This window comes from Pelomonas aquatica (assembly GCF_026712205.1).
In the GTDB taxonomy this organism is placed as follows: domain Bacteria; phylum Pseudomonadota; class Gammaproteobacteria; order Burkholderiales; family Burkholderiaceae_C; genus Pelomonas; species Pelomonas aquatica.
In genome coordinates this window covers 170,738-227,204 of sequence record NZ_JAPPUW010000008.1, presented here as the reverse complement: position 1 = coordinate 227,204, position 56,467 = coordinate 170,738, and the positions used below count along the sequence as shown (strand labels likewise).

Sequence of the window (56,467 nt, the reverse complement as noted above, 5' to 3'; positions counted from 1 at the left end):
AATCCAACCAGGTCGCTCAACAGGTCAACGCCGATGTGCATCGCCTTGGCGATGTCCTCCGCGAACATCCCTTTACGGGAAGCAAGAACATCGAACGACCGTCGCAGCAGTTCGGGCTGTTCAGCAGGAATCAGCGAGTCCTCGCGCTCTCCATTGGCCTCACCGCTGCGCCTAAGCATGATCGCGCCAGTCTTGTACTGATCGTCGGAGATCAAATCCAGCTGCCGCGCTCGATACAACAGAGCGGCCTTGCTGACCTTCCAGGTCATCTTGAACTCGCGAAGTCCTACCCAGTCAAGACGTGATCCGCGAGGACGAGGGAAGAGCTTGGCCATCATCGAGCGCGGTACGAGCAAGGCTCCGGCAAAACGGTTCGCCTCGGATTCAGTGATCCGATCACCCGTGATGCGGCCGCTATGGAGGACGAAATGCCCAAGCTCGTGCGACACGTCAAAACGCTGTCGGCACGTGCTCAGCTTGGCCTCATTGCGGACGATGATCGGGCGGTGAGCGGCAACCGACAGCGCGTCGATCTCCGTGGAGACACCCTGGAAGTGCGTCACCAGCGCACCGACGTTCTCTGCCAGCCGCGTTGTGTGTTCAATAGGCCCTAGTCCCAGTTCCCAAGCCTGGCGACAGCGTTCGGCTGCACGCTCGATGTCATCCACTGACGCGGCCTCTGCGATGGGCACGTTCACTTTCGGCAGCGACAACAGACTGTCGAAATAGATCACCAGCCGCCCGAACAACTCAGCTCGCGCCAACGCCACCTGCTTGACCATGGCCCGGGTTGTGAAGAGCTTTCGAAAGTGAAACTGTTCCTCGGCGAGATCCAGCCGCGGAAGCTGGAAGAACTCCGGCTCGACGCGCAACGCGTGTGCGAGCTTGTCGGTCATATCGGTTGTGGGTGCCCCCTGCCCGGTCTCCAGCTTGTGCAGGTACTGACGGGTGCATGCCACTTGCTCGGCCACTTCTTCGAGCGCCCAGCCATGAAAAACGCGGGCCAGTCGAAGCTGGCCCCCGTTGAAACCTTGATCCATGAATTCAGTCCGAACTGCCAGTCTTGCGTTCTTGTTGTTCGTCGGCCTCGGCATCCTCGAGCAACTCCACGGCGGCCGGTGGAATGTTGACCGTTGGCGGCACATCGGAATCGATCGAATGAAGCATCGGCGTCGACGGGCGGTAGGTCCACAGCGAGACCTTCTCGTGGAAGATGTTGTACCCCACGAAGTGCACCTGGTCCTCGTCTTCGCCGGTCAGCGCGCGTTCCACCACGAAGCGCCACATGACCGGCGCACCCGCCTCGTCTTCAAACAGGCAGTCGGTGGCGTTGCGCTTGAAGAAGCCGGCCTTCTCGGGCGCGTTCGGGTCGTCGCGGAAGTAGCGTACCGGCACGCGGCCGATGTTGATGGTGACATCCATGCCGGCGTGGGCCAGCGTCAGCCAGTCGTACCTGCGGGACAACGCCTTGGCAGTGAGCATGTTCTTGCAGCGACCGAAGACCGCAGATTCACGGGTGAAGTTGTCGTCATAAGGTGAGTCCAGCAACCCGATCGTCGCGTAGCGGACGTTAAGCAGTTCCTCGGCAAGCAGACGCAGGCGGTCGTCGGTGAGCTCGGCGTAGAAGTGCGCGGGATGGAAGACGGACATGACGTTCCTTGCAAATCCTGTGTTTTGTCAACCGAAGTATTTTGCAAATTTGACGATCTGTCAACCACACCCAGCGAAGGGCGCCGTTCGTACCTCGCTTGCGGGCGATGTGCTCATCCTGCTCAGCCAGGGCGACAGCATGGAACTCAAAGTCCACGTTCGCGCTACTGAACTGGTCGGGCGTTGGGGCGGCAAGGGTTCCTTGGGGTGTTCCCAGAGACGTCCGCTGCGGGCGCTGCCGTCGTGCTCGAACGTTTGCGAGCAAGACCGGCCGGCGCGCCGTTGAACGCCCAAAGAAGGGTGACCTTCAGTGCCGGCGTCGCCAGTACAGAGGAGATTGGTGGCTTTGTGACAGTCAACGCGCTCATCGCCCGTGCTGACGCCCGGTTGTACCTCGCCAATGTTCCGCGCGACGCCGTCGTTGTGTCCGATGTCCCCATCGCAACCGACGCCTAGTTTTGTTGCTGGCGCGGGATCAAGTCGCCTTCGGCAGCCGTGCCATTCCATCGCCGTAGCACGCGTTGGAAGAACAAGCTGTTGGGCAACTGCAGGCTGGTGCCGTTCTGCGCATCACCGCTCTCGAGGAGGGTCGTGTAGACGAGGTTGATGTCCATGACCCGCCCCTTCATCCCTGGCTTGTCGCCCGCTTCAAGCAGTTCCACGACATCGCCGATCCGGAAGCTGCGGGTGATGTAGATCAGCAGCGTGCAGAACAAGTTGGACAGCACGCTCCAGGCAGCGAAGAACGCTACTGCGCCCACAGTTGCGAATCCCGTGAACGCTGTCCACAGGATGGCACCGGACACGCCCATTCGCTCCAGCGCCCAGAGCGCGGCTCCACCGTAGATCACCGCCCCCATCACGCGCAGAAACAACGACGCGACGTTGACCGGCAGGCCGTACGTGCCCGTGATCCGTCGGATCACCTTGCGTACCAGCCGCATCAGCAGCCAAGAGATCAGACCGATCAAGACGACCTCGACCGCTGGAACCAGGATGTCGAGCCAGTCAGCGGCCCAGACCGGAAGCCAGTCGTGAAGGAATTGGATGAGCTTTCTCATGAGCGCGGCACTAGTATTGGATGAGGAGGAATGCGACCAGGAGCTAGTGTCTCGTGGTGATCGTTGCCCCTGGGCGAAGGCCCGCCATCGCTGCTCACCAAACGCTCAGCCTCTCAAGGTCTGGGCCGCCTCGTGGGCCATTGCATCATCAAGTGCCGACTTCACTGACCGAGCCCAGCGGGCTCCACCTCGCAAGACGTCAAGATCGCGCGAACGGACCTTCGCGAAGAACATGGACTCCTCCAGTCCGTGGGCTGCGAGGACTTGTCTGATTCGCAATGCCCGGTGACGCAAGTCGAAGTCCTGCGACGAGGCCCCCCGCACACCACCGGCGGTGATCTGCGCCACAACACCACGCAACCCTTCCAGAGCCGAATGGCTAGTGGCTGGCACAGCTCGCGGGGACGACAAGCGCGCCTGTCGAATGAAGGGGTTGCGCCCAACCACCAGTCCCCAGGGCCGCATGCCGGTGGGCAGATCCACCGTCATCGCTTCCAGCTTGGTCAGGCCAAAGTCCCGAGCGACACGCAGCCGGATAGCCAGCACGGGGCTCGTGCGTTGGATCTCGATCAACGCGCGCGCGGCGTCGTCCTCTGCACCCAGCACCGGAAGGACAAAAGTCCGCATCAGCTTGTATGCATGCTCGTCGCCAGTCTGAGCAGCGAGGAACAGCCAATGCATGCCCTGCTCTACTTCGCGCAGCGTTCCCGACGCTCTCAGGATGGTGGCGCCCAAGCGTCTCTGCGCCGACACCACGCCGGCTGCCGCCGCCTTCTCAAGGCAGAACCTCGCCATTGAGGGGTTGGCCACCGAGCCGTTGTGGTTCGAGTGGATTTCGTAGAGGCGCGTCCACGCTTCGCCATGGCCGCTATCTGCCGCACGCATCAACAACGCTGATGCCTTGCGGAAGTTCTGCATCGGAACCAGCGCCTGCCAATGCAGGTTCCCCACGTCACTGCCGCTCAAGGCCTGGCCCAGCATCAACGCAGCGGCGCCGTTTCCCCGCGAGACGCAGTCCTCCAACAGCCCCTCAAAGGAACGACGGTCAATGTTGATGGTTTCGGAGGGCAGCGAGCTGGCGTAGCTCAAGGCCTCGAACACCTTGTCGGCCAGGACGGGGTCCGGCGTGCCGTCATCTTCGACGCAGAGCGACAGCGCCCGAAAAAGCAGCTTTGCGTCCCGACGCATCAGCGCGCGATCCATGGCCAATCCAACCAGTTCCGCCCAACCGAGACACGGCAGTTCCTTGAGCGCCCGCAGGCGCTCTACCGGTGTGCCGACCGCTTGGTCCTCAGGCGACTGGGCCAGCACCCTCACGGAAGCATCGTCACCAGCTTCCGCTGCACGTCGGAACCATCGGCTCGAATCGGCGTCATCAGCCGCAGCCAGCGAACTCCAGACCGCCATCTTCAACTGTGCCGACACGCGGCCTGCATGTGCCGCCTGCCGAAGCGTCGGAACACGACCGTGCGAGGCGATCTCGTAGAGGTTCATAGACTCGACGATGAGCCGCTGAACCTCGGCAGCCCGATGGGATTCGGCCCGCTGCAGGTATTCCAGTCCAACCGTCACATGACGGGGGAACCCACTCGCGCCCTCCAGGTACTTCCTGCCCGCCTCAAGACATGCGGCGATGTCTCCGCGTCGCGCCCTGGCGATCAGTTGAACATCGGGTTTTCGCATCTCGCGCCTTCCTCACACTGGCGCATCGCCATGGCCTTTCGTCGATATCTATTGAGGCGTCGAAGGCGCCCCATCCGGATCGAAGCCTAGTGACCGTGGCATGACAGCGGCCAGTCCATCGCATTACCGTTTTGTAAGGTGTCGCGCTGCAAAAACCACATTCATCAAAGGTGTTATCTGCGTGTGAACTGAAGCTTCCTCTGGCAGTTCCAGCGGCAGTGTCGAATCGGCGGCACGAACACCAACGCTTTGGTGCACCCCGCGCGCGCATGCCCCATCGCAATTGGTCAAAAGCATGGATTTCCCTAGGCACGGTCCCTAGCCTTCGTGTCGCTTGAGGCAAATCACTCGCTCTTGCATCGACCACTGAATAGGAGAAGTACATGAAGAAGCCAGCCCTTTTGGCCTTGGCATGCAGCGCAATCGCGGGTTCCGCGTTCGCGCAGACCTCGTCGGTAACCCTGTACGGCGTCGCGGACGCCGCGGTCCGTCAGGTGAAGAACGGCAGCGCCGGCACGGTCAGGGGCGTCGCCTCGGGCGCGAACACGACCAGCCGCCTGGGCGTCCGCGGCGTCGAGCAGTTGGGTGGCGGCCTGTCTGCCGGCTTCAACCTCGAATCGGGCATCGAGCTGGACACCGGCTCGGCCAATGCCAGCAAGTTCTGGAACCGTCGCTCGACGGTCAGCCTGATGGGTGACTTCGGTGAAGTTCGCCTCGGCCGCGACACCACACCAACCTACAACAATGCGCTGAACGATGAGTTCGGCATCGTCGGCGTCGGCTCGCGTGGCGTGTTCGTCTACGGCTCCAGCGCTGTGCTGGGCAGCGGCGCGACCACCGCGCAGCGGACCGACAACGGCGTCAGCTACTTCCTGCCCAAGAACCTCGGCGGCTGGTTCGGCCAGGTGCACGTTGCGGCAGGCGAAGGCGTCGCCGGCAACAAGTACACCGGTGGCCGCCTGGGCTATGAGAACAGCCAGTTCCTGGTGGGTGGTGCCATCGGCCAGACTGACGTCGGCAGCGGCCAACCCAAGTTCAAGAACTACAACCTGCTGTTCAACTACAAGTCGCCCTGGGGCACGCTGCACACCCTGTTGGACGTGAAGAAGTGGGGCCAGCGCAAGGCGCAGGAACTGTCGGTTGGCGCCACGGTGCCGGTGACCCAGGCCGGCTCGATCCGCGTCGGCTACACCAACGTCAACCGCGCGGGCGGTGCAGCTGGCTCCGGGTACGCGGACGCCGACGACAGCACGCGCTTCGCGCTGGGCTACGTGCACGACCTGTCCAAGCGGACGGCGCTTTACGGCACCTACGCCAACATCAGCAACAAGGGCGCGGCCCGCAGCTCCGTCCTCTACACGACGCCGACCGGCATGCGCGGCGGTGAGAGCTCGTCCGGCATGGAAGTCGGCATGCGCCACAGCTTCTGATCGATCTCGGCAACTGCCAGGGGCGCGCTGACGCGCGCCCCTCCTTGATGGAGGATCCTGATGTCCGACGCACTTCGACCCATCACGCCGGTTGCCGCCACAGCCTCTGCCGGTGAGGACGACTGGCGGGCGACGGCACTGCGGTTCAGGGGGCAGCGCCAGGTCCTGATCGCAAGCAACATTGCGAATGCCGACACGCCGCACTTCAAGGCACGCGACATGAGTTTCTCGGCCGCGCTGGAAGACGCTGCGCGCTCGCGTCCTGCGACGTCAATCGCCACGACGTCGCCTCAGCATCTGACGCCGACGCTCGCGGCGCCACGAAGCACCGTGGAGTTCGCTCAGTTCGCCAGGCCCGCGCAGGACAACCTGGATGGCAACACCGTCGACATCGAGCAGGAACAGGCCTCCTTCGCACAGAACGCAATCCTCCATCAGCTCGCGATTGCGTCGCTGGACGACGAGGTGAAGGAGTTCCGGCAAGCCAGCGCCGCTCCCACTCGCTGACGCGCCCAACGCGTCATTCCCCAGAGGCTCAGGGGCAGCAGCCCCGCCTCGCATTTTCCGTTTCGCTCTTTCAACAACCAAGACGGTCAAGCCATCGCCAGACCGCGTGGGCCGCGCATCGCCGCCCGAAATCAGAGGAGTTCCCATGTCCCGCAATTCGTCGCACAAGACAAAGCGACAGCCCCTGAGCTTGATGCCCCTGGGCGCCATGGCGGCCGGCTTTGGCCTGGCATCCGCCGCGATCGCCCAGACAGCGCCAGTGGCGCCCGGCACTGCCGCATCCGCCCCCAACACTGAAGGGGCCGTGCTGCCCACCGTGCGCATCCGGGCCAGCACCGAGCCGCAAGGCAAGGATGCCTATCAGGCCACGGAGACCCGGATTGGCAAGGGCAAGCAGGACATCCGTGACATCCCCCAGTCCTTGACCGTCATCACCCAGAAGGTCATGGATGACCGCGGCCTGACCAACGTCAAGGAGGTGCTGAAGAACACCTCCGGCATCACCTTCCTGGCCGCCGAGGGCGGCGAGGAAGACATCAAGATCCACGGCATCTCGCTGCAAAGCACGGGCGACGTTTTCATCGACGGCATGCGTGACCCCGCCTTCTACGACCGAGACACGTTCTTCATGGACAAGGTCGAGCTCTTGCGTGGCTCCGCGTCGCTGCTATTCGGCCGCGGCTCCACGGGCGGCGCCGTGAACCAAGTCAACAAACAGGCGCGCCTGGCCGACGAGAACGAGATCAACGTCTCTGTCGGCAGCCACAGCGCCGTGCGCGCCGTCGGTGACTTCAACCGGCGCACCGGCGAGAACTCGGCCATGCGCATCGGCACCATGGTGAACGAAGCGGACAGCAACGGTGCCGGCTCCAAGATCAGCAAGGCCGCGATCGCTGGCACTGTGCGTTGGGGCATCGACCAGCAGGACGAGTTCAGTCTCACCGGCTTCGCGCTGAAGAATGACAACGGCATGAACTTCAACGTCCGCTGGATCCGCCCGACTGCCACCTCCCCCGTCGGCGACTCGACACTGCTCCCCGTCGATCCGAACAACTATTACGGCATGGCGAGCGACTTCAACAAAGGCACGGCTCGCTACGTGACGCTGACGCACACACGCCGCTTCTCGCCGAACGTCGAGTTGCTGACCAAGATCCGCGCGGCCAACTACACGCGTGACCAGCGTGCCACGCTGTGGAACTTTGGCGGCGCCGCCGTCCAGCCTGACGGTCTGCCGGTCTCACTGGCGACGCTCAGCGACCGGACCGTCCTCACACGCGGCCTGCAGATCAAGAAGCAGGACATGCAGACGGTGACGGCGCAAAGCGATCTGAGCGCCAAGTTCAAGGGCTTGGGCTTCGACCACTCCCTTCAGGCTGGCATCGATTTCGCCAACGAGAAGAAGCAGGTCTACGCGTCCAACGGACCGATCCCTGCCAAGCCCAACACCACCATCGGCACGCCGTTCGATGGCGCCAGCGTCAACGAGGACGTGCGCACCTTCCGCACCAACAACGAATACACGTCCAAGGCGTACGGCGTCTACATCCAGGATCTGATCCAGATTGCACCTGCCTGGAAGGTGCTGGCCGGCCTGCGCTATGACAACCTCGACGGCAAGTATGACCAGTACTCCGCTGCCGTGCCGCGTGTCACCACGTCCTATCGGATGAAGATCTCGGAGATTAGCAAGCGCGCCGCGGTGCTGTTCCAGCCCAATGAGCAGTGGTCCTTCCACCTGATGGGCGCGACTTCCTTCAACAGCTCGGGCGACACCTACTCGCTGAGCCCTGCCAACGTGAACGTGCCGCCGGAACAGTCGGTGAATGTCGAGCTGGGCGCCAAGTGGGATTCAGCCGACGGCAAGCTGAGCGCTCGCGCCGGCATCTTCCGCAACAAGAAGCTGCAAGAGCGCAACACTGACCCGTTGGTCAACCTGGTGACCCTGTCGGGCAAGCGCCACGCCTCTGGTCTGGACGTGGACCTGGTCGGTCGCATCACCGCTGAATGGGAGGTCTTCGCCAACTTCACGTGGATGCCGGACGCCAAGATCGATGTCGCCGCGCCGGGCGCCGAAGGCCAGGGTGCACGCCCGTCGATGACGCCGCGGTACTCGGGCAGTCTGTGGACGACCTACCAGGCCACGCCCAAGCTGCGCGTGGGGGGCGGCCTCAACGCCCGCAGCGGCCAGCAGCCGTTCCGCAACCCCGGCTTCTTTGCGCCGAAGTTCGTCACGGCGGACCTGATGGCCGAATACGCGGTGCAAGAACCCCTGCTGTTCAAGCTGGTGGTCAGCAACGTCGCAAACAAGCGATACGCCGACTCGCTCTACCCGACCTTCTACGTGCCTGGAACCGGACGCGTGCTGACGCTCACCGGCACCTACAAGTTCTGACTTCGGACAGGTCCGGCGTTCTGCTTGGGACTGCTCCCACCGAATCGCCTTGCGGCGGAAGACACCTGACCGTTCACAAGCCACAGGCGATGAGCCGGGCGCCACTTCGGCCCCACAACTTACCCTGAAAGACACACCATGAAACTGATCGTCTCCCTCGTCCTTGCGTTGACCGCATCCACGGCCTTCGCTCATGGCAACGTCTCCTGCCCCGCGGTGCCCCAGGAGGAGAAAAAGCCGCAGACGGAACTGCAAAAGAAGTTGGAAGGCGAAGGCTGGAAGGTCCGCAAGGTCCAGAACGCCAACGGCTGCTACGAGGTCTACGGCATCGACGACAAGGGTGCCAAGATTGAGGCCTTCTTCAATCCGAAGACCTTCGATCGCGTCTTCCCGCAAGCCGAGCAACCCGCCGCCAAGAAATGATGTGTCGATGATGGCTCGGCTGCTTCTCCCGTCAGAAGAGCACGCGGCTCAAACCATCATCTCGATCATCAACAGCGCCAGAAAGCCCACGAAGAACATCGACGTAAGCAGCGGCGTCTCGTCGACTTCGTGGGCCTCCGTCAACAGCTCCTCCGTCACCAGATAGAGCAGCGCGGCCACGCCGAACGACAGCACGCCGTCCAGCACGATGGGGCTGGCGCTGGCCAGAAAAAACGCGCCGATGCCCGCTCCTGAGGTCAGCAGCACTGCGAAGCTGAGCGTCGTGGCCAGCACCTGACTGCGCACCTTCGGCCCGCGCATAGCGGCCGCGGTTGCAACGCCGAGGAACAGGACCTCCAGCGTCATCGCAATCGTGATGAGCAGACCCTGCCGCTCGCCGGCTGCAAAGCTTACGCCGATCAGCAATCCATCCAAGGCGATGTCCAAGGCCGACGCCAGCAGCAGGCTGGTCGGCAGCGACGATGGCGCGACCTGCTCCTCTCGCGCCTCCAGGCGGCGTGCAACCGCCTTCAACAGCAGCATCGTGACCACGCCGAGCGCGAATCCGCCCAGCGTCACCCAGGGCAGCCGCCGGTGAAGCACGTCAGGTAGCAGTTCTGTCGCCAACGCGGCGAACAACACCCCTGCCGCGATGTGCTGGACGGCGCTTTGCACCTTGGGCCCAGGCGTACGCACTGCGGCAACCGCGCCCCCAACAACGACGGCGGCAGCCGGCACCGCCGCGAACATCATCACGCCGGCAAGCGAGATCGGCTGAGCGCTCATGCGGCTTGCCGTCGGTTCCAGGTCAGCGGCACCAGCAACCACATCGCCCCGATCAAGGCGCCAATACACGCCGCTGCGATGTTGCCGACCATGTGTCCCAGCACCTCCGACAACACGAACTGCGTGGCGAGCACCAGCGCGATGGCGAGCAGCGCTGCGCCGACCAGCATCTGCCGGCTGGCCCTGGCCTTGAAGTTCGCGCGCTGGCGCAGCGGCCGCATCAGCCGGTGCTGCACCGCCGGCGCGGTGAACAACACGAGAGCGGCGACCGACAGCATGAACGTGGCCAGAAAGACGTTCTTCTCGGCTTGCACGATGCTGCGGAACCCCGGTGCAAACGGCACGGCGATCAGGAAGGCCGACAGCAGTTGCGCGGTCGGGAGCAACACCCGCAGTTCTCCCAGCATGTCGGTCAGGTCACCGTCGTCGTCATCCATCAGCTGCCCGGTCAGCGGCAGCGGCCGGCTTTCGTCCTGCTCGGTCATGGCCGCCTCACGCTTTTGCCGCAGCCGGCCCCGCCGCCTTTGCGCTGTTGTCGAACGGCTTGTAGGCCAGCAGTCTCAGCGCGTTGAAGACCACGAGCAGCGTCGACCCTTCGTGGAAGATGACGGCAGTACCGATGCTCAGACCCAGGATGGTGGACGGGATCAGCACCGCGACCACGCCCAGGCTCACCCAGAGGTTCTGCTTGATGACACGGCTGGTGCTACGCGAGAGACCCACCGCGAACGGAAGCTGCGCCAGGTCGTCCGCCATCAGGGCCACGTCTGCGGTTTCCAACGCCACGTCCGACCCCGCAGCGCCCATCGCGATGCCCACGGTGGCGTTGGCCATCGCAGGAGCGTCGTTGACGCCATCGCCCACCATCGCGACCTTGCCGTGCTCGGCGCGCAGCTTCTTGATCTCCTCGACCTTCTGCTCGGGCATCAGGTCGCCCCGAGCCTCCGTGAGCCCCACGGTCTGCGCCACGGCTTCCGCGACCTTCTGGTTGTCGCCGGAGATCATGATCAGACGCTCGATCCCGAGCTTGCGCAGTTCGGCCATCACCTGGCCGGCAACAGGACGCGGCGTGTCCATCACGCCGATCACGCCCAGGAAGCGTCCGCCCTTGCGCACGATCATGGTGGTGCGGCCATCCGCCACCAGCTTCTTGTTGGCCTCGTCGACGTCAGTCGGCACCTTTGAATCGGGCAACTCGGTGAACAAGACTGGTTTGCCAATGTGCACCGTCTCGCCGGCAAGCTGAGCCTGCACGCCACGACCCGTGATGCTCTTGACGTCTGAAGCCTGCAGCAGCTTGGCGTTGTCGCCCAGGCGCTCCTTGGCACCCGTGACGATGGCCGCGGCCAACGGGTGGTCGCTGTGCTCCTCCACGGCCAACGCAACCGCCAGCAGCTCATCTTCCGGCACGCCCTGCGCAGGCACCACATCAGTCAGCTTTGGCTTGCCTTCGGTCAGAGTGCCCGTCTTGTCGAACGCGATGGACGTCAACGTGCCCAGGTTCTCCAGTGGACCGCCGCCCTTGACCAGCACCCCGCCCCGCGCTGCCCGTGCGACGCCGCTCAGCACCGCGCTCGGCACCGAGATCGCCAATGCGCAGGGGCTGGCGGCCACAAGCACCGCCATCGCCCGGTAGAAGGTCTGCGCGAACGGTTCATCGATGACAAACCCAGCACACAGCAGCAGAGCGACGAGCACCAACACCGACGGCACGAAGATCCGCTCGAACTTTTCGGTGAACTGCTGCGTGGGAGACCGCTGCGCTTCGGCTTCGGTGACCATCTTGATGACGCGCGCCATCGTCGACTGGTCCGACTTGCGCGCAACCATGACGTCCATGGCGCCCGAGCCGTTGATGGTGCCCGCGAACACGCGGTTCTCCGCCGCGACCCGCTCGAAGTTGCCGATCGCGGCCCTACCGTCTTCGATGGGCCGCTTGTCGACCGGCACGCTCTCGCCCGTCACGGGCGCCTGGTTGACGCTGGACGTCCCCACGACCACGACGCCATCCGCCGGCAGTCGCTCGTTGGGCTTCACGACCACGACGTCACCAACCTGCAGCTGCTCCAGCGGCACGACCTCGGTCCCGGACTCGCGCCTGACGGTCGCCGTGTCCGGTGCCAGCTTGGCCAGCGCCTCGATCGCTCGCCGTGCCCGTCCCATGGCGTAGTGCTCCAGCGAATGCCCCAGACTGAACAGGAAGAGCAGCAACGCGCCCTCACCCCAGGATCCCAGGGCAGCGGCGCCCGCTGCGGCCACCAGCATCAGCGTGTCGATCTCGAATCGCTTGGCGCGCAGGTTCTCGATGGCCTCGCGGACCGTGTAGAAGCCGCCGAAGAAGTACGACACGACGTAACAGGCCGTCGGCAGCCACTCCGGTCCCGAGCCCCCTCGCCCGACCAGCCAGCCTCCGAGCAGGAACACGCCTGACAGGCACGCAAAGATCAGCTCCGTCTTCTCGCCGAAGAGCCCTCCGTGCTCATGGCTGTGCTCGCCGCCCTCCTCGTCCTTGCCGTGCACGTGGCCCTTCTCGCCGTGTTTGTGCTCGCCCTTGGACTTGCCGTCGGCCGCATGCGCGTGGTCATGACCATCGCCTTCCCGATGCTCATGGCCTTGGTCATCTTTTTCACGACCGGCGTGTTCGTCGTTCGCGGCCTTCGGGTCCTTCGCAGAACCAGCGCGAGGCTCCGACGCTGGTGCTGACAGCCCCTGCTCGCCAGGCTTGGATCCAGAGGCTCGTGGCTCGTCAATGGAGATGTCGAGAGAGGTCAACCGTTGACGGAGCTTCGTCGCATCCATCCTCGAACGGTCGTATTCGATGCGCACGACACCACCCGGGGACACGTCGGCCTCAATGACACCTTCAAGCGATCGCAGTTGCTCAGCGATGCGCTGCGCGAATCGGGCATGCATCGGCAGATTCACCCGCGCCAACACATGCGCAAAGCGATCTGTCAGCTCCAGGCCGGTCGAAGAAACCAGCTCACGCAGGCGGCTCAGCGAGATCACGTTGGGGTCGTAGTGCACGCATAGCTGAGGCTTGCCCTCTTTGACACCCGTGACATGGGCCTCTTCGATGCCTGGCCGCCCTACCAGCTTGTCCTGCAGGCGCGTAACGCAGGGATCTTCAGCGTCGTGGATATCCGGCAGCACCAGGGGGAGGTCCAGACGCAGCTTCTGGGTATCGCTCATGGACGACATCTCTTTCTTGGGAAGGTGGTTGCCAGCGCCCGGGACAGGTATTAGCTGGCTACATCGTGACTAGACCCGTCGATGCCGGTGGTCGGGTCTATCTGAACTGCCGGACGCATGGCGCCGGCGACGTTACCCGGGCAGAGCCCAGGCTCAGATCAAGAAGGCGATGCCCAATTGGGGCGGTCGATCGATGGCACAAGCAGCCAGAAGCTGGCCTGCCTTACCGTCGGCACCACGTGCCCGACCTCGTCGCTCAGCAGACTGACGGCGACATGGGAGGGGAAGGATGCGCAACTAAAGTGGCACGAAATGCAGTCCGCATCCTCGCCAGCGAGCTGCTTGGCGCTGTCACCCGCGGCATCAGAGGCCTTGCCGGCCGTCGACTGATGCTTGTGCAGGTGATGGCCAAAGTGGCTGATTTCACGGCCTTGCTCGTGACGGCAATACCCAGCCGCAGCTCCCCAGACGAACTGGAAAGGCAGCACCGCGAGCAAGAAGATCACGAGGGCTCTACGCACGAAATGATCCTAGCAGCGGGTCAATGTAGGAGGCTACCGCTTTTGGCGGCCGCCACGGCGGCGACGCTCTCGCCGTTCCTCACGCCGGGCCCTCTTCTTCGCACGATCCTGCCGGAAGAAGTAGATGCCCAGGATCACCGAGAGGATGACCACGGCCAGCGAACTCAGGAAGATGAAGTAAGCGAGCCCGTGGTGCTTGTCCTTGAGGTGCTCGAACAGCGTCACCATGGCTGTGCCCTTTCATCCGCCAGCGCTGGGTCCTCCACGCGGTTATCGACGGTGAACCCGACGTAGGTGCCCTCTTCGCTCGATGTGGCCGTAGCGGTGCCACCGTGCATCTTGGCGATCGCCGCGACGATGGAGAGGCCCAGTCCGTGGTTCCGGTCGGCGTTGGTCCGAGACGGGTCAATTCGGTAGAACCGGTCGAAGAGCCGTGGCAGGTGTTCTGCCGGGATCACCGGTCCCTTGTTGTGAACGCCGATCGAGACGAGGTTGACGTTCGGCCGATCAATCCTCACCTCGACCAGCGACCCCTTCGTCGCGTAGCGAGACGCATTGCTCAACAGATTGGAGATGGCACGCCGCACCAGTCCCGCGTCGACCGAAACCCGGGCGTCACCCCGCACCTCGACGCGCAATTCCGCCTCTTCCAGAGCCGCCTCGTGGTACTCCGCCACCTCGGCGGCGAGTTCTGCCATCCGCGTCGGGTATGCGCGACGCGCGGTCACGCCTCGTTCAGCGTGAGACAAGAACAGCATGTCGGCCACGATGCCCGCGATCCGACGAAGCTCTTCCAGGTTGGAACTGAGCACGTCCTGGAGCTCCGCTCCGGAACGGGGCCGGCGAAGAGCCACCTCGCAGCTTCCGATCAGGATCGACAGCGGATTGTTGAGCTCATGCGCCACATCGGCGTTGAAGGCCGACATCTGAAGGTACGCGGCCTGCAGGCGGTCCAGCAACGCGTTGAACTGCAGCAGCAACGGCAGGACTTCCTCCGGCTGGCCCGTGAGGTCGAGACGCTGGTCCATCCGAGTGGCGTCCAGTTCGGAGGTCCGTCCCGCCAACGCGTTGACTGGGGCGAGCCCCCGCTTGACCAGCAGGAACCCGGTTGCCGACACGGCCAACGTGCCAACGATCGCGCCGGTCAACAGCGTCCACCACAAGCGCGACAGGAGCGCCTCGTCCTTGCGGATGTCGTGGATCAATTCCGCATGCCCAGATCCACCCATCTCATCCGGAAGGCGAACGTCAAACACCAGTCGCTTGCTCATCGCGTCCGGCCTATCCGGGTCGTTCTTGTCGAACACCGCATGGCCGTTTCGCTGGCGCACGACCAACGACAGATCGTCGTGGCCCGTCAGGAAATCGCTGAGCAGGTGCTGGATTCCCGCGACGTCGTGCACCTCGCGGGCTTCGTTGAGCAAGCGAAGGACGGTGGCCCGCTTCTTCACGAGGGTGTCGTCTTGCCGGCTGGACAAGGTGAGCGCGATGACAAGGTAGACCGCGCCGCACACCAGGCTGAGACCGACCATGGTCTGCAACGCGAACTGGCGCGACAACCGAGCCCGCAGGCTCGGCGCGCTGAGCGGCGCGGCAGTCATGTCCGGTCCTCGAGCACGTACCCCATGCCACGCACCGTGTGCAGCAAGGGACGCTCGAACGGCTGGTCCAGCTTGGATCGCAGCCGGCGGATAGCCACTTCGACGACGTTGGTCTCGCTGTCGAAGTTCATGTCCCAGACCTGCTCGGCAAGCTCGGTTCGCGACAGCACGTGGCCTTGTCGACGCAACAGGAGCGCCAGCAGGCTGAACTCCTTGGGCGTCAACTCCAGCCGCTGACCGGACCTGCTGGCCTTGCGCCGAACCATGTCCACCTCAAGGTCGGCGACCTTGTAGAGGGTGGTCTCGGCCACCGTTCGGGAACCCGATGCGCGGCGCAGCAGGACCTGCACGCGCGCGACCAGTTCCGAGAACGCGAAAGGCTTGACGAGATAGTCATCGGCGCCGCTCTGTAGGCCCCGCACCCGGTCCTCGACCTGACCGCGCGCGGTCAGCATGAGAACGGGTACGGACCGGGTGTGACGCAGCGCGGACAGCACGGCCAGGCCGTCGATGCCCGGCAGCATCCAGTCCAGGATGACCAGGTCGTACTCGTTGACGGACGCCATGTGCAGGCCGTCGACACCTGAGTGAGCCACCTCGACTTGGTAGCCCTCCTCGGTAAGACCCTTTCGCAGATATCCGGCCGCCTTGACTTCATCTTCGACGACCAGGATCTTCATGAGGCTCTGCGGCCAGACGGCCACCCTCCATGCAAGGAGCTCAGGTTCGCGAGGCACCGGCCTTTCGGCCTGCGCGCCGTGTTGTGTGGCGCTGGATTCATGCAATCACCTCCGCGCCAGGCGTGGTGCGGGGCGCTTCTGCCTCACCCTCTTCGTCCTTGCGGTGGGCAATGCGGTACAGCACCGGCAGCACCAGCAGCGTCAGGGCCGTCGAGGACAGGATGCCGCCGATCACCACCGTGGCCAGCGGACGCTGAACCTCGGCGCCGGTGCCGGTTGCGATCGCCATCGGCACGAAGCCGAGCGATGCGACCAGCGCGGTCATCAGGACCGGACGCAGACGGGTGACCGCGCCTTCGAAGATGGCCTGGTCGAGACTCTTGCCCGACTCCCGCAGACTTCTGATGAACGAGATCATCACGAGGCCGTTGAGCACCGCCACGCCCGACAGCGCGATGAAGCCGACCGCCGCAGAAATGGACATCGGGATGTCCCGCAGCCACAGCGCCACGATGCCGCCGGTCAACGCGAATGGAATGCCGGTAAACACCAGCATGCCGTCCTTGGCGTTGCCGAACATAACGAAAAGCAACGTGAACACCAGCAGCAGGGACACCGGCACGACGACCTTCAGACGCTGCGTGGCGGACTGCAGGTTCTCGAACTGGCCGCCCCAGACCATCCAGTAGCCCGTGGGCAGCTTGACCTGTTGCTGGATCGCGGCTTCAGCCTCTGCGACGAAGGTGCCGATGTCGCGACCGCGAACGTTGGCGCTGACCACCACGCGGCGCTTGCCGTTCTCGCGGCTGACCTGGTTGGGACCAGGCGCCAGGGAGAGGTCAGCCACTTCGCTCAGCGGGATGAAGCGACGTGCACCCTTGCCATCAGCACTGCCAGGCAGCGGCACCGGCAGACGCTTGATCGCCTCCAGGTCCGTGCGGACAGACTCGGGCACGCGCACGATGATGTCGAAGCGACGGTCACCTTCGAACATCGTGCCGCCTTCCTTGCCGCCAACGGCGGTGGCCAGCGTGTCCTGAACGTCTTGAACGTTCAAGCCGTAGCGCGCCGTCTTCTCGCGATCGATCTGCACGCTCAGCATCGGCAGGCCCGAAGTCTGTTCGATGTTGACTTCCGTGGAGCCCGGGATGCCCTTGAGCACCGCGGCGATCTTTTGGGCTGCGCCGTCCATCACCTCCATGTCGTCGCCGAAGACCTTGACGGCCACGTCGGAGCGCACACCGGAGATCAGCTCGTTGAACCGCAACTGGATGGGCTGCGAGAACTCGTAGTTCTGACCCGGCATCTTCTCGACTTCGGCCTTGATCGCGGCCAGCAGTTCGTCACGCGTCTTGCGGGGTTCGGGCCACTCGGACTGCGGCTTCAGCATCACGTAGGCGTCAGAGATGTTCGGCGGCATCGGGTCCGACGCGATCTCAGCCGTGCCGGTGCGCGCGAAGGTCCGTTCGATCTCGGGGAACTTCGCCTTCAGCGTCGCTTCGAGTTGCTGCTGCATCGCGACCGACTGCGTCAGGCTCGTGCCCGGGATCCGCAAGGTCTGGATGGAGAAGTCGCCCTCATTGAGGCTCGGCACGAACTCGCTGCCCATGCGGGTGGCGAGCAGCCCCGACAGGAACACCGTGACGAGTGCAAAGGTGATGACGAGCGGCTGGGCGTTCATCACGCGCTTGAGCGCAGGCTCATAGGCGCGACGGGCCCAACCCATCAGGAAGTTCTCCTTCTCGGCAACCTTCTCGCCGATGAACAGCGCAACGGCTGCCGGCACGAAGGTCATCGACAGGATCATTGCGCCCACCAGAGCGATCACGACCGTGAAGGCCATCGGGTGGAACATCTTCCCTTCGACACCAGCCAGCGCAAAGATCGGCAGGTAGACGATCATGATGATCAGTTGCCCGAAAAGCAGCGGACGACGTGCTTCCTGCGAGGCGAGGAACACCTCATGGAACCGCTCGGACCTAGTCAACGGTCTGCCCTTGTGCTCCTGCGCATGCGCCAGGCGTCGCACACAGTTCTCGACGATCACGACCGCGCCGTCGATGATGATCCCGAAGTCCAACGCTCCGAGACTCATCAGGTTGGCGCTGACTTTCTGGTTCACCATGCCCGTGAACGTGAAGAGCATCGACAGTGGGATCACCATCGCCGTCAGCACGGCTGCGCGGATGTTGCCCAGGAACAGGAAAAGGATGACGATCACGAGGATCGCGCCTTCCAGCAGGTTCTTCTTGACGGTGCCGATGGCCTTGTCGACCAGCGTGGTGCGGTCGTAGACCGTCACGGCATGGACGCCGGCCGGCAGGTTCTTGTTGATCTCCTCCATCTTCTTGTCGACGGCCTGGGAGACGGTGCGGCTGTTCTCGCCGATCAGCATGAACACGGTGCCAAGCACCACTTCCTTGCCGTTGTCGGTCGCAGCACCGGTCCGCAGCTCGCGTCCCAGCTCGACGTTGGCCACGTCCTTGATGCGAACCGGCACGCTGCCTTCGTTGCGCAGCACGATGTTGCCGATGTCGGCGATGGACTTAACCTGGCCCGGCGCGCGGATCAGGTACTGCTCGCCGCGGCGCTCGATGTAGCCCGCGCCCACGTTGGCGTTGTTGCGCTCCAGGGCGTTGACGACGTCAGCCAGCGTGATGCCGTAGGAAGCCAGGCGGCTCGGATCCGGCGAGACGTGGTACTCCTTGGCATAGCCGCCGATGGTGTTGATCTCGGTCACACCGGTCACGTTGCGCAGCTGCGGCTTGATGACCCAGTCCTGGATCTCGCGCAGGTCGGTGGCCGTGTAAGGCTCACCGTTGGGCTTCTTCGCGCCTGGCTGCGACTCGACCGTCCAGAGGTAGATCTCACCGAGGCCGGTGGAGATCGGACCAATGTTTGGCTCCACGCCAGCCGGCATCTGGCCACGCGCACTCTGGATGCGCTCGTTGACCAGCTGGCGGGCGAAGTAGATGTCGGTGCCGTCCTTGAAGATGACCGTCACCTGCGACAGGCCGTAGCGCGACAGTGAACGGGTCTGCTCAAGGCCGGGCAAGCCGGCCATGACGGTCTCGATGGGATAGGTCACTCGCTGCTCGGTTTCGAGCGGCGAATAGCCAGGCGCCTTGGTGTTGATCTGGACCTGGACGTTGGTGATGTCGGGCACCGCGTCGATGGGCAGCTTCTGGTAGCTGAAGACGCCCAGCGCAGCCATGCCCAGCACGGCCAACATCACAAGCCATCGGTGTTCGATGGCAAATCGGATGATGCGTTCAAACATGTCGACGCCTCTTTCAGTGCGCGTGGCTGGCCGAGGCCTTGCCGGCTTCAGACTTGATGACAAAGCTGCCGGACGTCGCGTATTGCGCACCCGCCTTCAGCCCGGAGGTGACCTCGGTACGCTTGCCGTCACTGCGGCCCAGCTCGACTGGCACCGGCGCGAAGCCGCTCGACGTGCGGACGAAGACGATCGACTTGCCTTCCATCGTCTGGATGGCGTCCGCCGTGACCGACACGGGCACCTGAGACTCGTCAGACGAGACCTCGACGTTGACGAAGAGGCCGGGACGCCAGGCCATGTTCGGGTTGTCGACCACCACCCGCGCCTGCGCTGTGCGGGTCTGCTCACCAATCAGGGCGCCCACGTAGGCGACCTTGCCCACGGCCTTCTGCTCGAAGGCCGTGGTGCGGATGACCACGTTCTCGCCGATACGGACCTGCGGCAAATCACGCGCGGGCACGTTCACCTGCGCCCAGACCGACTTCAGGTCCGAGATGGTGAACACGTTGGCGTCCTCACGCACCTGCTCGCCCAGGGCGATGTGCTTCTCGACGACGATGCCGTTGAACGGCGCACGCAGCTCGAACCGGTTCAGCGACGACGAGTCAGAAGTGGCGCCGATGGCCTGCAGCTTCTGGCGGGCATTGGCCACGGCGATCTCCGCCTCGCGCATGGCCTGCTCGGCCTGCTGCACATCCTGCTGCGGCGAGATGCGCTGTTCGAACAGCTGCTTCTCGCGCTCGTACGTCGTGCGTGCAAGTTGCAAACGCTTTTGGGTGGCCTGCAGTTCGGCGCGCTGGTCGGACACGCTCGAGCTGCTGATGACGGCCAGGACCTGCCCCTTCACGACCTGCTGACCCAGAGCCACGGGCACCGACTCGACGACACCGCCGACTCGCGGCACCACGTGGGCCGTGCGGTCTTCGTTGAAGCCGATCTCGCCAGGCAACTGCAGCGCGGAACGGATCGTGGCCGCACCCGACGTCTCGATGCTGATGCCAGCCGCCTTGATCTGCTCGGCAGTCATCGTCACAGCGCCCTCGTCCTTCTCGAACGGGAACTGCAGCAGCCCGCCGCCCGTCTGGACGTCGACTGAGCCCTTGAAAAGGTGCGGCTCACTCACGACCTGGGAGCTCACCAGCACGCCGCCGTCCAGGGCGAAAGCGACCTTCTCTGCGTCGCGGCCGGGGCGCTGCAGCTGCACGGCCACCTGAGCAGCGGCCAGTTGCAGGGGCTTGCCGTCCTTCGTCAGCCACACCTTGATGCGTGGCGAGCCACCCTGGTCAGCCAGGAGCATCTCGACGGTCACACCCTTTTGCTGCCCAAGGACGTCGCCGCCGTTGGTGCCCTTCTTGGCTTCCTCATGGTGCTCACCGTCACCGTGGCCCTCAGCGTCGCTGTGCCCCTTCGCGCCCTTGGCTTCGCCGTGGTGTTCCTCGTCTCCATGGCCCTTGGCTTCGTCATGACCGTGGCCATGCTCTTCCTCGGCTGCAGGTGCGCTGGAACCCATGCGCAGGATGGACACGGTGCCCACCGCACCCAGTGCGATGACCGCGGCGATGGCGATCAGTTGCTTCTTGCCCACGGCGTCACGCAGGCGCTCCAGCGTGCTTTGCTTGTTGTACATCGTCGATCTCTTGAGTTGGTTGCCCGTTACGGGCGATCTGTCGTGGTGCCGAGCTGGCGGTCGATCTCTGCAGCCGTGCGATGGACCTGCGCCACCGCCGTGTAGTACTGGCTGCGGACCTGGAGCCAGGTGCGCTGGGCGTCGAGGGCATCCAAGAAGCTGAACTTGCCCAGCTCGAAGCCGGTCTTGGCCGCCTCGTACGCGGTTTGCGCACCGGGTAGCACCTCGCGGCGCAGAGCTTCCACTTCATCCTTGCGTGCCTGCAGCAGGTCGGCCATCTGCAACACCTCAGAGCGCAGACGCAGCTCTTCAGCCTGGGCCGTCGCCTGTGCGGCATCGCGCCGGCGCAGGGCCTCCAACTGACCACCCTGGTTGCGATCGAAGAACGGCAGCGGCACCGAGACGCTCAGAACAGCCTGGGTACGCCCGACGGTCTGGTCTCGACGCGCGCCGACGCCGACGGTCACGTCAGGCACGCCCTTGGCACGTGCCACGCTATAGCCGGCATCGGCTCGCTGGACTTCCAGCTGGGCGCGGCGAATGGCCGGCGCGTCCGGCAGACGAGCCATGATGTCTGGCGCGGAGGGCGCAACGGGCAGCACTTCAACGTTGCCGTCCAGACGCTGGACCGTGCCCTCAGCAACGCCCATCACGGCCGACAGGGCCCGCAGTGACGCCGAGAGTTCAGCCTGGGCTTGGCGCAGGTCGATTCGTGCCGTCGAGGCGGCGACACGGGCGCGCGTCTCTTCGGTCGGCGAGACCTTGCCTGCCGTCACGCGCCGCACGGCAGCGTCCACGCCGCTGTTGGCGATACGCAGGGACTCCTCGACCACCTTGACGCGCTCCTGAGCCGTCAGCGCGTCAAAGAACGCCTGGATGGCACTGGCGCGAATGTCGGCGCGCCGCGCCACAAGCTCCAGTGCGGCGATGTCCTTGCCACGCTGGGCCAACTCGACACGGGCAGCGCGCTTGCCGCCCATCTCGAGCGTTTGGGCGAGCTGCACGGTCGTTGTACGGGTGCCGGATTTGAGGTCTTCCTGATCGACACCCAGCACGGGATTCGGGATGAGGCCAGCCTGCCGCAAGGCGCCGTCATTGGCATCCAGCTCGGCCGTGGCTGCACGGAGCTGCGGGTTTTGCGCCAGCGCCGTGTCGACCGCCGCGCTGAGCGTCAGCGATGCGGTTTGGGGGGAGATGGCCGCCGACGCCGCGACGTTGACGTCAGGACGAGTAGTGGCCGAAGGCGCAGGCGATTGGGCCTGAGCAAGGGAGGAAATGAGTGCCGCACACGCCAGCGGCACGAAGGTTCTGCGCATCGAAAGCTCCAGGGTTGTTGAAACAACGCGAGGGTTTCGGCGAGAGCAGTGTTGCGGTCAGGGCCGCACGAGAGAAAGAAAGTAGAGACGGAACTGCGCTCGCCGATCAGGCGATGCGCCAGTTGGGGCGTTCCAGCAGGTCAGGCCCGCGCGAACTGAACGTCTTCTTCGACGCAGCGTGGAGAGAGAAGGTGGCGGTGCTGTCCAACTTCACCGCCTCGGACACCATCGGCTTCACAACGCTGAAGTGGCAGTAGCCGCAATCGTTGTCGCCGAGCAGTTTGCCGGCCTTGGCCGACGAAGACTCACCCAAGTGCTGACCAGACGCCTTGGAGCCGGTGTCGCTGCCGGCCTTGTGCTCATGGACGTGATGCCCGATGTGCGTCGTGGCCGGAGCGTCCTCGTGCTGGCAATAGGCTGCAGCTGCCGACCAGGCGAACTGGACGGGCAGCACGAACAGCAAAAAGATGGTCAGCCAGCGACTCATGGGTCGAATTGTGTCTTGAATGCGTGAAGTCAGGGTGACTCGTTGCGGTCCAACTGAGTGAAATCGTTCGCAGACCGCAGTGACTTTGGCTTACAGATCCGCAGCCGGGAGGCCGCGGATCGCTTGTGCCAAGGGTCAGGCGCCTTCCCATTCGCTGCGAGAGACATAGACCATCAGCGGCTTGTCAGCGAAACCTGCGGGGGCGATCGTGCGCACATCCACCGCGCGGTGCTGGGCGGAATCGAACTTCCAGCTGAAGGACTTGCCCGCCTTCTGGAACGTAATCACCTCGCCGCACTTCACGTTCACGGACTTCCCAGCATCGAGGTTCACGATACGGGCGTTCTGAGGCGCAGCCACCGCCTCGCCATGCACCGACTTACCATTCAGCATGGCATCGTTGCGCTGCGGCGTTGCCTGCGCGGTCATGGCGACGAACAGACTGGCGATCAGGGCGGTAGCAGACAGGTTGCGGTTCATGAGGTACTCCTTGTTCGGTGCCCGTGGCGCTCAACCGAGCCGCCTGAAAACGTTCACCACGAGGAAGACTGTAGAAATCCGCCACCGACGAGACCCCTGCTGAGACCATTACAAATTTGTCATGTTGCGCCGTTCGAAGCCGCCGTCTAGGCGACCGGCGAACCTTTCAGAACGAACGGCGCCTGACACATATGCAGGCAGCCATCCGCGCAACTGAACTTTCACAGTAGCCAGTCAGGGAGAGAGCATCTCGCTGACCAGCGTCGCGTTGCGGAACGCCACGAGCAAGGCGTTGCGAGTGAAGCCGTCCGCGCGCCCGCCGACGATCTGCATATTGGTGAGCTGCAGGCCCTGCTTCAACGCCTTCGCCGCTTCAAGGATCTCTTCGGCACTCCTGTCCAGCGAAATGGCCAACCGCAGGATCTCGACATGCCGATCCGCCGTCCGCAACTGCTGCAGCAACTGCCGCTGCCAAGGTTTGGCTGGCCGGATCCGGCCTATCAGCCCCTGGATGACGACGTCGACGTCGTTGATGCCTTTCGCGATCGCCTCAAAGTGCGCCGCAGCTGACTCTGGTGGGAGAGGCGCTGGCGCCTCCTCAAGCCCGTCGGTCTGTCGTACGGCCATCATCCCTTCCCATCCACATCAGCCACTAACCGGCACTTCAATGCGCGGTCGCGCAAGGACGACTCCCCTGTTTCGAACCGGTAGTACTCGTTCCAGAACCAGAGGCTGCCCACAAGTTCCACGAAGAGCACCTGCCCGGCTTCGCCGCGGACATCCAAACTGCCCTGCCCCTTGGCCCATTCGAACACCAACCGATGCCCGCCTGGCGGGACCACCAACCGCACCATGGATGCCGGGGTCGTGGACACCAGGGCGCCACCCATCATTCCCACTCGGACCATGTTCACGGTGTCGCCCCAGCGGTGCCGGACCACATAGATCACCAGCCGGCCTGGCACCGGCTCAAACCGTTTGGCCCTCTCGTCGGCTGCGAGGTCCGGGATCGGCCCAGCCGTGCAGGTCGGCTTGGATCTGCTCCGCGTTCTCGCCCAGTAGCAATGGCGATCGTTCAGAGGAGTGCGAGGAGTGCTCGCGCAACCCGACAGCACCAGGCTGCCCAACGCTGCGGAGGACACGATGACGCTGCGCCTGTCCATGATCACGCACCCGGTTTGCCACACTGGCTGCAGAACCGAGCGCCGGGCAGGAGTACAGCTCCACAGCCCTCGCAGCTGGCCGCCACGAGGGGACCGCCACATCCACCACAAAAGCGCGCACCTGGCGCCCCGGGCTGGCTGCACTTCGCGCACGTCAGGCCAGAAATACCACCAGGGCTCGTCTGTGTTGGCGTCGGTGCCGAGGGGTAGTAGCCACCGCCACCGTGACCACCGTGCTTGTTGTAGCCGCCGTGGCTGGACCCGTGCGAGCGAGACCCACCGTGATGACCGCCACTACCGTGTCCGCTCATGACGCCACGCGCGATGCGTTCCCAAAATCCCATGTCTATCTCCTAGATGCTGCGCGACGTTGCCGCGTCAGTTGACTGCGATGGCAGCCTGCTGGGAGAGGTTCGTGCGATCAAAGGTGGTCGCATCGGTTCCTCGTGGCAGGTGCCGACAAGGTTTCCGACGAGGCGTCGAACGGAGCTTGGGAAAGCAGTAGGGCGCTTCTCGCCGGATCAGGCGAGGCGCGATCTATCTGGCCGGTCTGGCAACGAGGGGATGTGGGAAGCGTGTTCCATCGGCTCTGCGAGCACGGTCTGGCTCGAGGGCTTGCTCAACGCAATCAGCACCTCGAAGATGGGCGCGCTGGACCCGAAGTGGCACATCTCGCAGTCCGCATGAGCGAGGCTCGTCGCCTTGGACTCCTTGGCGGGTTTCGCCTGATCAGACGACGAGTGCTTGTGCTCGTGATGGCCAAAGTGCTTGGCTGCAGCACCAGTTTCGTGCCCGCAATACGCGGCCGCTGCTGCCCAGTTGAACTGCAGCAGCGTAACGATCAACAGCAGGTACGTGAAGATGCGTCGCACGGCTTCAGTTTATCGAGCAGGCTAAAAAAGGGGAACCGTGGCGCGCGGTATTTGTTCCCGTTACCAGCGGCAGCATCGGTACGCCAGTCCCAACCCAGCGGACACCGAACTCTGCTGGCCGGTCAGCGGACTCGCCGCCGCGTCTCCGAGCAACCGCGACGCGCCTGCGTTGCCGAAAAGAATCCAGCGCGGGGTCAACGACGTGATGAAACCGGTGCCGACGTACACGTTTCGAAGCCCGCTGCTCGCCATGAACACGGGCAGCTTCGATGTCGCCGACTGCTCCGGCGTGATCCCGAAGTAGGTCTGCATGTTCTGGCGGTTGGCGAAGGACATGCCCAAACCCGCCGACCACACGATGTTGTCGCCGAGGCGCTTGTGATATCCCAGATCGAGACTGCCAACCGCGCCGCCCTGCCGACCCAGCAGATCCTGGGACACGTTCGCACTGACATCCCATCGGTCCGAAAGCTTGTAGCCTACAAAGACCCGACCGCGCAGCGTCCTCTCGATGTCCGGAAGACCGATGAGCCGCGGGGAATCGCCTGACTGGCGCCCGCTGTCGAACCGCAGCGCGCCTCCGAACCGAAAGCGATTGCCGTCGACCAGCAGCGCGCTCGCGCCTGGGCCCTGCGGATCGGAAGCGAAGTTCATCGCCGCAGCCGAGCGCGACGTACTGAGCCTGAAGCGCCCCCATTGGTACGCCCACAGCGGTCGCAGCTTGATGATGCGCCGCTCCGAGCCCTCGTACTCGGGTTGCGATAGCGCCATCGCGCCGACGAGATAGTTGTGCGTGGAGGTTCCCTTCTGGTCGTCCTCCTCGGCATGGCTGGACTGGGAAATCGCGAGTGCGACGGCGCAAGGCAGGATGCGGGTCACGGATTGAATCGCCCCGGGTTTCGAGGAGGCTCAACACTCTGAGAGGATTGAGCCATGAGCAAGTCGAACAAGTTCTCGCCCGAGGTGCGTGAGCGTGCGGTGAGGATGGTGCAGGAGCACCGAGGGGAGTACCCGTCGTTGTGGGCGGCCATCGAGTCCATCGCGCCCAAGATCGGCTGCGTGCCGCAGACGCTGAACGAATGGGTCAAGCGTGCTGAGGTCGATGCCGGCGTGCGCGGGGGCGTGACGACCAGCGAGGCGCAGCGCGTGAAGGACCTCGAACGCGAGGTGCGCGAACTGCGCAAGGCCAATGAGATTCTGAAGCTGGCCAGCGCGTTTTTCGCCCAGGCGGAGCTCGACCGCCGCATCAAGTCCTGAAGGTCTTCGTCGACCGGCATCGCCAGCAGTTTGGGGTCGAGTCGATCTGCCGCGTCATGCAGATCGCCCCGTCGGCGTACTGGCGCCATGCGGCCCGTCGGCACAACCCTGCACTGTGCTCGCGTCGCGCGCAGCGCGATGCGAGCCTGGTGCCTCAGGTCCAGCGCGTGTGGCAGGCCAACATGCAGGTCTATGGCGCCGACAAGGTCTGGCGCCAGCTCAACCGCGAGGGCGTGGCGGTAGCGCGCTGCACCGTCGAACGGTTGATGCGCCAAGAGGGGCTGCAGGGCGTGCGTCGAGGCAAGGCGGTGCGCACCACGATCCCTGACCCCAAGGCGCCATGTCCGCTGGACCGGGTCAACCGGCAGTTCCGTGCCGAACGGCCCAACCAGCTCTGGGTCTCGGACTTCACCTACGTCTCGACCTGGCAGGGCTGGGTCTACGTGGCGTTCGTGGTGGACGTGTTCAGCCGGCGCATCGTGGGCTGGCGCCAGAGCAGTTCGATGCACACCGAGTTCGTCCTCGACGCGCTGGAGCAGGCCCTGTACGACCGCAAGCCGTCTGAAGACGACGGCTTGATCCATCACTCGGACCGCGGGTCGCAATACCTGTCCATCCGCTACAGCGAGCGCTTGGCCGAGGCCGGCATCGAGCCTTCAGTGGGCTCCAAGGGTGACAGTTACGACAACGCGCTGGCCGAGACCATCAACGGGCTCTACAAGGCCGAGGTGATCCACCGGCGCGGGCCGTGGAAGACCAAGCAGGCGGTGGAACTGGCGACGCTGGAATGGGTCGCTTGGTTCAACCACCACCGCTTGATGGAGCCGCTGGGCTACATCCCGCCGGCCGAGTTCGAGGCCAACTACCATCGACAACGCGCTGGTCAGGCCGCGACCGTCTGACTTAAACCAACGGGCCTCCGCGGAACCCGGGGCGATTCAGATCGAGGATGGCGCGCAGGAAGAGTCATGCCGCCATGGTTCAAGTCGCCACCTTAAGCCCGGCTTAAGAATCGAAACCAGACCATGCACCCCAATTTAAGATGGCCTGCAAAGGGCAAGTAGAACGACATGCGCCTGCTATTGGTCGAAGACGACGTGATGGTCGGCAAGTCGCTGCAGCGTGGCCTGGTCCAGGCCGGCTTCAGCGTGGACTGGGTCCGCGATGGCCGCCACGCCGAATTGGCTCTGGGTCACGGTCTGCATGACTTGACTATCCTTGACCTCGGCCTTCCGCAGGTCGACGGCATGCAGTTGCTGAAGAAGCTGCGCGATCGTGGGAATGGCATGCCGGTCCTGATCGCCTCTGCCCGAGACGCTGTCAGCGACAAGATCGCAGGCCTTGACGCCGGAGCCGACGACTACGTCCTGAAGCCGTTCGATCTGGACGAGCTGATCGCCCGCGTCCGTGCGCTTCTTCGCCGCCACGCCGGCACCGGCATGCCCATCCTCCGTTGCGGCGCTCTTGTGATGGATCCCGGAAGACGAATCGTGACGCTGGATGGTCTGCCCGTAGACCTGTCGGCACGCGAGTTCGGGCTTCTCGAGGCCTTGATGCTGCGACCCGAAATCGTCATCTCCAAGGAGAAACTTGAAGAATCCATCTATGGCTGGGGCGAGGAGATCGCGAGCAATGCCATCGAGGTGTACGTACACAACCTCCGACGCAAGCTCGGCAGCGATCGGATCCGCACGGTGCGAGGCGTGGGCTATCGGGTGGCGGAGGGTTGATGCGATCTCTTGAACGCGACCTTCTCAAGTGGATCGTTGGCGCACTGGCGGTGGGCACCGTGCTGGTGACCGTCGCTGCCTACTGGGTGACGCTTGAGGAGATGCATGAGGTCTTCAATGCGGAGCTGAAGACCATTGCCGAGGGTGTCGCCCGCATGCACCACGCCAATCAGGACTGGACCGCCAGCGCGGATATCCCGGCACGCACAGACATCCCGGACAATTCCGAGATCGTCACCCAGAGCTGGACAGCTGCCGGGAAGCGCCTCTACATCTCGGACCCGCGGGTATCACTACCCTTTTTGTCCATCGAGGGGCAAAGCCAGCCCCTGGTCGGCGGTGAGCGGTGGATCGTCCATACAGTGCTCCGACATGGCTACGTGGCGCAGGCAGCCCAGCGCCAATCCCAGCGACAGCAGATGGCCGGTGAGTCCGCCGCCCAGATCTCATCGATGATGGTCGGCCTCGTCGCCGCTGTAGGCGCCCTCCTCGTCTTCAGTCTGCGTCGAGGCCTGGCGCCACTCGATGGCGCTGCCCGCGACATTGCGACGCGCAGCGCCCGCTCGCTCGCCCCCATCCCTATGGGCGCCGCACCGCAGGAGCTGAAGCCGGTGATCGAATCCACCAATGAACTGCTGCGCCGACTCGGCGAGTCGTTCTTGGCGCAACGCCGCTTCCTGGCCGACGCGGCTCACGAGCTGCGCACCCCCATCACTGCCTTGCGTCTGCAACTTCAAATGCTCAAGCGCAGTCCTGACGAGACGTCCAAGCAAGTTTCGCTGGAGGAGCTAGAGTCGGGCATCGACCGGTCGCAGCATCTGGTGGAACAGTTGCTGCAGGTCGCACGCAGCGAGCCGGACGTCGAGAACATGCGGGTCGCAGCTGTCGACTTGGCTGCCCTGGCCCGCAGCGTCGCTGGCAGGTTCGCCATCAAGGCCGATGCTCGGCGTGTGGACTTGGGTGTTCATGTCATCGACGAGGCCGTCGTCGATGGCGACGTGCAACAGCTCACGGTGCTGCTGAACAACCTTGTCGACAACGCGCTGCGCTACGCGCCAGGCGGGCCCGTGACTATCGAGGTGCTGATGGATCTGGCTCATCCCGTGATTCGCGTCAGCGACGATGGGCCCGGCATTCCTGAACCCGAACGTACACGCGTATTCGACCGATTCTTCCGCGGTACGTCTGGCAGCCAAGACCCCGAAGGGAGCGGACTCGGGCTGTCCATCGTCCGGGCCATCGCCGAGAAACACGACGCAAAAGTCGAGCTGGGCTACAAGGAAGGCGGTCGCGGCCTGTCAGTCAGCGTCGTTTTCCAGGCGGCTCAGACCAGGATGCGCAACTGATGTGCTGGCCGCTGAAGAGCCGCAGCGCGCTGCTCAGGCCGTGCGATCAAAGAAATTGGGCTTCACGCCCTGCTCTGGACCGGAGGTCAACATGCTGACTCTGGTCTGCTCCTGATCCTTCAACTGGGCGAAGGGCTTGCCAAAGCGCTTCTTCGCGATGTAGTTCTCCATCGAGGCAGTGCTGGGAAAGTTGGTCTAGTCGCCGAGACCGACTGACCTCTTCTCCTACCGCGCCACGATAAAGGCCTTGAGGATCGGGTATCCGCATTCGGCGAAGAGCAGCTGCAGGCTCACTTCGCCGATGTCGCCTGTGGTTTGATTTCTTGTACGTTTCGCCACGTGTGATATCCCTGAATTCGCACGGTTGTGATCGGTTCGGGTTCGAACACTACCGTCCGTTCACTCACTCTATCCGGTCAACTGAGAGGGGTTGGTTCGGCTCGCAGCGCTGGCCGAGGTAATGGCGCGGCGCGCCGTTTCAAGCCCTCGATTTCGAGCGTTGCTAGATCGCGCTCCGGGCGGCCAAATTGGCACCGCAGCCGCTCTGGCTGCATACAAATCGAGGACTCAGGGATGACCCACCCAATCAAGCCGGGACCGAAGCCGAAGAAGCAGGACGGGACCGACGACCGTCGCCGTCACGTCGATCCGCAGAATGCACCGAAGCATCCGACGCTGCCGATCCACAAGCACGATCCAAAGAAGAAGTAGGCTTTGGACCTGAGCGACTGCCGTCGAGGAGTCGCTCGGCGCGGTATGGCTACGCCACCGGAGGTGCTGACCGCAAAACTGCGCTGCCGCAGGCTACGCGCCGTGCTGAGGCTTCATGGCCCCGCATCGAGGTGCGTCCAGATCACTGAGCCCCACACCAAGGCGGTCAATGTCAGCGCGAGCAGCACCGCGGCACTTCCCATGTCCTTCGCACGTTTGGACAACAGGTTGTGTTCGAAGGAGATCCGATCAACCGTCGCCTCGATCGCGGAGTTGAGCAACTCGACGATCAGGACAAGCAGCAACGATCCGACCATCAGGACGAGCTGCACTTCGGTCTTCGCCAGCCAAAGCGCCAGTGGCACCAAGAGGATGCCAAGCACGACCTCCTGGCGAAACGCGCTTTCGCCCTTGAACGCGGCGACCAGTCCGTCCACGGAGTATCGGAACGCATAGACGATGCGCTCGATGCCCGTCCGCCCCTTGTGAGGGTTGCCAGTTTTCATGTTTTCCTCACGGGCACGTCGACAGCATTTCCAACGCTGGCTGGTAGACATCCGCCCTCACCCCCACCCACCCCATCACGGTATGGAGAAGGTTGTCGTGAAAGGCTGGACTGTCGCGTAAGAAGGTCAGGCAGCCAGGTTTCAGCGAGCGGTCGAGCTCGCCGCCCGCCGGCGCCTACATGATCATCGGCACGTGCGTTTGTTCCCGCGGCGCCATCGCATATGGCATTGAACCACTCGACGACGCGCCTCACGACAGGGGGCTTCGCGTTGCATCGCTGGCGTGGGATATGCCCCGCTCCTGCCATGCCTTCACTGCGTGCCAGCTGAGTGCGCTGACGGTCCAGCAGATCCACGCCGTCCACAACGAATGGCTCAGGTAGTGCGCTCCTCGCATCATCTGGACCCATGCGAGGCCCGCTCCGCAGACCACGACGATGAAAAGGTAGATACGACCTGTCCTGGGCAGCTTGTCCCGCAAGGCAAACCAGCCGGGCAACAGCGCGAAGGCCGTCGAGGCATGCCCTGAGGGGAAACATCCCCCTGGCCCGCCATCCCGCAGGCCCAGCACCCAATGCGGCACGTAGCGCGCAAGCTCGCCGCCGAATTGGATCAACGACCACGGACAACTGGTGCTGCTGGCACGCTTGAGCATCGGAATGAGCGCTACGCAGATCAGCGTGGTGGCGATCCACCAGATCCTGTCTCGTCGAAGTAGCCCAGCGGCAAGGACTTTTGGCCTCCAGATGCTCAACAACAGCAAGGCGAAGAACGTCCACCCCACCAGACGTGCGCCGTCATGCAGGATCTTTGCGGTGAGCCAGTGGTCTCGCCAGGGAAAGCCGGCGGCAGAACCATAGAGCCTGATCAAAGGAAGGTCGAGGCGAGACCACTCCCACAGGGCCAACAATGCCAACCCGACAAAGACTACTGAGGCGTCCTGCGATGCTCGAGTGATGACGCTCGTCCCGAGCGACCCCCACGGTGCATCAACATTGCGGGGCCGGTACGAGGAGGAATTGCGAGAAGCTTGGAACACGAAGACTGCTGGCGCCGTTGAAAACCGGCGGCAGTGTTTGGGCGCGGAGCTTAAGGAATGCTTAAGCCTGCTCGTCGCGAACCCGACCTGCATGCGTCGAGCATGACCTCCGCTTTCCGTACGCTCGGCCTCGGAAAAGTCCGTCAACGACTGAACAGGGGGCGGTGCTTTGACTTGATCGCTGAACGGCTTTGTCCGCGAAGGGCATGCACCTTGGCGCACATAAATCCGGCGAGCTGGCAGACCCCTTGGTTGCGCGAGCGCTCGCCGAGCGCGCACGGCCGCTTGGGCTCAATGGGAGTGCACCGAGCGCAAGTGCGATGCCGCGGAATCTGAAGTCGCCTGACTTTCCTGTGACGCTACCGACAGGCCCTGCAAGATGCCGCACTCGCTGGCACTCGGGGCCTCGCAGCAACGATGACACAGTTCCTTGAGCTGCTTCTCCAGCGCCCGCAGCTCTTTCACGCGACGCGACACGTGGTCGATGTGCTGGTCCAGCAGCGCGTTCACGTCGCCGCAGTCCGCGCACGGATCCCACGCTCTGTCCCACGCCCCCCCGCCCTGCCGATATTTTTTTGTCTGCTGCAACCCACAACCAGCGTGGCGGAGCAAAAAAAGCGGCAGCTATCACCAGATGCTCAGAGGTCAGCCGAGTTCGTGGTTGTCCCTAGGGTTGTCCCCAAAGACCAAAAATAGGACTTGGAAAGAAAAACGGGCTACAGCCGCCCAGCTGTAACCCGTTGATTTCTAAGGAAAAATTTGGTCGGGGCGGCGGGATTCGAACTCGCGACCCTCTGCTCCCAAAGCAGATGCGCTACCAGGCTGCGCTACGCCCCGAACAAGCCCATCATTCTAGCTGACTGGCACGAAGCGCCCGGTGCCGCTGATCAGTGCGGCGCGCACGGCCTCGCCCGGCTGCAGCGCTTGAACGGCCGCCACATAGCCGCGCATCTGCTCGAGGTAGGCCGGCTCGCGCTCCGGCGTGGCGCCCAGCTTGTAGTCCAGCACCCACCAGCTGCCGTCGCGACGCTGCACGAGGCGGTCGATGCGCTGGTCCTCCCCGTCCTGCCCCACGGCCACTTCATTGCCGGCCCAGAGCAGTTCGGCCGGGTCGAAGAAGGGGCGGCAGTCGGGGCTGGCGAGGATGGCTCGCGCCGCCTGCTCGTGCTGCTCGCGGGCCTTGGCGTCCAGGCCGAACGCCTGGGCCGACGCGGCCAGCAATACCTCCAGCGGCTGGGTCTGGCCGGGTGCCGAAACCCACTCCAGCACGCGGTGCAGGGCCTCGCCGACCCTGGCCTGGCGCTCGCTGCGGGCCGCGCCTTCGCGCGCGGGCGGCGCGGCCGGCGGCTGCCAGCGCGGCAGCGGCGCGAGGCGTGGCGCGGCGGCGTCGGTGCGCGCGCCGCTGTCCAGCGCGAAGGGCCAGGGCCGGGCCAGCGGCTGCAGCCGCTCCCACCAGCTCGTTGCCTGGCTGCGGCCGGGCGTGTGGCTGAGCACCAGCGCGCGGCGCGCCCGCGTCAGCGCGACGTAGAGGCCGTTGAGTTCCTCGCGCTCGCGCTCGCGGCGTTCGTCGTCGACCAGCGCCTGCAGCGACGGCGGCGGCCGGGCCTCGGAAGCGAGGAAGGCCGCGCGGCGCGGCGCCGGCCGGCCCACGGGCCAGTCGAGCAGCAGGCCCAGGGTCTCGGCCTTGGGTGGCGCGGCGTCGGTGTCGAGCAGCAAGACCACCTCGGCCTCCAGGCCCTTGGCGCCGTGGATGGTCAGCAGTTGCACCGCGTCGAGCGCGGCAGCGGGCACGAACTTGATCGGCCGGCTCTTCAGCGCACGGACGAAGCCGTAGAGCTGGGCGTAGCGGCCGCCGTCCAGCTCCAGCGCCGCATGCAGCAGGGCCTGCACGCCCTGCAGGCGCACGGCCGCGTCCGCCGCGGGCACGGCGGCGGCGATGCGGGGCAGCAACTCGCCTTCCTGGACGATGCGGTCCAGCAGCTCGTGCGGCGTGCGCAGGCGGGCCTGCGCGGCCCAGCCGCGCAGCAGGGCTTGGGCGCGCGCCAGCGCCGGGCTGGGTGAAGCCAGGTCTTGCAGCGCGTCCCACCAGCCGCGCCGCTCGGCCGGCGGCCGGCCCAGCCATTCGGCCGTGCCGGCGGCCTCGGCCAGTGCGAGCAGATCGGCCTCGGACGCGCCGAACAGGGGGCTGCGCAGCGCGCGGGCCAGGGACAGGTCGTGGCCCGGCGAGGCCAGCACGTCCAGCAGGGCCAGCAGGTCGGCCACGTCGGGCTGCGCGGCCAGCGGCTGCTCCTCGGGCGCGGCATGGGGCACGCCGGCGGCGGTCAGCGCGGCGCTGAGCTGGCGCAGCGGGTCGCGCTTGCGGGCCAGCACAAAGACATCGCCGGGCTTGAGCTCGGGGCGCTCGCGCAGCAGGCCCACGATGGCCGCGCAGACGCGCTCGCACTCGGGCGCGCGGCGGCTGACCTCGGCCTCGTGGCGGGCCTCGGTCAGGCTGGGGCGCCAGCGCAGCGGGTCGGCCTCGGCCGCAGGCGGCGCGGCGCTGACCTCGGCGTCCAGCGCCCACAGGCCGGCCAGCTCGTCGACCTCGGCCACCTCGGTCGTGTGCAGGCGGAAGCCCTCGTAGGCGCCGGCGCGCTGGGCGCCGTCGAAGGCCGCGTTGACGGCGGCCAGCACCTCGGGCGCGTTGCGCCGCGTGTGGTCGCAGGCCAGGCGCACGCCGCCCAGGCCCTCGCAGACGAAGTCCTGGGCCGCGGCGAACACGCGCGGGTCGGCGCGGCGGAAGCGGTAGATGCTCTGCTTGGGGTCGCCGACGATGAAGACCGACGGCGCAGCACCGCCGCCCGCGCCGGCATAGGCCTGCAGCCAGCCATGCAGGGCCTGCCATTGCAGCGGGCTGGTGTCCTGGAACTCGTCGATCAGCAGATGGCGCAGCTGCGCGTCCAGCCGCTGCTGCACCCAGCCGGCCGTCTGCGCATCGCCCAGCAGCGCCAGCGCGCCGCGCTCCAGGTCGTTCATGTCGACCAGGCCACGCTCGCGCTTCAACACCTCGAAGGCGTCCACCAGCACCAGGGCCAGGCGGCGCATCGCGGCATGCTCGTCGGCGGCGCGCTGCTGGACGATGGCCGCGCGCAGATGCAGCAGCTCACCGCAGAGTTCGTCGAAGTCGGCGCTGTCGACGCCCAGCTTGCGCGGCTCGCCCTTCAGCGTGAACAGCGCGGCGAAGGCGGCGTCGAAATCCCCGGCCTGCTCCAGCGCGACGGCGGCGTCCTGCGCCTTCTTGCCCTTGGCCGCCCCGAGCTGCCGTGCCAGCGCAAGCAAGGGCTCGCGCAGATGCCCGAAGAACTGCTCCGGCGTCGTGCCCAGCAGCTCGACGGCGCCGGGCAGGCTGCCCTCCAGCACGCCGGCGGCCTCGGCGAGGCGCAGCTCCACGCGCTTGGCGAAGGCGCCCAGCAGCCACTCGCGCAGGTTGTAGCGGCCGCGCGATTGCGTCAGCGCCTGGAAGTCCGCCCGAAGCGCCGCGTCCGCCAGCACGGCGACGTGGAAGCGCCGCCACAGCGTGGGCATCAGTTCCTCCTCGTCCTCGACGAGCTGCAGCTCGGGCGCCAGCCCCAGGCCCTGCAGGAAGGCCAGCGGTGCCGCGCGCAGCAGCTGCGAGAACCAGCCGTGGAAGGTGCGCACCTCGACGGCACGCCCCGCCCGCAGCAGCTCCGTCTGCAGTGCCGCGAGGCGCGGCCGCAGCGCGACGGCCGCGTCGGCCGCAATGCCGCGCTGGCGCAGCGCCGCGAGCTGCTCGGCCTCGGGCGCCTGCGCGAACTCGGCCAGCCATTCGGCCAAGCGCTGGCGCATCTCGCCGGCGGCCTTGCGCGTGAAGGTGATGGCGACGATCTGCTGCGGCTCGGCGCCCGCCAGCAGCGCTCGCAGGATGCGCGACACCAGCATCCAGGTCTTGCCGGCGCCGGCGCAGGCCTCGACGACGATGCTGCGCGCCGGGTCGCAGGCCAGCGCGTAGAAGCGCTCGCGCGGGATGCGGTGGCCGTCGGCCCAATACGCCAAATCAGGGGCGAGTTCGGTCATGTCCAGTCGTCCTTGCGGCACAGGCCGCGCGCCTCGCAGAAGTCGCAGACGCGGCCCTCGCCGAGCGCGGGCAGCGGCGCGCCATCGTGCATCGCCAAGAGGTCGGCCTGCAGGCCGTCGCGCAGCGCGAGGGCTGTGTCGCTGACGTCCTCGTGCGGCAGCAGCGCAATGCCCTTGCCGTCGTCCAGCACGAGGTAGGCGGCGCGCAGCCCGGGCTCGGCGCCGCTCAGCAGCGCATAGGTGGCGAGCTGGGTGTCCTCCAGCCGCGCGGCCAGCTTGTCCTTCAGCGCCTTCGCATCGCCGGTCTTGTAGTCGAGCAGCCAGGTGCCGGTGGGTGAGTCGTCGATGCGGTCGATGCGGCCCTTGACGACCAGTGCCTGCAGCGGCGCGGCAAACGGCCGGGCCTCGCGGTCCACCTCGCCGGCCGCATAGCGCTGGCCGGCGGCCTCCGTCTCGGCCAGCCAGGCGAGATAGTGCGGGCGCAGCCGCTCGAAGGCGGCCGAGAAGGGCAGGAAGTCGGCGGCATCCAGCAGCGCGAGCTCGGCCTCGGCGGCGGCGCGCAGCGCGGCGTCGTCATCGCCGCCGCGGGACTCGTGGAAGCGCTTCAGCACCGCGTGCAGCCAGGTGCCGTAGTCGCGCTTGCCCAGCTCCTGCTCCAGTTCGTCGGCCTCGCGCAGGCCGAGCAGCACGCGGCTGAAAAACTGGTAGGGGCAGTTGCGCAGCGCGTCGATGGCGCTGGCGCTGAGGGCCGCGGGCAGACGGCCGGCGGCATCCGCGCCCGGCCGGGCCTGCGGCCGCGGCGGCGTGTCGACCGGCTCGCGCTCGTCGGCCCAGGCCGGCAGCGCGAGCCCGGCCCGCGCCGCCGCGCCGGCCAGGCGCTCCAGCAGCGGGCTGGGCGGCAGCGGCTCGGCACCGGCGAAGGCGCAGCGCAGCAGCGTCAGCACCGGCGCGCGCAGCAGCTGCGCAAAGGCCTGCACCTCGGCCGCGCGGCGCTCGGCCAGGCTGGGCAGGCCCAGGGCTGCCGCGTCGGCATCGGCCAGCAGCCCGGCCTGCGGGTTGACCGGCCCCAGCGTGGCGGCGTCCGCGCCGGGCAGCACGATGGCGCCGAAGGGCCGCAGCATCGCGCGGGCCAGCGGCGTGATGACGACCTCGGCCGCACCCGCCTCCTGGGCCGGCTCGAACTGGGCGGCCTCCAGCGTGTCGTCCACCCAGGCCAGGAATTCATCGGGCCGCAGCCGGGTCTGCGCCAGCGCCTCCTCGTGGGCACTGCCGGCCCAGGGGTTGCGCGAGATCCACAGCGCGTCCAGCAGCGCCTCGCCGCCCTCGACCTCGGCCAGCGGCGCCAGGCCGTGCAGCGCCTGGCCCAGCGCGACCAGCCAGCCCGCCAGCGAGCGTGCGCCGCCGGCCAGCGGCTCCAGCTGGCGCCGCGCCCGCTGCCAGGCCGCGCCGGCCGCCGGCGGCAGCGCGGCCGCGTCGAGCTGGGCGGCCTGGCGCCAGCCGAAGCGGCGGCAGCGGGCCTCCAGCCCTTGGACGTCCCAGCCGGCCGCGAGCGCGGACTTCAGCCAGGCCAGCCAGTCGTCCACGGCACCGCCGGCCAGGGCCGCGCGCAGCAGGGCCATGACGGCGGCGGCGGCGGGCGTCGTCGCCAGCGTCCAGCCGGTCTCGTCATGCACCGGCACGCCCTGGCGGGCCAGCAAGGCGCGCACGCGGCGGATGACGACGCGGTCCTGGGCCAGCAGCGCGACCGGCCGGCGGCCGGCGTTCAGGTGCTGGATGACGGCCGTGGCGGCCTGCGCGGCCAGCGTCTCGAAGTCCGGCGCGACGGCTTCTTCCACGCGCGCCGTGGGCTGGAAGCCGGCCCAGGCCTGGTCGAGGTCCAGGTCGGCGTCCAGGCACAGGGCGGGCACGTCACCGGCCAGCAGGGCCTGGGCCAGCGGATCGGGGCCGCCGGCGCGCAGCCAGATCCAGGCGCTGGGGCGCAGCGCGAACAGCGCGTCGGTGGCCGGCTGGCGCTCGTCGGCCGCCACCCAGGCCAGCGCGACCTGGGCCAGCGCGCGTTCCAGCAGGCCCGGGCCGGCGTCCAGCAGCGCGAGACGCTGGTGGGCCATGTCGAGGAAGGCCGGGCGCGCAGCGGGCGGCACCTGGGCCGCGGCACGCGCCAGGGCCTGGGCGGTGTCGACGAGGCGGGCCAGCGCGACACGGTAGTCGCGCAGGTTGCCGCGCTTGAGCGGCTGCACCCAGCTCTGGCCGGCCAGCAGGCGGTCGGCCGTGAAGGCGTCGATGGCGGCGTCGCCCGAGAGCTGGCCGGGCCGGGCCAGCGCCGTCGGCCCCAGGGCCGAGGCGAGGCTGTGGCTGGTCGCGATGCGCGGCATCCAGCCGCCGCGGGCCAGGAAGGCGCGCCGCGCCGGCGCCAGCTGCTGGGCAAAGGGCAGCAGCAGCACGGCGTCGCGCAACGGGACGCCGCGCTCGTCCAGCCAGGCTGCGCAGCTGCCGGCGACGCGGCACCAGAACGCATCGATGTCTTCACCGGGCGCCAGGCCCAGGCTGATGGCTTGCAATGGGGCCTCCCGCCCTCAGGTTCGTCGCCCCGGCGACCGTCGGGGCAAAGTGGCTATGTCACAATCATTTTGCCTATTCGGACGCTGCCCTCGCGGCAGCCGCCACCCCTTTGAGGCCAAGGAACCCTCCCATGAGCAGCGAATTGATCAAGCATGTTTCCGACGCGTCCTTCGACGCCGACGTGATCCAGTCCGGCAAGCCCGTGCTGGTGGACTACTGGGCCGAGTGGTGCGGCCCCTGCAAGATGATCGCGCCCATCCTGGACGAGGTCGCCACCGGCTACGGCGACAAGCTGCAGATCGCCAAGATGAACGTCGACGAGAACCGCGAGGTTCCCGCCAAGTTCGGCATCCGCGGCATCCCGACGCTGATGCTGTTCAAGGACGGCCAGCTCGCCGCGACCAAGGTCGGCGCCCTGTCCAAGGCCCAGTTGACCGCCTTCCTAGACGCGAACCTATAATCGCGTCCAACTGCTGCGGCGCCTGACGGATAGTTGAGGCGCCTCCCGGCTCCCCGCCGCAGCAGCCAAAGCCAACACGCCCCGGGCGCCCTGGTCACGAACCAGGCCCCAGCCAGCGTGGACCCGGCGCCCCACCCCACCACAAAAGCCGTCGAATCCGCGTCGCTCGCCGTTTGAGCGGCTGCCCATTCGGCCCTGTTCCGGGGCGACCTTGGAATCGCCGTTGCGCCTTGGCTGGCGTTGCGGCCCCTGACGGGTGTTCACCCATGCATCTTTCCGAACTCAAAGCCCTTCACGTCTCCGCCCTCATCAAGATGGGCGAGGAGCTGGAGATCGACAACGTCTCGCGCCTGCGCAAGCAGGAGCTGATGTTCGCCATCATGAAGAAGCGCGCCAAGGCCGGCGAGCAGGTCTTCGGCGACGGCGTGCTCGAAGTGCTGCCCGACGGCTTCGGCTTCCTGCGCTCGATCGAAGCCAGCTTCATGGCGTCGACGGACGACATCTACCTGTCGCCCAGCCAGATCCGCCGCTTCAACCTGCACACCGGCGACCTGGTGGAAGGCGAGGTGCGCGTGCCCAAGGACGGCGAGCGCTACTTCGCCCTCGTGAAGGTCGACCGTGTCAACGGCCAGACGCCCGAGGAGAGCAAGAACAAGATCATGTTCGAGAACTTGACGCCCTTGTTCCCCAAGGAGCAGTTCAAGCTCGAACGCGAAGCCTACAAGGGCGAGGAGAACATCACCGGCCGCATCATCGACTTGGTGGCACCGCTGGGCAAAGGCCAGCGCGCGCTGATCGTCGCGCAGCCCAAGACCGGCAAGACCGAGATGATGAAGAGCATCGCCCATGCTCTCGTCGCCAACGCGCCGGACTGCCACCTCATCGTGCTGCTCGTCGACGAGCGCCCCGAGGAAGTGACCGAGATGATCCGCACCGTGCGCGGCGAGGTCATCAGCTCCACCTTCGACGAGCCCGCCGCCCGCCATGTGCAGGTGGCCGAGATGGTCATCGAGCGCGCCAAGCGCCTGGTGGAGCTGAAGAAGGACGTCATCATCCTGCTGGACTCGATCACCCGCCTGGCCCGCGCCTACAACAACGTGCTGCCCAGCTCCGGCAAGGTCATGTCCGGCGGCGTCGACTCCAACGCGCTGCAGCGCCCCAAGCGCTTCTTCGGCGCGGCCCGCAACATCGAGGAAGGCGGCTCGCTGACGATCATCGGCACCGCGCTGATCGACACCGGCTCGCTGATGGACCAGGTGATCTACGAAGAGTTCAAGGGCACCGGCAACTGCGAAATCCATCTGGATCGCCGCATGGCCGAGAAGCGCGTCTACCCGTCCATCCTGATCAACAAGTCCGGCACGCGCCGCGAGGAACTGCTGCTCAAGCCCGAGATCCTGCAAAAGAGCTGGATCCTGCGCAAGCTGCTCTACAACATGGACGAGATCGAGGCGATGGAGTTCATCCTCGACAAGATGAAGGCGTCGAAGAACAACCTGGACTTCTTCGACATGATGCGGCGCGGCGGCTGACCTTCGGCCCAGAAACTAGCCAGACCGCGGGCAAGCCGGCTACAATCGCCGGTTTTCCGCCCCAGAACACCCGGAAAGTGCGTCACAGCGTGTGGCGTGGCTCCCGACCTAAGCCGAGAGGTTCCCATGAAAGAAGGCATTCACCCCAACTACCGCGACGTCGTCTTCGTCGACCTGTCCAACGGCTTCCAGTTCGTGACGCGCTCCACCGTCCAGACCAAGGAAACCATCGAGCTCGACGGCAAGACCATGCCGCTGGTGAAGCTGGAAACCACCAGCGAATCGCACCCCTTCTACACGGGCACGCAGAAGAGCGTGGACAACCTGGGCGGCCGCGTCGAGAAGTTCCGCAACAAGTTCGCTCACCTCAAGAAGTAATTCGTCGAGGCGGTCCCGCACCGCTTCCGAAAGCAAGGGCAGCCTCGGCTGCCCTTCGTCGTTTCTGCGTCATTTGTGCTGCATCATGCCGGCCGACCCGACCGAAGCCCAACGCGTGAACCTCCCCACCCCCGCCATCGTCGCCGAGCGCGGCGCGCAGCGCCTGCCGCGCCTGGCGCTGATCCTGCTGTGCGCGGCCTATGTGCTGCCCGGCCTCTTCGGCCGCGAGCCCTGGCGCAATGCCGACCTGACGGCCTTCGGCTTCATGGCCAGCATCGCCGAGGGCCGCGCCCCGTGGTGGCAGCCGGCCATCGCCGGCATCCCGGCCGAGGGCGGCCCCCTGCCCTACTGGCTGGGCGCGCTGGCGATCAAGGCCCTGCCCTTCCTGGACGCACCGTTCGCCGCGCGCCTGCCCTATGCCCTCGTGCTGATCGGCGTGCTCGTCGCGGTCTGGTACGCCTGCTTCCACCTCGCCCGCACGGAGGCCGCGCAGCCAGTGGCCTTCGCCTTCGGCGGCGAGGCCCAGGTGGTCGACTACGCGCGCGCGCTGGCCGACGGCGCGCTGCTCGCGCTGATGGCCTCGCTGGGCCTGCTGCAACTGGGCCACGAGACGACGCCCGAGCTGCTGCAGCTGCTGGCCGTGTCGACCTACCTCTACGGGCTTGCCGCGGCCCCGTTCCGGCATACCCAGGCGCGCATCGCCGTGCTGCTGGCCCTGCCCGTGCTGGCGGCCAGCGGCGCGCCGACCGTGGCCTGCCTGCTCGGCGCGCTGGGCGTGCTGCTCAACCACCGCTCCAGCTACCGGGAGGCCAAGGCCCAGCGCGTCTGGCTGCTGGGCTCGCTGACGCTGGCCGTGCTGGCGGCCTGGGCCTTCGACGGCTGGGCCTGGCGCGTCAGTCCCGAGCCAGAGCTCGGCCCGCTGCTGAGCCTGCTCGCGTGGTTCTGCTGGCCCTCCGGCCCGCTGGCGCTGTGGACGCTGTGGCGCTGGCGCCGCCATGGCCTGCGCCGCCACATCACCGTGCCCTTCATCGCGCTGCTGGTGCCGCTGCTGGCCTGCGTCGCGATGGACGGCTCGGACCGCGCGCTGCTGCTGGCCCTGCCCTCGCTGGCCATCCTGGCCGCATTCGCGCTGCCCACGCTGAGCCGCGGTTTCTCGGCCGCGGTGGACTGGTTCTCGGTGTTCTTCTTCAGCGCGGCGGCGCTGTTCTTCTGGCTGTACTACGTGTCCATGCAGACCGGCTGGCCGGCGCGACCGCTGGCCAATATGCGCCGCCTGGCCGAGGGCTTCGAGCCGAGCTTCAACCTGCTGGCGCTGCTGCTGGCCATCGCCGCGACGGCCGCCTGGCTGGCCCTGGTGCGCTGGCGCACGGCGCGCCACCGCCATGCGCTGTGGAAGAGCCTGGCCCTGCCGGCCGGCGGCGTGGCCCTGGGCTGGCTGCTCGTCATGAGCCTGCTGCTGCCGGCGCTGGACTATGCGCGCGGCAACGGCCCCCTCGTGGCACGGCTGAAGGCCCATCTGCCGGCCGACGCCGGCTGCATGGCCGCCCCCGGGCAGAGCCTGGCGACGCTGTCGGCGCTGGAATGGCATGGCGGATGGCATGTGCAGGGTCGCGGCACGCTGGCCGGCGCTGCCTGCCAGCATGCCCTCGTCGACACAGGCGAGCCGACGCCACCGGGCTGGCGCGTCATCGCGCACGTCAGGCGCCCGACCGACCGCGGCAACAACGCCGGCTTCGTGCTGCTTGAGCGTCAGTGATCGCTCAGCGCCGCGTTGCTGAAGGCGGCCTCGTCGCCCAGCGCCGAATCGCTGGCCTGGCGCACGCGCGCGGCGGGGAAGAGCAGGCGGAAGCGCGAGCCCTTGCCGACCTCGCTCTGGATCATCAGCTCGCCGCCGTGGCGCTGCATCACGTGCTTGACGATGGACAGGCCCAGACCGGTGCCGCCGGTCTCGCGCGAGCGGCTGCCGTCCACGCGGTAGAAGCGCTCGGTCAGGCGCGGCAGATGCTCGCGCGCGATGCCGGGGCCGGTGTCGATGACGGTCAGCTCGCCGCTGCCGTCCTCGAGCAGCCGCCACGCGACCTCGACCTCACGGCCGTCGGGCGTGTAGCGCACCGCATTGGTCACGAGGTTGGCGACGGCACTGAGCAGCTCGCTCTCGATGCCGGCCAGCTCGACGCCGGTCAGCGGCTTCAGGCGCAGCGTGTGGCGGCCGGCAGACAGGGCCTCGGCATCCGCCGCGATGCGCAGCAGCAGGGAGTCCAGCGCCACCCAGCGGTCCGGCGCGGGGCGCGGGCTGCCTTCGAGCTGGGCCAGCGTCAGCAGATCGGCGACGAGGGTCTGCATGCGCTGGGTCTGCTGGCTCATCAGCACCAGCACGCGGTCGCGCTCGACGGCCGTCAGCGGCAGCGTGTGCAGGGTCTCGATGAAGCCGGACAGCACGGTCAGCGGCGTACGGATCTCGTGCGAGACGTTGGCGACGAAGTCGCGCCGCATCGCCTCGGAGCGCAGGCGCTCGGTGATGTCCAGCGACAGCACCAGGCGCTGGCCCTCGCCGTACTCGCGCACGATGATGGAGAGCGTGCCCGGGCCGCGGCCGTTGCCCAGCACCAGCGGCTCGGCGAAGCGCCCGGCCTGCAGATAGGCGACGAAGGCCGGCGCGCGCACGAGGTTGGTGATGCGCTGCTGCAGGTCGCGCTTGGGGTCGAGCGCGAAGTGGTCGGCCGCGGCGCGGTTGCACCACAGGATGTGCTCCTGCGCGTCCAGCATCAGCACGCCGTTGGGCGAGGCCTCGATGGCGGACAGGAACTGCTCCAGCTCCAGCCGGCCGCGTGCCACGGCGCGGTCGCGGTCGCGCATCGCGCGCTCGACGCGGTAGCCGAGCTCGCCCCACAGGCCGGAGTCGCGCGGCGCGCTGTCCTGCTGGTTGCCGCGCAGCCAGCTCAGCAGGCGGTGGCCGCGCACGGCGTCGAGCAGCAGCAGCAGGCCGACGCCGGCGACGACCCCGGCCCCCAGGCTCAGACCCTCGAAGCCGGTCGCCACGCGCAGCTCGGCACCGATGAGAAACCCGAGCAGCGCGGCCCCGAGGGCCTGCAGCAGTCGAGGCAACAACCAGGTCATGGGCTAGATGTACTCCGTTGAATTCGCGGGCCGAGCGCCGGGCCGCTCCCAAGCCGGCCCGCACCGGCGATGTGCTTGCGGCTCGATGCCGCAAGCATCGCCGCCCCCTCGGGAGGCCGGCCAAGGCGCGCCTTGGACGCGGGGCGCCATTTCAAGCCGAGAGCGCGCTGCTCTGCTGGGTCAGTCGGTAGCCGGCACCGCGGACGGTCTCGATCATGCGCGCGCACTGCACGCGCTCCAGCGCCTCGCGCAGGCGCTTGACGTGGACGTCGATGGTGCGCTCCTCGATGAAGACGTGGTCGCCCCAGACGCGATCCAGCAGCTGCGAGCGGCTGTGCACGCGCTCGGGGTGGGTCATCAGGAAGTGCAGCAGGCGGAACTCGGTAGGCCCAAGCTTGACCTCGACGCCTTCGCGGCTGACGCGGCGCGTGCCCGGGTCCAGCAGCAGCGGGCCGACCTCGACCGCGCTGTCCAGCGCCTCGGGCGCCTTGCGGCGCAGCACCGCGCGGATGCGGGCCAGCAGCTCGTTGGTCGAGAAGGGCTTGGTGACGTAGTCGTCGGCACCCGCGTCCAGGCCGGCGATCTTGTCGCCCTCCTCGGCGCGCGCCGTCAGCATGATGACGGGCAGCTCCTTCGTGCGCGCCGCGCCGCGCCACTGGCGGGCCAGGGCCACGCCGCTCTGGCCGGGCAGCATCCAGTCCAGCACGACGAGGTCGGGCAGCACGCGGTCCACTTCGTACTGGGCCGCCGTGGCGCTGCCGGCGAGGGTGACCTCGAAACCGGCGTGACGCAGATTGATGGAGATCAGCTCGGCGATCGCCGACTCGTCTTCCACCACCAGGATTCGACTCATGCTCACCTCACCATCGTTTCAACGGCTTCCGGCGTGTTGTGCCGGACGTCCTGACCCTTGACCACATAGATGACGACCTCGGCCAGGTTCTTGGCATGGTCGCCGACACGCTCGATGGCCTTCGCGACGAAGACCAGGTCGATGGAGGACGAGATCGTGCGCGGGTCTTCCATCATGTAGGTGATGAGCTTGCGCAGCAGGCCGTCGAATTCCTTGTCGATCTCGTCGTCGTGCTTGAGCACGTCCAGCGCGCGCTCGACGTCCAGGCGGGCGAAGGCGTCCAGCGCCTTGCGCAGCTGGCCGGTCGCGAGCTCGGCCTCGAAGGCCAGGTCCGACATCGGCACGCGCATGCGGCTGGAGACGCCGCTGGCCACCAGGCGCTGCACGGTGCGGGCGATGCGCGCGGCCTCGTCGCCGACGCGTTCGAGGTTGGCGATGCTCTTGCTGATCGCGATCAGCAGGCGCAGGTCGCGGGCCGTGGGCTGGCGGCGCGCGATGATGGTGGAGAGATCGCGGTCGATCTCGATTTCCATGGAGTTCACGCGGCCCTCGCGTGCCAGCACTTCGTCGGCCGACTCGGCGCTGAAGTCGCCGAGGGCCTGCACGGCCTGGGCCACCTGGGCCTCGACGAGGCCGCCCATTTCGAGCACGCGGGTCGAGATGCCGCTGAGCTCGGCGTCGAACTGGGTGGAGAGATGCTTGTCAACCATATCGTCCTCCTGCCGGGTCAGCCGAAGCGGCCGGTGATGTAGTCTTCCGTGTCCTTGCGCTTGGGCTTCATGAAGAGCTCGGCGGTGGGGCCGAACTCGATCAGGTCGCCCAGGTACATATAGGCCGTGTAGTCGGAGCAGCGCGCGGCCTGCTGCATGTTGTGGGTCACGATGGCCACGGTGTAGTCGCTCTTGAGTTCGTGGATGAGCTCCTCGATCTTGCCGGTGGAGATCGGGTCCAGCGCGGAGCAGGGCTCGTCGAGCAGCAGCACCTCGGGCTTGATCGCGATGCCGCGCGCGATGCACAGGCGCTGCTGCTGGCCGCCGGAGAGGCCGGCGCCGCTCTGGTTGAGCTTGTCCTTCACCTCGGTCCACAGGGCGGCCTTCTTCAGCGCCCACTCCACGCGCTCGTCCATCTCCACGCGCGGCAGCGTCTCGAACAGGCGCACGCCGAAGGCGATGTTGTCGTAGATCGACATCGGGAAGGGCGTGGGCTTCTGAAAGACCATGCCGACCTTGGCGCGAATCAGCGAGACGTCGTCGCGGCTGATCAGGATGTCTTCGCCGTCCAGCAGGATCTGGCCTTCGGCGCGCTGCTCGGGGTAGAGCTCAAACATGCGGTTGAGCGTGCGCAGCAGCGTGGACTTGCCGCAGCCAGACGGGCCGATGAAGGCGGTGACCTTCTGCTCGGGGATGTCGAGGTTGATGTTCTTCAGCGCGTGGAAGCTGCCGTAGTAGAAGTTCAGGTTGCGCACCGAGAGCTTGGCGCGCTCGCCCACGGGCGTTTCGATCTTGGCGTCCATGACCTGGGTTCCTTAGTGTTTGTTCTTGAAGAGCACGCGGGCAAGGATGTTCAGCAGCAGCACGCCGACGGTGATCAGGAATACGCCGGCCCAGGCCAGCTTCTGCCAGTTCTCGTAGGGGCTCATCGCGAACTTGAAGATGGTGACCGGCAGGCTGGCCATCGGCGCGCCGAGGTCGCTGGTCCAGAACTGGTTGGACAGCGCGGTGAACAGCAGCGGCGCGGTCTCGCCGGACACGCGGGCCAGCGCCAGCATGATGCCGGTGATGACGCCGGCGCGCGCGGCCTTCAGCGTGATGGACAGGATGACCTTCCACTTGGGCGTGCCCAGCGCATAGGCCGCCTCGCGCAGCGCGTTGGGCACGAGGCTGAGCATGTTCTCCGTCGTGCGGATGACGACGGGGATGACCAGCAGGGCCAGGGCCAGCGAGCCGGCCAGGCCGGAAAAGCTCTTCAGCTTCGCGACGACGAGGGCGTAGACGAACAGCCCGATGACGATGGACGGTGCGGACAGCAGGATGTCGTTGATGAAGCGCACCGAGCTGCCGAGCCAGGTCTTCTGGCCGTACTCGGCCAGGTAGACGCCGGCCAGGATGCCGACCGGCGTGCCGATCAGCGTAGCCAAGCCGACCATGACGAAGCTGCCGAACAGCGCGTTGGCCAGGCCGCCGCCCTCGCCCTGCGGCGGCGGCGTCATCTGCGTGAAGGTGGCCCAGTTCAGGCCGCCCATGCCGAGGTAGATGGTCTCGAACAGGATCCAGACCAGCCAGAACACGCCGAAACCCATGGCCCCGAGGGACAGCGTCAGCGCGATCGCATTGACGCGCTTGCGCTTGTGGTGCATCGCCAGGCGGCGGGCGTCGATTGCGGACATGCTCATGCGCGCGCTCCTTCGCCCTTCTTCAGCCGCAGCAGCAGCAGCTTGGAGATGGACAGCACGACGAAGGTGATCAGGAAGAGGACGAGGCCGAGATACATCAGCGAGGCCTGGTGCAGGCCCTCGCCGGCCTCGGCGAACTCGTTGGCCAGCGTGGACGTGATGCTGTTGGCGGCCTCGAAGACCGACAGCGAGCTCAGCTGGTTCATGTTGCCGATGACGAAGGTGACGGCCATGGTCTCGCCCAGCGCGCGGCCCAGGCCCAGCATGACGCCGCCGACGACGCCGGTCTTGGTGAAGGGCAGCACGACCTTGGAGACGACCTCCCAGGTCGTCGCGCCCAGGCCGTAGGCGCTCTCCTTCAGCATCGGCGGCGTGACCTCGAAGACGTCGCGCATCACCGAGGCGATGAAGGGAATGATCATGATGGCCAGGATGATGCCGGCCGACAGGATGCCGATGCCCACCGGCGGGCCGGACACCAGCGAGCCCAGCACCGGCACACCGCCCAGCAGGGCCTGCAGCGGCTGCTGCACGAAGGTGGCCAGGATGGGGCCGAAGACCAGCAGGCCCCACATGCCGTAGACGATGGAGGGCACGGCCGCCAGCAGTTCGATGGCGATACCCAGCGGGCGCTTGAGCCAGCTGGGCGAGAGTTCGGTCAGGAAGATGGCGATGCCGAAGCTGACCGGCACGGCGATGACCAGCGCGATGAAGGACGAGGCCAGCGTGCCGTAGATCATCACGAGGCCGCCGAACTTCTCCTGCACCGGGTCCCAGTCGGCGCTGGTCAGGAAGCCCAGGCCGAAGGCCTTCAGCGCCGGCGTGGCGCCGACGACGAGGGAGCCGATGATGCCCACCATCACGGCCAGGGTCAGCCAGGCGGCGCCCTGGGACAGCGCGGCGAACAGCGTGTCGGCCCAGGGGGCGACGCGGCGGCGCGGGGGTTGGGGACTCATCGGCGCGGTTTGGGGCTGAGGTTCGCTTCGATCAGCGCCGGCGCTGTCGGCGGGAAGGATGGCTGCCAAGGAACCTCCGGAGGTCTGAAAGGAAAGGGCGCCGTCGATGTGCCAAAGCCCGGCAGCGCCGGGCCTGGCTCGGCGCCGAAGGCTTACTTGAAGGAAACGGCCTTGCCGGACGCGTCCTTGATCTCGCCCCACTGCTTGCGCACCAGATCCTTCACGCCGGCAGGCAGCGGCACGTAGTCGAGCTCGTCGGCCATCTTGTCGCCATTGCCGTAGGCCCATTCGAAGAACTTCAGCACGGCGGCGGCCTGGGCGGGCTTGTCCTGCGACTTGAACATCAGGATGTAGGTCGGGTTGGTGATGGGCCACGAGGCCTTGCCCGGCTGGTCGGTCGTGATCTGGTAGAAGGTCTTGTGCCAGTCGGCGCCGGCGGCCGCGGCCTTGAAGGCGTCGTCGCCGGGGTGGACCCACTGGCCTTCCTTGTTCTTCAGCTGCACGAAGGTCATCTTGTTCTGCTTCACATAGGCGTACTCGACGTAGCCGATGGAGTTGGGCAGGCGCTGCACGAAGGCGGCGACGCCCTCGTTGCCCTTGCCGGCCGTGCCGGCCAGCCACTTGACCGTCGTGCCTTCGCCGACCTTGTCCTTCCACTCGGGGCTGACCTTGGACAGGTAGTTCGTGAAGATGAAGGTGGTGCCGGAGCCGTCGGCGCGGGCCACCGGGGCGATGGCGGCATCGGGCAGCGCGATGCCGGGGTTCAGCGCGGTGATGGCCGCGTCGTTCCACTTCGTGATCTTGCCCATGTAAATCTCGGCCAGCACGGCACCGGTCAGCTTCATCTGGCCGGCGGCAACGCCCTTGATGTTGACGACGGGCACGACGCCGCCGATGACGGTCGGGAACTGCAGCAGGCCGTCCTTGGCCAGGTCTTCGTCCTTCAGCGGCATGTCGGAGGCGCCGAAGTCGACCGTCTTGGCCTTGATCTGCTTGATGCCGGCGCCAGAGCCGACGGACTGGTAGTTGATGCGGGCGCCGGAAGCCTTGTTGTAGGCGTCGGCCCACTTGGCGTAGATGGGCGCCGGGAAGGTGGCGCCGGCACCGGTCACGTCCTGGGCAAGGGCCGCCTGGGCGCCGAACAGCGCCGCCAAGGTGGAAATGAGCGCGAACGACTTGCTGACCTGAACAAAGTTCATCTGAGACACCTTCCGCTGAGCGGCTTTGACGATGCCCGGCATCCTAGGGACCGAATATGACGATTCGGTGACCATCGCCTGGGCCGGACGGCCATTGGAACGCGCTCGACGCCCTCTGTGAAGCCATCAGGCGCTGTTTTATGACAGCGTCATTTGAAGTTCACGCGACCGTCACATGACAGATTGCCGCAGACAAAGTGGTTTTGCCCCCTCGGAACGAAAAAGGCCGCTTCCATGGCGGCCTCAGCGGGGGAGTTGGCGCGGGGATCAGGCCGCGACGGCTTCCGCCAGGCGCTGGGCGCAGCGCTGCGCCAACGCGGCGTCCGAGGCCTCGACCATCACGCGCAGCAGCGGCTCGGTGCCCGAGGCGCGGATCAGCACCCGGCCGCGCCCGCCGAGTTCGGCCGTGACGGCGGTCTGCTCTTCGGCGAGACGGCTGTTGCCCTTCCAGTCCTGGCCGGCGGCCAGGCGCACGTTGATCAGCGTCTGCGGGAACAGGTCGACGCCCTGCAACTGCTCGGCAAGGCTGCGCCCGCTGCGGCAGACCGACTGCAGCACCAGCAGCGCGCTGACGATGCCGTCGCCGGTCGTGTGCTTGTCCAGCGCCAGCAGATGGCCGGAGCCCTCGCCGCCCAGCTGCCAGCCCCGCGCGGCCAGTTCCTCCAGCACATAGCGGTCGCCGACCTTGGCGCGCACGAACTCGACGTCGCGCGAGCGCAGCGCCAGCTCGACGGCCATATTGGTCATCAGCGTGCCGACGGCGCCGGGGACGCGCAGGCCCTGGTTGAGGCGATCCGCGACCATCACATAGAGCAGCTCGTCGCCGTTGTAGAGCCGGCCGCTGGCATCCACCAGCTGCAGCCGGTCGGCGTCGCCGTCCAGCGCGACGCCGTAATCCGCGCCGTGAGCCTTGACGGCCTCGACGAGGGCGGCCGGCGCGGTCGCGCCGACGCCCGCATTGATGTTGAAGCCGTCGGGCTTGCAGCCGATGGAGATGACTTCCGCCCCCAGCTCGTGGAAGACGTCGGGCGCGACGTGGTAGGCCGCGCCGTGGGCCGCATCGACGACGATCTTCATGCCCTTCAGCGTCAGGTCGGAGCCGAAGCTGTTCTTGCAGAACTCGATATAGCGGCCGCGGGCGTCCTCCAGGCGCTTGGCGCGCCCCAGGCTGGCCGAGTCCACCCACTGCGGGGCCTCGCCCAGCGCCGCTTCGACGGCCAGCTCCCAGGCATCGGGCAGCTTCTCGCCCTTGGCGGAGAAGAACTTGATGCCGTTGTCCTGGAAGGGGTTGTGCGAGGCGCTGATGACGACACCCAGGTCCTGGCGCAGCGCGCGTGTCAGATAGGCCACGCCCGGCGTCGGCAGCGGGCCGGTCAGCAGCACGTTGACGCCGGCGGACGCGAAGCCGGCCTCCAGCGCCGACTCGATCATGTAGCCGGAGATGCGCGTGTCCTTGCCGATCAGTACCGTCGGGCGCTTGGCGGTCTTGCGCAGCACGCTGCCGACGGCATGGCCCAGGCGCAGCATGAAGTCCGGCGTGATCGGGCTCTGGCCCACCGTGCCTCGAATGCCGTCGGTTCCAAAATACTTGCGGCTCATCGAGCTCTTCCTTCTATTCGGTGGCTGCAATTGTCGCCGCATCGACGGCGGCCCAGACCTTGAGGGCGTCCACCGTTGCGGCGACATCGTGCACGCGCAGCACGTTCGCGCCGGCGCCGACGGCGCGCAGCGCCGCGGCCAGGCTGGCGGGCAGGCGCTGGTCGACGGGGCGGCCCGTGATGTCGCCCAGCGTGCGCTTGCGCGACCAGCCGACCAGCAGCGGATGGCCCAGCCCGGCCAGGCGGCGCTGGCCGGCCAGCAGCTGCAGGTTGTGGCTGGCGTTCTTGGCGAAGCCATAGCCCGGGTCGAGCGCGATGCAGTCCGCCGGAATGCCGCAGGCCTGCGCGGCCTGGGCGCGCTGGGCCAGGAAGGCGGCGACCTCGGCCACCACGTCGCCGTACCAGGTCAGGTCCATCATCGACGCCGGCTCGCCGCGCATATGCATCAGGCAGACGCCCGCGCCGCTGCCGGCCATGGCCGCCAGCGCGCCGGGCATCTGCAGGGCCTGCACGTCGTTGACGATGTCGGCGCCGGCCTGCAGCGCGCGCCGCATCACCTCGGGCTTGTAGGTGTCGACCGAGACCGGCACGCCCAGCGTCACCGCCGCGTCCAGCACCTTGTCGATGCGCGCCCATTCGCAGTCGGCGTCGACGCGCGGCGCGCCGGGCCGCGTGGACTCGCCGCCGATGTCGAGGATGTCGGCCCCTTCCGCGACGAGGCGCTCGCAATGCGCGATCGCCGCACGCGTGTCGTCATGCCGGCCGCCATCCGAGAAGGAATCGGGCGTCACGTTGACGATGCCCATCACGCGCGGGCGGCTCAGGTCGATGCGGAAACGGCGGGTCTGCCAGTGCATGGTCTTGAATGGAAAACGGGCCCGGCTGGAGGCTGTCGGATCGGGAGGGGATCAGGCCGCGGCGGGAGCGCCATCGGTGCTGACCGGAGGCGTGCCGCCGGTCGGGCCGCTCGGCGTCGGCTTGTCGTCCGGCGCGCGTGGCGGGCGGCCGGCCATGATGTCCAGCACCTGGTCGCGGTCGATGGTTTCCCACTTCATCAGCGCCTCGGTCATGGTCTCGACCTTGTCGCGGTTGTCCTCGAGGATCTTCTGCGCGACGGCGTACTGCTCGTCGAGGATGCGGCGCATCTCGGCGTCGACCTTCTGCTGCGTGTTCTCGCTGATGTTGGCCGTCTTGGTCATGCTGCGGCCGAGGAAGACCTCGCCCTCGTTCTCGGCATAGACCATCGGGCCGAGCAGCTCGCTCATGCCGTAGCGCGTGACCATGTCGCGGGCGATGCGGGTCGCACGCTCGTAGTCGTTGGAGGCGCCCGTGGAGATGTCCTTCACGAACAGATCCTCGGCGATGCGGCCGCCGAACAGGATGCTGATCTCGTTGAGCATCTGCTTGAAGTAGCGGCTGTACTGGTCGCGCTCGGGCAGCTGCCAGGTCACGCCGAGAGCGCGGCCGCGCGGCATGATGGTGACCTTGTGGACCGGGTCGGTGCCCGGCAGCATCTCGGCAACGATGGCGTGGCCGGACTCGTGGTAGGCCGTGGCGCGCTTCTCGTCCTCGGTCATGACCATGCTCTTGCGCTCGGGGCCCATGTAGAGCTTGTCCTTGGCGCGCTCGAAGTCGATCATCTCGACGAGGCGGGCGTTGCGGCGGGCGGCGAACAGCGCGGCCTCGTTGACGAGGTTGGCCAGGTCCGCACCGCTCATGCCGGGCGTGCCGCGGGCCAGGATGGACGCGTTGACGTCCTGGCCGATCGGCACCTTGCGCATGTGCACGTTGAGGATCTGCTCGCGGCCGCGGATGTCGGGCAGCGTGACGTAGACCTGGCGGTCGAAACGGCCGGGGCGCAGCAGGGCCGGGTCGAGAATGTCGGGGCGGTTGGTGGCCGCGATGACGATGACGCCGAGGTTGGTGTCGAAGCCGTCCATCTCGACCAGCATCTGGTTCAGCGTCTGCTCGCGCTCGTCGTTGCCGCCGCCGAGGCCGGCACCGCGGTGGCGGCCGACCGCGTCGATCTCGTCGATGAAGATGATGCAGGGCGCGCTCTTCTTGGCCTGCTCGAACATGTCGCGCACGCGGGCCGCGCCGACGCCGACGAACATCTCGACGAAGTCGGAGCCCGAGATCGTGAAGAAGGGCACCTTGGCCTCGCCTGCGATGGACTTGGCCAGCAGCGTCTTGCCGGTGCCCGGCGGGCCAACCATCAGCACGCCGCGCGGGATGCGGCCGCCGAGCTTCTGGAACTTCTGCGGATCCTTCAGGAAGTCGACCAGTTCCTTCACCTCTTCCTTGGCCTCGTCGCAACCGGCCACGTCAGCGAAGGTGATGGTGTTGTTGTTCTCGTCCAGCATGCGGGCCTTGGATTTGCCGAAGCTGAACGCCCCGCCCTTGCCGCCGCCCTGCATCTGGCGCATGAAATAGACCCAGACGCCGATCAGCAGCAGCATGGGCGTCCAGTTGATCAGCATGCTGATCAGGAAGCTCTGCTCCTCGCGCGGCTTCACGTCGAACTTGATGCCGTTGTTGCGCAGGTCGCCGATCAGCCCGCGGTCCAGATAGGTGGCCGTCACGCGCAGCTTCTTGCCGTCGGTCGTCTCGGCCAGGATCTCGGCACCACTGGCGCCGCCTTCGGTCAGCGTGACCTGCTTGATGCGGCGCGCCTGCACCTCATCGAGGAACTCGGAATAGCCGATCTGGTTGCCCGGCGCCGTCGCACCGCCGAACTGCTTGACGACCGCGAACAGCACCAGCGCGATCACGATCCAGACGGCGAATTTCGAAAACCATTGATTGTTCACTGCGACTCCTTGGCCCTGACGACCCAGCGCGGGTTTCAGGACAGTGGGGGCGATTTTAGGCGACGCAAGGGGGCCAGCCCTGGGCTCAGCGGGGTTTCAGGCCGATACCGACCAAGAATGTCTCGGAGGAACGCTCCCGCGAGGCCTTGGGCTTGACCACCTTGACGGTCTTGAACTGCGCCCTGAACAGCAGCACCAGCTCGTTGTAGCCGCTGCCGTGGAAGACCTTGGCCACCAGCGCGCCCTCGGGCTTGAGATGCCGGCTGGCGAAGTCCACGGCCAGCTCGATGAGGTTGGAGATGCGGGCGGCATCGGTGGACGCAATGCCCGACAAGTTGGGCGCCATGTCCGACACGACGACGTCAACCGGCCGGCCGGCCAGCGCCGCCTCCAGCTGGGCGAGCACCGCGTCTTCCTGAAAATCGCCCTGGATGAACTGCACGCCCTCGATGGGCTCGAAGTCCAGCAGGTCCAGCGCGATGATGGTGCCGTTGAGCTGGCCCACGGCCGCCCCGCCCTGCCCCGCCTCCTTGGGCGCGAACCTGCGGCGCAGGTACTGGCTCCAGGCGCCGGGCGTGGCGCCCAGGTCCACCACCACCTGGCCCGGGCGGATCAGCTTGAGCTCCTCGTCGATCTCCTTGAGTTTGTAGGCCGCGCGGGACCGGTAGCCGTCCTTCTGGGCCTGCTGCACATAGGGGTCGCTGACATGGTTATTGAGCCACGCCTTGTTGAGCTTCTTGCTTTTGGTTTGAGTTTTCATGCCTACGGGATAATACGGGGATGCCTCAAATCAACCTGACCCCCACCCAGCGCCGGGAAAAGCGCGCCGATGCCCACCATCTCGACCCCGTCGTGATGGTCGGTGGCGAGGGCCTGACGCCTGCCGTCGTCAAGGAAACCGACGCCGCGCTGAACGCCCATGGCCTGATCAAGGTGCGGGTTCAGGGCGACGACCGTGAGGCGCGCGAGGCGATGTTCGTGCAGCTCTGCGACGAGTTGAACGCCGCGCCCATCCAGCACATCGGCAAGTTGCTGGTGCTGTGGCGCCCTATCCCCGAGAAGCCCAAGGCCGAACGTGAGGGCGTCATGCCCGGCCCGCGCGTCGTCAAGATCGTCAAGTTCTCCAAGAGCGGCAACGGCCGCCCGCAGATCAACAAGGTCAAGGTCATGGGCAATGAGCGCGTGACCCAGGGCGGAGAGATCAAGCGCATCAAGAAGCGCAGCAAGACCACCAGCGTCAAGAAGACCTTCGCGGACTGATCCAGGCCAGGGCCAGCACGGCCAGGCCCTTGACACCAAAGAAGCCCAGCGACACGCCGTGCAGCGCCGCGAATGACGCGATGCCGTGGCCGGCCTTCGCATCCGCCATCATGGGCTGCAGGCCGTAGTAGCCGGCGACGGTGCAGAACAGCGCCACGGCAGGCAGCAGCAGGCGAGCCGAGAACTGCTCACTGGCGCCGCCCGCCTCGACCGCATCCCGCGCGATGCGGCGCTCTATCATCATCAACACCAGGCCCAGCGCGAGGCTGACCTGCGCCTCGACCGCGAACACGCGCGCGACAAAGGCACCTGCCTGAACCCGCTCCAGCACCGCGAAGGCGCTCGGCGCCGCAGCGAAGGCCACACACAGCAAAAAGCCGCCCCAAAGGGCGGCCAGCAGGGCTTGGAGCCGAGCGAGCATCACTCGTAACGCACTTCAACGATCTCGTAGCGGCGCACGCCGCCCGGGGCTTGCACCTCGGCCACGTCGCCGGCTTCCTTGCCGATCAGCGCGCGGGCGATGGGCGAGCTGACGGAGATGCGGCCCAGCTTGATGTCGGCCTCGTCGTCGCCGGTGATCTGGTAGGTCACGGCCTTGCCGCTGTCCTCGTCCTCGAGGTCCACCGTCGCGCCGAAGACCACGCGGCCGCCGGCGTCCAGCGACGCGGGGTCGATGATCTGCGCCGCCGCCAGCTTGCCTTCGATCTCGAGGATGCGGCCTTCGATGAAGCCCTGCTTGTCCTTGGCCGCGTCGTACTCGGCGTTTTCGCTCAGGTCGCCCTGGGCGCGCGCCTCGGCGATCGCCTGGACGACGGCGTGACGCTCGACGGTCTTGAGGCGGTGCAGCTCGGCCTTCAGCGACTCGGCGCCGCGCTTGGTCAGGGGAATGGTCGTCATGTCAAAACTCGATGGCAAAAAGAGTTCCGCCGCTGCGGCCTGTTCATCAGGCTGCGGCGGCGGAATCGATGGTCGGCATTTTAAGGCAGCCGGGGCGTCGATCATGACAACGAGCTGATCGCAGAAACCCTGACTTACCAAGCGACTGCCGTGGAACCGGCTTTGCCGGGCCACTGGCAGTGCCCCCTTGAGGGGGGCGGCGCAGCCGGTACGGGGTGGGCCGTTACACCAGCTCGGCGTGCAGTTCCTGCAGGGATTGCACGAGCAGGCCGTCCTGGTGCTTCATGCCTTCGACGGCGGCTTCGCAGCCGGCCATCGTCGTGTAGTAGGTCACGCGGTTGGCCAGGGCCGCCTGGCGAATGTAGCGGCTGTCGGCGATGGCTGTGCGGGTCTCGTCCACCGTCGTGAAGACGAGCTGGATGTCGCCGCCCTTGAGCGCATCGACGATGTGCGGGCGGCCGTCCTTGATCTTGTTGATCAGCTTGACCGGCACGCCGGCCTCGCCGATGGCGGCGGCCGTGCCCCTGGTCGCGACGATGCCGAAGCCCAGCGCATGCAGGTCCTTGGCGATGGCGACCGCGCGGTCCTTGTCGTTGTTCTTGACCGTGATTAGCACATTGCCCTGGCGCGGCAGGCGCG

The 56,467-nt window shown here is 66.5% G+C and carries 54 protein-coding genes, 1 tRNA gene and 1 other annotated feature (2 of these 56 cut by a window edge); of the genes, 13 read left to right on the top strand and 42 right to left on the bottom strand.

All coding sequences use genetic code 11. The features are described 5' to 3' along the window. The 4 genes from NYP07_RS10915 to NYP07_RS10900 form a co-directional block, all read right to left on the bottom strand. Nucleotides 1-1,040, bottom strand: the 5' portion of a protein-coding gene (locus tag NYP07_RS10915) for a helix-turn-helix domain-containing protein (protein ID WP_268150264.1). It extends 55 nt beyond the left edge of the window; the window shows 1,040 of its 1,095 coding nt (coding positions 1-1,040); it begins with the start codon at nt 1,038-1,040; its stop codon lies off the left edge, out of view. Nucleotides 1,041-1,044: 4 nt separating this feature from the next. Then, nucleotides 1,045-1,650 carry a hypothetical protein gene (locus tag NYP07_RS10910; protein ID WP_268150262.1) on the bottom strand — a complete coding sequence of 202 codons (606 nt, stop codon included), beginning with the start codon at nt 1,648-1,650 and terminating at the stop codon, nt 1,045-1,047. Between the two features lie 452 nt (nt 1,651-2,102). Then, nucleotides 2,103-2,711: a mechanosensitive ion channel family protein gene (locus NYP07_RS10905; RefSeq protein ID WP_268150260.1), complete on the bottom strand. Its 609-nt coding sequence runs from the start codon at nt 2,709-2,711 to the stop codon at nt 2,103-2,105. A gap of 105 nt (nt 2,712-2,816) precedes the next feature. Continuing rightward, entirely contained in the window at nt 2,817-4,394 is a 1,578-nt protein-coding gene (locus NYP07_RS10900) for a tetratricopeptide repeat protein (RefSeq protein ID WP_268150258.1), read from the bottom strand. A gap of 383 nt (nt 4,395-4,777) precedes the next feature. Between NYP07_RS10900 and NYP07_RS10895 the strand changes: the two genes are divergently transcribed. The 4 genes from NYP07_RS10895 (at nt 4,778) to NYP07_RS10880 (ending at nt 9,149) form a co-directional block, all read left to right on the top strand. Next, nucleotides 4,778-5,824 (top strand): porin, encoded by a 1,047-nt coding sequence (locus NYP07_RS10895; RefSeq protein WP_268150256.1) that lies wholly within the window; start codon nt 4,778-4,780, stop codon nt 5,822-5,824. 60 nt (nt 5,825-5,884) lie between these two features. Beyond that, the gene (flgB, locus tag NYP07_RS10890; RefSeq protein WP_268150254.1) at nt 5,885-6,331 is read left to right on the top strand and encodes a flagellar basal body rod protein FlgB; all 447 of its coding nucleotides are present in this window, start codon (nt 5,885-5,887) and stop codon (nt 6,329-6,331) included. 145 nt (nt 6,332-6,476) lie between these two features. After that, the gene (locus tag NYP07_RS10885; RefSeq protein WP_268150252.1) at nt 6,477-8,726 is read left to right on the top strand and encodes a TonB-dependent receptor; all 2,250 of its coding nucleotides are present in this window, start codon (nt 6,477-6,479) and stop codon (nt 8,724-8,726) included. Nucleotides 8,727-8,864: 138 nt separating this feature from the next. Next, nucleotides 8,865-9,149 (top strand): PepSY domain-containing protein, encoded by a 285-nt coding sequence (locus NYP07_RS10880; protein ID WP_268150250.1) that lies wholly within the window; start codon nt 8,865-8,867, stop codon nt 9,147-9,149. A gap of 48 nt (nt 9,150-9,197) precedes the next feature. On the opposite strand, the gene NYP07_RS10875 is transcribed toward NYP07_RS10880, so the two are convergent. The 17 genes from NYP07_RS10875 to NYP07_RS10795 form a co-directional block, all read right to left on the bottom strand. Beyond that, nucleotides 9,198-9,935, bottom strand: a complete 738-nt coding sequence (locus NYP07_RS10875) for a ZIP family metal transporter (RefSeq protein ID WP_268150248.1) — start codon at nt 9,933-9,935, stop codon at nt 9,198-9,200. Continuing rightward, nucleotides 9,932-10,420 (bottom strand): DUF6328 family protein, encoded by a 489-nt coding sequence (locus tag NYP07_RS10870; protein ID WP_268150246.1) that lies wholly within the window; start codon nt 10,418-10,420, stop codon nt 9,932-9,934. Before NYP07_RS10870 ends, NYP07_RS10875 begins: the two co-directional genes overlap by 4 nt. Nucleotides 10,421-10,427: 7 nt before the next feature. Next, nucleotides 10,428-13,127 carry a heavy metal translocating P-type ATPase gene (locus NYP07_RS10865; protein ID WP_268150244.1) on the bottom strand — a complete coding sequence of 900 codons (2,700 nt, stop codon included), beginning with the start codon at nt 13,125-13,127 and terminating at the stop codon, nt 10,428-10,430. A gap of 158 nt (nt 13,128-13,285) precedes the next feature. Then, on the bottom strand, nt 13,286-13,633 hold the full coding sequence (locus tag NYP07_RS10860) for a hypothetical protein (RefSeq protein ID WP_268150242.1): 348 nt from the start codon (nt 13,631-13,633) through the stop codon (nt 13,286-13,288). Nucleotides 13,634-13,681: 48 nt separating this feature from the next. Beyond that, nucleotides 13,682-13,876, bottom strand: a complete 195-nt coding sequence (locus NYP07_RS10855) for a hypothetical protein (protein WP_268150240.1) — start codon at nt 13,874-13,876, stop codon at nt 13,682-13,684. After that, a complete protein-coding gene (locus NYP07_RS10850; protein ID WP_268150238.1) occupies nt 13,870-15,249 on the bottom strand; it encodes a heavy metal sensor histidine kinase in 1,380 nt (459 codons plus the stop codon). The genes NYP07_RS10855 and NYP07_RS10850 overlap by 7 nt, the downstream gene beginning before the upstream one ends. Next, nucleotides 15,246-15,929, bottom strand: a complete 684-nt coding sequence (locus NYP07_RS10845; protein WP_268150236.1) for a heavy metal response regulator transcription factor — start codon at nt 15,927-15,929, stop codon at nt 15,246-15,248. The genes NYP07_RS10850 and NYP07_RS10845 overlap by 4 nt, the downstream gene beginning before the upstream one ends. A gap of 97 nt (nt 15,930-16,026) precedes the next feature. Then, on the bottom strand, nt 16,027-19,209 hold the full coding sequence (locus NYP07_RS10840) for a CusA/CzcA family heavy metal efflux RND transporter (protein WP_268150233.1): 3,183 nt from the start codon (nt 19,207-19,209) through the stop codon (nt 16,027-16,029). Nucleotides 19,210-19,222: 13 nt separating this feature from the next. Further along, the gene (locus tag NYP07_RS10835; protein WP_268150231.1) at nt 19,223-20,836 is read right to left on the bottom strand and encodes an efflux RND transporter periplasmic adaptor subunit; all 1,614 of its coding nucleotides are present in this window, start codon (nt 20,834-20,836) and stop codon (nt 19,223-19,225) included. Nucleotides 20,837-20,862: 26 nt separating this feature from the next. Then, entirely contained in the window at nt 20,863-22,152 is a 1,290-nt protein-coding gene (locus NYP07_RS10830) for a TolC family protein (RefSeq protein ID WP_268150229.1), read from the bottom strand. Between the two features lie 106 nt (nt 22,153-22,258). Then, nucleotides 22,259-22,639 carry a cation efflux protein, CzcI family gene (gene czcI / locus NYP07_RS10825; protein WP_268150227.1) on the bottom strand — a complete coding sequence of 127 codons (381 nt, stop codon included), beginning with the start codon at nt 22,637-22,639 and terminating at the stop codon, nt 22,259-22,261. A 135-nt stretch (nt 22,640-22,774) separates the two neighbouring features. Continuing rightward, on the bottom strand, nt 22,775-23,119 hold the full coding sequence (locus NYP07_RS10820) for a CzcE family metal-binding protein (protein ID WP_268150225.1): 345 nt from the start codon (nt 23,117-23,119) through the stop codon (nt 22,775-22,777). Between the two features lie 234 nt (nt 23,120-23,353). Then, nucleotides 23,354-23,749, bottom strand: a complete 396-nt coding sequence (locus NYP07_RS10815) for a hypothetical protein (protein WP_268150223.1) — start codon at nt 23,747-23,749, stop codon at nt 23,354-23,356. Continuing rightward, nucleotides 23,746-24,282 (bottom strand): hypothetical protein, encoded by a 537-nt coding sequence (locus NYP07_RS10810; protein WP_268150221.1) that lies wholly within the window; start codon nt 24,280-24,282, stop codon nt 23,746-23,748. Before NYP07_RS10810 ends, NYP07_RS10815 begins: the two co-directional genes overlap by 4 nt. 2 nt (nt 24,283-24,284) lie before the next feature. Next, entirely contained in the window at nt 24,285-24,593 is a 309-nt protein-coding gene (locus NYP07_RS10805; protein WP_268150316.1) for a zinc ribbon domain-containing protein, read from the bottom strand. Between the two features lie 210 nt (nt 24,594-24,803). Next, nucleotides 24,804-25,154 (bottom strand): cobalt-zinc-cadmium resistance protein, encoded by a 351-nt coding sequence (locus NYP07_RS10800; RefSeq protein WP_268150219.1) that lies wholly within the window; start codon nt 25,152-25,154, stop codon nt 24,804-24,806. A 60-nt stretch (nt 25,155-25,214) separates the two neighbouring features. Continuing rightward, nucleotides 25,215-26,033, bottom strand: a complete 819-nt coding sequence (locus NYP07_RS10795; protein ID WP_268150217.1) for a MipA/OmpV family protein — start codon at nt 26,031-26,033, stop codon at nt 25,215-25,217. A 54-nt stretch (nt 26,034-26,087) separates the two neighbouring features. Between NYP07_RS10795 and NYP07_RS10790 the strand changes: the two genes are divergently transcribed. From NYP07_RS10790 to NYP07_RS10780, 3 genes are all read left to right on the top strand, one after another. Further along, nucleotides 26,088-27,313 (top strand): IS3 family transposase gene (locus NYP07_RS10790; protein ID WP_420852385.1). Its coding sequence is split into 2 segments (ribosomal slippage): nt 26,088-26,376 and nt 26,376-27,313, totalling 1,227 coding nucleotides; the frame shifts between segments, so codons are not numbered across the junction. After that, nucleotides 26,366-26,482: a sequence feature (AL1L pseudoknot), on the top strand. (Overlaps the previous gene by 117 nt.) A 168-nt stretch (nt 27,314-27,481) precedes the next feature. Next, nucleotides 27,482-28,141: a response regulator gene (locus NYP07_RS10785; protein WP_268150213.1), complete on the top strand. Its 660-nt coding sequence runs from the start codon at nt 27,482-27,484 to the stop codon at nt 28,139-28,141. Beyond that, entirely contained in the window at nt 28,141-29,487 is a 1,347-nt protein-coding gene (locus NYP07_RS10780) for a sensor histidine kinase (RefSeq protein WP_268150211.1), read from the top strand. The genes NYP07_RS10785 and NYP07_RS10780 overlap by 1 nt, the downstream gene beginning before the upstream one ends. A gap of 33 nt (nt 29,488-29,520) precedes the next feature. Here NYP07_RS10780 and NYP07_RS10775 read toward each other — a convergent pair whose 3' ends face one another. After that, nucleotides 29,521-29,658 carry a hypothetical protein gene (locus NYP07_RS10775; RefSeq protein ID WP_268150209.1) on the bottom strand — a complete coding sequence of 46 codons (138 nt, stop codon included), beginning with the start codon at nt 29,656-29,658 and terminating at the stop codon, nt 29,521-29,523. 402 nt (nt 29,659-30,060) lie between these two features. On the opposite strand from NYP07_RS10775, the gene NYP07_RS10770 reads away from it, so the two are divergent. Further along, nucleotides 30,061-30,198, top strand: coding sequence for a hypothetical protein (locus NYP07_RS10770; RefSeq protein ID WP_268150207.1), 138 nt, complete (start codon nt 30,061-30,063; stop codon nt 30,196-30,198). Between the two features lie 113 nt (nt 30,199-30,311). Here the strand turns inward: NYP07_RS10770 and NYP07_RS10765 are convergent, their stop codons facing one another. From NYP07_RS10765 to NYP07_RS10740, 6 genes are all read right to left on the bottom strand, one after another. Then, nucleotides 30,312-30,704 carry a diacylglycerol kinase gene (locus tag NYP07_RS10765; RefSeq protein WP_268150205.1) on the bottom strand — a complete coding sequence of 131 codons (393 nt, stop codon included), beginning with the start codon at nt 30,702-30,704 and terminating at the stop codon, nt 30,312-30,314. A gap of 250 nt (nt 30,705-30,954) precedes the next feature. Next, nucleotides 30,955-31,743, bottom strand: a complete 789-nt coding sequence (locus tag NYP07_RS10760) for a phosphatase PAP2 family protein (protein ID WP_268150202.1) — start codon at nt 31,741-31,743, stop codon at nt 30,955-30,957. Between the two features lie 291 nt (nt 31,744-32,034). Then, nucleotides 32,035-32,253, bottom strand: coding sequence for a MerR family transcriptional regulator (locus NYP07_RS10755; RefSeq protein ID WP_378990609.1), 219 nt, complete (start codon nt 32,251-32,253; stop codon nt 32,035-32,037). 250 nt (nt 32,254-32,503) lie between these two features. Further along, nucleotides 32,504-32,580: transfer RNA gene (locus NYP07_RS10750), tRNA-Pro, on the bottom strand. Nucleotides 32,581-32,595: 15 nt separating this feature from the next. After that, nucleotides 32,596-35,817, bottom strand: a complete 3,222-nt coding sequence (locus NYP07_RS10745; protein WP_268150198.1) for a UvrD-helicase domain-containing protein — start codon at nt 35,815-35,817, stop codon at nt 32,596-32,598. Next, a complete protein-coding gene (locus tag NYP07_RS10740; protein ID WP_268150196.1) occupies nt 35,814-38,375 on the bottom strand; it encodes a PD-(D/E)XK nuclease family protein in 2,562 nt (853 codons plus the stop codon). The genes NYP07_RS10745 and NYP07_RS10740 overlap by 4 nt, the downstream gene beginning before the upstream one ends. 131 nt (nt 38,376-38,506) lie before the next feature. Here NYP07_RS10740 and trxA point away from each other — a divergent pair, with 131 nt between their 5' ends. From trxA to NYP07_RS10720, 4 genes are all read left to right on the top strand, one after another. Beyond that, complete coding sequence (gene trxA / locus NYP07_RS10735; protein ID WP_056195487.1) at nt 38,507-38,836, top strand: thioredoxin TrxA; 330 nt, start codon at nt 38,507-38,509, stop codon at nt 38,834-38,836. A gap of 266 nt (nt 38,837-39,102) precedes the next feature. Next, nucleotides 39,103-40,368 (top strand): transcription termination factor Rho, encoded by a 1,266-nt coding sequence (rho, locus tag NYP07_RS10730; RefSeq protein WP_268150190.1) that lies wholly within the window; start codon nt 39,103-39,105, stop codon nt 40,366-40,368. A gap of 126 nt (nt 40,369-40,494) precedes the next feature. After that, nucleotides 40,495-40,746 carry a type B 50S ribosomal protein L31 gene (locus NYP07_RS10725; protein WP_132574493.1) on the top strand — a complete coding sequence of 84 codons (252 nt, stop codon included), beginning with the start codon at nt 40,495-40,497 and terminating at the stop codon, nt 40,744-40,746. A 115-nt stretch (nt 40,747-40,861) separates the two neighbouring features. Then, nucleotides 40,862-42,502, top strand: a complete 1,641-nt coding sequence (locus NYP07_RS10720) for a hypothetical protein (RefSeq protein WP_268150184.1) — start codon at nt 40,862-40,864, stop codon at nt 42,500-42,502. Here the strand turns inward: NYP07_RS10720 and phoR are convergent. From phoR to NYP07_RS10665, 11 genes are all read right to left on the bottom strand, one after another. After that, nucleotides 42,496-43,863, bottom strand: coding sequence for a phosphate regulon sensor histidine kinase PhoR (gene phoR / locus NYP07_RS10715; RefSeq protein ID WP_268150182.1), 1,368 nt, complete (start codon nt 43,861-43,863; stop codon nt 42,496-42,498). The two genes, NYP07_RS10720 and phoR, sit on opposite strands and share 7 nt — an antisense overlap. 151 nt (nt 43,864-44,014) lie before the next feature. Continuing rightward, the gene (phoB, locus tag NYP07_RS10710; protein ID WP_268150180.1) at nt 44,015-44,716 is read right to left on the bottom strand and encodes a phosphate regulon transcriptional regulator PhoB; all 702 of its coding nucleotides are present in this window, start codon (nt 44,714-44,716) and stop codon (nt 44,015-44,017) included. Nucleotides 44,717-44,718: 2 nt separating this feature from the next. Beyond that, on the bottom strand, nt 44,719-45,426 hold the full coding sequence (gene phoU / locus NYP07_RS10705; RefSeq protein WP_268150178.1) for a phosphate signaling complex protein PhoU: 708 nt from the start codon (nt 45,424-45,426) through the stop codon (nt 44,719-44,721). Between the two features lie 17 nt (nt 45,427-45,443). Further along, nucleotides 45,444-46,229 (bottom strand): phosphate ABC transporter ATP-binding protein PstB, encoded by a 786-nt coding sequence (pstB, locus tag NYP07_RS10700; protein ID WP_268150176.1) that lies wholly within the window; start codon nt 46,227-46,229, stop codon nt 45,444-45,446. Between the two features lie 12 nt (nt 46,230-46,241). Beyond that, a complete protein-coding gene (pstA, locus tag NYP07_RS10695; protein WP_268150174.1) occupies nt 46,242-47,108 on the bottom strand; it encodes a phosphate ABC transporter permease PstA in 867 nt (288 codons plus the stop codon). Next, nucleotides 47,105-48,064: a phosphate ABC transporter permease subunit PstC gene (gene pstC / locus NYP07_RS10690; RefSeq protein ID WP_268150172.1), complete on the bottom strand. Its 960-nt coding sequence runs from the start codon at nt 48,062-48,064 to the stop codon at nt 47,105-47,107. The genes pstA and pstC overlap by 4 nt, the downstream gene beginning before the upstream one ends. Before the next feature lie 152 nt (nt 48,065-48,216). Then, nucleotides 48,217-49,263: a phosphate ABC transporter substrate-binding protein PstS gene (gene pstS / locus NYP07_RS10685; protein WP_268150170.1), complete on the bottom strand. Its 1,047-nt coding sequence runs from the start codon at nt 49,261-49,263 to the stop codon at nt 48,217-48,219. A gap of 267 nt (nt 49,264-49,530) precedes the next feature. Next, on the bottom strand, nt 49,531-50,862 hold the full coding sequence (glmM, locus tag NYP07_RS10680; protein WP_268150168.1) for a phosphoglucosamine mutase: 1,332 nt from the start codon (nt 50,860-50,862) through the stop codon (nt 49,531-49,533). A gap of 13 nt (nt 50,863-50,875) precedes the next feature. Continuing rightward, complete coding sequence (folP, locus tag NYP07_RS10675; protein ID WP_268150166.1) at nt 50,876-51,718, bottom strand: dihydropteroate synthase; 843 nt, start codon at nt 51,716-51,718, stop codon at nt 50,876-50,878. A gap of 51 nt (nt 51,719-51,769) precedes the next feature. Continuing rightward, a complete protein-coding gene (gene ftsH / locus NYP07_RS10670) occupies nt 51,770-53,671 on the bottom strand; it encodes an ATP-dependent zinc metalloprotease FtsH (protein WP_268150164.1) in 1,902 nt (633 codons plus the stop codon). A gap of 85 nt (nt 53,672-53,756) precedes the next feature. Then, nucleotides 53,757-54,431 carry an RlmE family RNA methyltransferase gene (locus NYP07_RS10665; RefSeq protein WP_268150162.1) on the bottom strand — a complete coding sequence of 225 codons (675 nt, stop codon included), beginning with the start codon at nt 54,429-54,431 and terminating at the stop codon, nt 53,757-53,759. A gap of 20 nt (nt 54,432-54,451) precedes the next feature. Between NYP07_RS10665 and NYP07_RS10660 the strand changes: the two genes are divergently transcribed. Next, nucleotides 54,452-54,931 carry a YhbY family RNA-binding protein gene (locus NYP07_RS10660; RefSeq protein WP_268150160.1) on the top strand — a complete coding sequence of 160 codons (480 nt, stop codon included), beginning with the start codon at nt 54,452-54,454 and terminating at the stop codon, nt 54,929-54,931. Here the strand turns inward: NYP07_RS10660 and NYP07_RS10655 are convergent. From NYP07_RS10655 to carB, 3 genes are all read right to left on the bottom strand, one after another. Beyond that, entirely contained in the window at nt 54,909-55,352 is a 444-nt protein-coding gene (locus NYP07_RS10655) for a DUF4149 domain-containing protein (RefSeq protein WP_268150158.1), read from the bottom strand. The genes NYP07_RS10660 and NYP07_RS10655 overlap by 23 nt on opposite strands. Then, complete coding sequence (gene greA, locus NYP07_RS10650; RefSeq protein WP_268150156.1) at nt 55,352-55,828, bottom strand: transcription elongation factor GreA; 477 nt, start codon at nt 55,826-55,828, stop codon at nt 55,352-55,354. Before greA ends, NYP07_RS10655 begins: the two co-directional genes overlap by 1 nt. Nucleotides 55,829-56,051: 223 nt before the next feature. Next, nucleotides 56,052-56,467, bottom strand: the 3' end of a protein-coding gene (gene carB, locus NYP07_RS10645; protein ID WP_268150154.1) for a carbamoyl-phosphate synthase large subunit. Its footprint extends 2,860 nt past the window's final position; the window shows 416 of its 3,276 coding nt (coding positions 2,861-3,276); its start codon lies off the right edge, out of view; its stop codon occupies nt 56,052-56,054.

Coding starts and splice junctions, on each gene's coding strand:
- NYP07_RS10840 (WP_268150233.1), bottom strand. CDS start 19,209: ATGTTTGAACGCATCATCCGATTTGCCATCGAACACCGATGGCTTGTG.
- NYP07_RS10880 (WP_268150250.1), top strand. CDS start 8,865: ATGAAACTGATCGTCTCCCTCGTCCTTGCGTTGACCGCATCCACGGCC.
- NYP07_RS10905 (WP_268150260.1), bottom strand. CDS start 2,711: ATGAGAAAGCTCATCCAATTCCTTCACGACTGGCTTCCGGTCTGGGCC.
- pstA (WP_268150174.1), bottom strand. CDS start 47,108: ATGAGCATGTCCGCAATCGACGCCCGCCGCCTGGCGATGCACCACAAG.
- NYP07_RS10835 (WP_268150231.1), bottom strand. CDS start 20,836: ATGTACAACAAGCAAAGCACGCTGGAGCGCCTGCGTGACGCCGTGGGC.
- NYP07_RS10725 (WP_132574493.1), top strand. CDS start 40,495: ATGAAAGAAGGCATTCACCCCAACTACCGCGACGTCGTCTTCGTCGAC.
- NYP07_RS10900 (WP_268150258.1), bottom strand. CDS start 4,394: ATGCGAAAACCCGATGTTCAACTGATCGCCAGGGCGCGACGCGGAGAC.
- NYP07_RS10910 (WP_268150262.1), bottom strand. CDS start 1,650: ATGTCCGTCTTCCATCCCGCGCACTTCTACGCCGAGCTCACCGACGAC.
- NYP07_RS10805 (WP_268150316.1), bottom strand. CDS start 24,593: ATGAGCGGACACGGTAGTGGCGGTCATCACGGTGGGTCTCGCTCGCAC.
- NYP07_RS10810 (WP_268150221.1), bottom strand. CDS start 24,282: ATGGACAGGCGCAGCGTCATCGTGTCCTCCGCAGCGTTGGGCAGCCTG.
- NYP07_RS10815 (WP_268150223.1), bottom strand. CDS start 23,749: ATGATGGCCGTACGACAGACCGACGGGCTTGAGGAGGCGCCAGCGCCT.
- phoU (WP_268150178.1), bottom strand. CDS start 45,426: ATGGTTGACAAGCATCTCTCCACCCAGTTCGACGCCGAGCTCAGCGGC.
- NYP07_RS10665 (WP_268150162.1), bottom strand. CDS start 54,431: ATGAAAACTCAAACCAAAAGCAAGAAGCTCAACAAGGCGTGGCTCAAT.
- NYP07_RS10845 (WP_268150236.1), bottom strand. CDS start 15,929: ATGAAGATCCTGGTCGTCGAAGATGAAGTCAAGGCGGCCGGATATCTG.
- pstB (WP_268150176.1), bottom strand. CDS start 46,229: ATGGACGCCAAGATCGAAACGCCCGTGGGCGAGCGCGCCAAGCTCTCG.
- NYP07_RS10895 (WP_268150256.1), top strand. CDS start 4,778: ATGAAGAAGCCAGCCCTTTTGGCCTTGGCATGCAGCGCAATCGCGGGT.
- NYP07_RS10875 (WP_268150248.1), bottom strand. CDS start 9,935: ATGAGCGCTCAGCCGATCTCGCTTGCCGGCGTGATGATGTTCGCGGCG.
- NYP07_RS10775 (WP_268150209.1), bottom strand. CDS start 29,658: ATGGAGAACTACATCGCGAAGAAGCGCTTTGGCAAGCCCTTCGCCCAG.
- NYP07_RS10855 (WP_268150240.1), bottom strand. CDS start 13,876: ATGGTGACGCTGTTCGAGCACCTCAAGGACAAGCACCACGGGCTCGCT.
- greA (WP_268150156.1), bottom strand. CDS start 55,828: ATGACGACCATTCCCCTGACCAAGCGCGGCGCCGAGTCGCTGAAGGCC.
- rho (WP_268150190.1), top strand. CDS start 39,103: ATGCATCTTTCCGAACTCAAAGCCCTTCACGTCTCCGCCCTCATCAAG.
- pstC (WP_268150172.1), bottom strand. CDS start 48,064: ATGAGTCCCCAACCCCCGCGCCGCCGCGTCGCCCCCTGGGCCGACACG.
- NYP07_RS10655 (WP_268150158.1), bottom strand. CDS start 55,352: ATGCTCGCTCGGCTCCAAGCCCTGCTGGCCGCCCTTTGGGGCGGCTTT.
- phoR (WP_268150182.1), bottom strand. CDS start 43,863: ATGACCTGGTTGTTGCCTCGACTGCTGCAGGCCCTCGGGGCCGCGCTG.
- folP (WP_268150166.1), bottom strand. CDS start 51,718: ATGCACTGGCAGACCCGCCGTTTCCGCATCGACCTGAGCCGCCCGCGC.
- NYP07_RS10870 (WP_268150246.1), bottom strand. CDS start 10,420: ATGACCGAGCAGGACGAAAGCCGGCCGCTGCCGCTGACCGGGCAGCTG.
- NYP07_RS10770 (WP_268150207.1), top strand. CDS start 30,061: ATGACCCACCCAATCAAGCCGGGACCGAAGCCGAAGAAGCAGGACGGG.
- NYP07_RS10660 (WP_268150160.1), top strand. CDS start 54,452: ATGCCTCAAATCAACCTGACCCCCACCCAGCGCCGGGAAAAGCGCGCC.
- NYP07_RS10765 (WP_268150205.1), bottom strand. CDS start 30,704: ATGAAAACTGGCAACCCTCACAAGGGGCGGACGGGCATCGAGCGCATC.
- flgB (WP_268150254.1), top strand. CDS start 5,885: ATGTCCGACGCACTTCGACCCATCACGCCGGTTGCCGCCACAGCCTCT.
- NYP07_RS10780 (WP_268150211.1), top strand. CDS start 28,141: ATGCGATCTCTTGAACGCGACCTTCTCAAGTGGATCGTTGGCGCACTG.
- trxA (WP_056195487.1), top strand. CDS start 38,507: ATGAGCAGCGAATTGATCAAGCATGTTTCCGACGCGTCCTTCGACGCC.
- pstS (WP_268150170.1), bottom strand. CDS start 49,263: ATGAACTTTGTTCAGGTCAGCAAGTCGTTCGCGCTCATTTCCACCTTG.
- glmM (WP_268150168.1), bottom strand. CDS start 50,862: ATGAGCCGCAAGTATTTTGGAACCGACGGCATTCGAGGCACGGTGGGC.
- NYP07_RS10785 (WP_268150213.1), top strand. CDS start 27,482: ATGCGCCTGCTATTGGTCGAAGACGACGTGATGGTCGGCAAGTCGCTG.
- NYP07_RS10850 (WP_268150238.1), bottom strand. CDS start 15,249: ATGACTGCCGCGCCGCTCAGCGCGCCGAGCCTGCGGGCTCGGTTGTCG.
- NYP07_RS10745 (WP_268150198.1), bottom strand. CDS start 35,817: ATGACCGAACTCGCCCCTGATTTGGCGTATTGGGCCGACGGCCACCGC.
- phoB (WP_268150180.1), bottom strand. CDS start 44,716: ATGAGTCGAATCCTGGTGGTGGAAGACGAGTCGGCGATCGCCGAGCTG.
- NYP07_RS10830 (WP_268150229.1), bottom strand. CDS start 22,152: ATGCGCAGAACCTTCGTGCCGCTGGCGTGTGCGGCACTCATTTCCTCC.
- NYP07_RS10885 (WP_268150252.1), top strand. CDS start 6,477: ATGTCCCGCAATTCGTCGCACAAGACAAAGCGACAGCCCCTGAGCTTG.
- czcI (WP_268150227.1), bottom strand. CDS start 22,639: ATGAGTCGCTGGCTGACCATCTTTTTGCTGTTCGTGCTGCCCGTCCAG.
- NYP07_RS10820 (WP_268150225.1), bottom strand. CDS start 23,119: ATGAACCGCAACCTGTCTGCTACCGCCCTGATCGCCAGTCTGTTCGTC.
- NYP07_RS10865 (WP_268150244.1), bottom strand. CDS start 13,127: ATGAGCGATACCCAGAAGCTGCGTCTGGACCTCCCCCTGGTGCTGCCG.